The 56,046-nt window shown below is 63.3% G+C and carries 59 protein-coding genes and 2 pseudogenes (1 of these 61 only partly in view); 36 read left to right on the plus strand and 25 right to left on the minus strand.

All coding sequences use genetic code 11. The annotated features are described in order from the left end of the window. The 6 genes and pseudogenes from AWB67_RS14650 to AWB67_RS14675 form a co-directional block, all read right to left on the minus strand. A pseudogene (locus AWB67_RS14650) lies at positions 1–192 on the minus strand (hypothetical protein); the annotation flags it as partial. Between the two features lie 18 nt (positions 193–210). After that, positions 211–468, minus strand: coding sequence for an RNA recognition motif domain-containing protein (locus AWB67_RS14655; protein WP_087656982.1), 258 nt, complete (start codon positions 466–468; stop codon positions 211–213). A 42-nt stretch (positions 469–510) separates the two neighbouring features. Then, positions 511–1,293: an enoyl-ACP reductase FabI gene (gene fabI / locus AWB67_RS14660; protein WP_087656983.1), complete on the minus strand. Its 783-nt coding sequence runs from the start codon at positions 1,291–1,293 to the stop codon at positions 511–513. A 25-nt stretch (positions 1,294–1,318) separates the two neighbouring features. Further along, complete coding sequence (locus tag AWB67_RS14665; protein WP_087656984.1) at positions 1,319–2,497, minus strand: acetate/propionate family kinase; 1,179 nt, start codon at positions 2,495–2,497, stop codon at positions 1,319–1,321. A gap of 4 nt (positions 2,498–2,501) precedes the next feature. After that, complete coding sequence (locus AWB67_RS14670; protein WP_087656985.1) at positions 2,502–3,440, minus strand: phosphate acetyltransferase; 939 nt, start codon at positions 3,438–3,440, stop codon at positions 2,502–2,504. A 45-nt stretch (positions 3,441–3,485) separates the two neighbouring features. After that, positions 3,486–5,807, minus strand: coding sequence for a DUF3141 domain-containing protein (locus AWB67_RS14675; RefSeq protein WP_087656986.1), 2,322 nt, complete (start codon positions 5,805–5,807; stop codon positions 3,486–3,488). Positions 5,808–6,379: 572 nt separating this feature from the next. Here AWB67_RS14675 and AWB67_RS14680 point away from each other — a divergent pair. Next, positions 6,380–7,531 carry a YbfB/YjiJ family MFS transporter gene (locus AWB67_RS14680; RefSeq protein WP_087656987.1) on the plus strand — a complete coding sequence of 384 codons (1,152 nt, stop codon included), beginning with the start codon at positions 6,380–6,382 and terminating at the stop codon, positions 7,529–7,531. A 6-nt stretch (positions 7,532–7,537) separates the two neighbouring features. On the opposite strand, the gene AWB67_RS14685 is transcribed toward AWB67_RS14680, so the two are convergent. Then, a complete protein-coding gene (locus AWB67_RS14685) occupies positions 7,538–8,506 on the minus strand; it encodes a LysR family transcriptional regulator (RefSeq protein WP_087657106.1) in 969 nt (322 codons plus the stop codon). Between the two features lie 171 nt (positions 8,507–8,677). Between AWB67_RS14685 and AWB67_RS14690 the strand changes: the two genes are divergently transcribed. After that, the gene (locus AWB67_RS14690; RefSeq protein WP_087656988.1) at positions 8,678–9,388 is read left to right on the plus strand and encodes an SDR family NAD(P)-dependent oxidoreductase; all 711 of its coding nucleotides are present in this window, start codon (positions 8,678–8,680) and stop codon (positions 9,386–9,388) included. A gap of 28 nt (positions 9,389–9,416) precedes the next feature. Here AWB67_RS14690 and AWB67_RS14695 read toward each other — a convergent pair whose 3' ends face one another. The 4 genes from AWB67_RS14695 to AWB67_RS14710 form a co-directional block, all read right to left on the minus strand. Continuing rightward, entirely contained in the window at positions 9,417–11,105 is a 1,689-nt protein-coding gene (locus AWB67_RS14695; RefSeq protein ID WP_143328407.1) for a hypothetical protein, read from the minus strand. A 213-nt stretch (positions 11,106–11,318) separates the two neighbouring features. Next, a complete protein-coding gene (locus AWB67_RS14700; protein ID WP_087656990.1) occupies positions 11,319–11,870 on the minus strand; it encodes a cytochrome b in 552 nt (183 codons plus the stop codon). Further along, positions 11,867–12,985 carry a catalase family peroxidase gene (locus AWB67_RS14705; RefSeq protein WP_235025165.1) on the minus strand — a complete coding sequence of 373 codons (1,119 nt, stop codon included), beginning with the start codon at positions 12,983–12,985 and terminating at the stop codon, positions 11,867–11,869. The genes AWB67_RS14700 and AWB67_RS14705 overlap by 4 nt, the downstream gene beginning before the upstream one ends. Positions 12,986–13,227: 242 nt before the next feature. Continuing rightward, positions 13,228–14,349 carry a hypothetical protein gene (locus tag AWB67_RS14710; RefSeq protein WP_087656991.1) on the minus strand — a complete coding sequence of 374 codons (1,122 nt, stop codon included), beginning with the start codon at positions 14,347–14,349 and terminating at the stop codon, positions 13,228–13,230. Between the two features lie 141 nt (positions 14,350–14,490). On the opposite strand from AWB67_RS14710, the gene AWB67_RS14715 reads away from it, so the two are divergent. The 13 genes from AWB67_RS14715 (at position 14,491) to AWB67_RS14775 (ending at position 26,839) form a co-directional block, all read left to right on the plus strand. Further along, positions 14,491–15,456, plus strand: a complete 966-nt coding sequence (locus tag AWB67_RS14715; RefSeq protein WP_087656992.1) for a LysR family transcriptional regulator — start codon at positions 14,491–14,493, stop codon at positions 15,454–15,456. Positions 15,457–15,619: 163 nt separating this feature from the next. Next, a complete protein-coding gene (locus AWB67_RS14720; protein ID WP_087656993.1) occupies positions 15,620–16,111 on the plus strand; it encodes a cupin domain-containing protein in 492 nt (163 codons plus the stop codon). Positions 16,112–16,150: 39 nt separating this feature from the next. Further along, the gene (locus AWB67_RS14725; RefSeq protein WP_087656994.1) at positions 16,151–17,146 is read left to right on the plus strand and encodes a hydroxyquinol 1,2-dioxygenase; all 996 of its coding nucleotides are present in this window, start codon (positions 16,151–16,153) and stop codon (positions 17,144–17,146) included. A 110-nt stretch (positions 17,147–17,256) separates the two neighbouring features. Then, positions 17,257–18,720, plus strand: a complete 1,464-nt coding sequence (locus tag AWB67_RS14730; RefSeq protein WP_087656995.1) for an aldehyde dehydrogenase family protein — start codon at positions 17,257–17,259, stop codon at positions 18,718–18,720. A gap of 4 nt (positions 18,721–18,724) precedes the next feature. After that, on the plus strand, positions 18,725–19,783 hold the full coding sequence (locus AWB67_RS14735; RefSeq protein WP_087656996.1) for a maleylacetate reductase: 1,059 nt from the start codon (positions 18,725–18,727) through the stop codon (positions 19,781–19,783). Positions 19,784–19,838: 55 nt separating this feature from the next. Further along, a complete protein-coding gene (locus AWB67_RS14740) occupies positions 19,839–21,137 on the plus strand; it encodes an ABC transporter substrate-binding protein (RefSeq protein ID WP_087656997.1) in 1,299 nt (432 codons plus the stop codon). A 16-nt stretch (positions 21,138–21,153) separates the two neighbouring features. Continuing rightward, positions 21,154–21,876, plus strand: coding sequence for an ABC transporter ATP-binding protein (locus tag AWB67_RS14745; protein ID WP_087656998.1), 723 nt, complete (start codon positions 21,154–21,156; stop codon positions 21,874–21,876). Between the two features lie 2 nt (positions 21,877–21,878). After that, complete coding sequence (locus AWB67_RS14750; RefSeq protein WP_087656999.1) at positions 21,879–22,586, plus strand: ABC transporter ATP-binding protein; 708 nt, start codon at positions 21,879–21,881, stop codon at positions 22,584–22,586. After that, a complete protein-coding gene (locus AWB67_RS14755) occupies positions 22,583–23,449 on the plus strand; it encodes a branched-chain amino acid ABC transporter permease (protein WP_235025166.1) in 867 nt (288 codons plus the stop codon). Before AWB67_RS14750 ends, AWB67_RS14755 begins: the two co-directional genes overlap by 4 nt. Positions 23,450–23,470: 21 nt before the next feature. Continuing rightward, positions 23,471–24,541, plus strand: a complete 1,071-nt coding sequence (locus tag AWB67_RS14760) for a branched-chain amino acid ABC transporter permease (RefSeq protein ID WP_087657000.1) — start codon at positions 23,471–23,473, stop codon at positions 24,539–24,541. Positions 24,542–24,553: 12 nt separating this feature from the next. Beyond that, the gene (locus AWB67_RS14765; protein WP_087657001.1) at positions 24,554–25,384 is read left to right on the plus strand and encodes an intradiol ring-cleavage dioxygenase; all 831 of its coding nucleotides are present in this window, start codon (positions 24,554–24,556) and stop codon (positions 25,382–25,384) included. Beyond that, on the plus strand, positions 25,381–25,746 hold the full coding sequence (locus AWB67_RS14770) for a Rieske (2Fe-2S) protein (RefSeq protein WP_087657002.1): 366 nt from the start codon (positions 25,381–25,383) through the stop codon (positions 25,744–25,746). The genes AWB67_RS14765 and AWB67_RS14770 overlap by 4 nt, the downstream gene beginning before the upstream one ends. Further along, positions 25,718–26,839, plus strand: a complete 1,122-nt coding sequence (locus tag AWB67_RS14775) for a porin (RefSeq protein WP_087657003.1) — start codon at positions 25,718–25,720, stop codon at positions 26,837–26,839. Before AWB67_RS14770 ends, AWB67_RS14775 begins: the two co-directional genes overlap by 29 nt. Positions 26,840–26,885: 46 nt before the next feature. On the opposite strand, the gene AWB67_RS14780 is transcribed toward AWB67_RS14775, so the two are convergent. Genes AWB67_RS14780 through AWB67_RS14795 form a run of 4 tightly spaced genes read right to left on the minus strand, consistent with a single transcriptional unit; the run spans position 26,886 to position 30,462 of the window. After that, positions 26,886–27,314, minus strand: coding sequence for a nuclear transport factor 2 family protein (locus tag AWB67_RS14780; protein ID WP_087657004.1), 429 nt, complete (start codon positions 27,312–27,314; stop codon positions 26,886–26,888). Between the two features lie 28 nt (positions 27,315–27,342). After that, complete coding sequence (locus AWB67_RS14785; protein WP_087657005.1) at positions 27,343–27,726, minus strand: c-type cytochrome; 384 nt, start codon at positions 27,724–27,726, stop codon at positions 27,343–27,345. A gap of 14 nt (positions 27,727–27,740) precedes the next feature. Continuing rightward, positions 27,741–29,474 (minus strand): FAD-dependent oxidoreductase, encoded by a 1,734-nt coding sequence (locus AWB67_RS14790; protein WP_087657006.1) that lies wholly within the window; start codon positions 29,472–29,474, stop codon positions 27,741–27,743. Between the two features lie 46 nt (positions 29,475–29,520). Beyond that, complete coding sequence (locus AWB67_RS14795) at positions 29,521–30,462, minus strand: transporter (RefSeq protein ID WP_235025167.1); 942 nt, start codon at positions 30,460–30,462, stop codon at positions 29,521–29,523. Between the two features lie 223 nt (positions 30,463–30,685). Between AWB67_RS14795 and AWB67_RS14800 the strand changes: the two genes are divergently transcribed. Beyond that, complete coding sequence (locus tag AWB67_RS14800) at positions 30,686–31,528, plus strand: helix-turn-helix domain-containing protein (protein ID WP_235025168.1); 843 nt, start codon at positions 30,686–30,688, stop codon at positions 31,526–31,528. A gap of 65 nt (positions 31,529–31,593) precedes the next feature. On the opposite strand, the gene AWB67_RS41435 is transcribed toward AWB67_RS14800, so the two are convergent. From AWB67_RS41435 to AWB67_RS14815, 3 genes are all read right to left on the minus strand, one after another. Beyond that, the gene (locus tag AWB67_RS41435) at positions 31,594–32,025 is read right to left on the minus strand and encodes a hypothetical protein (RefSeq protein ID WP_200822236.1); all 432 of its coding nucleotides are present in this window, start codon (positions 32,023–32,025) and stop codon (positions 31,594–31,596) included. 197 nt (positions 32,026–32,222) lie between these two features. Further along, entirely contained in the window at positions 32,223–33,167 is a 945-nt protein-coding gene (locus AWB67_RS14810) for a histone deacetylase family protein (protein WP_087657008.1), read from the minus strand. Between the two features lie 131 nt (positions 33,168–33,298). Next, positions 33,299–34,279, minus strand: coding sequence for an aldo/keto reductase (locus tag AWB67_RS14815; protein ID WP_087657009.1), 981 nt, complete (start codon positions 34,277–34,279; stop codon positions 33,299–33,301). Between the two features lie 208 nt (positions 34,280–34,487). Here AWB67_RS14815 and dinB point away from each other — a divergent pair, with 208 nt between their 5' ends. Then, complete coding sequence (gene dinB / locus AWB67_RS14820; protein ID WP_087657010.1) at positions 34,488–35,657, plus strand: DNA polymerase IV; 1,170 nt, start codon at positions 34,488–34,490, stop codon at positions 35,655–35,657. Between the two features lie 39 nt (positions 35,658–35,696). Here the strand turns inward: dinB and AWB67_RS14825 are convergent, their stop codons facing one another. Further along, positions 35,697–37,361, minus strand: coding sequence for a cation acetate symporter (locus tag AWB67_RS14825; protein WP_087657011.1), 1,665 nt, complete (start codon positions 37,359–37,361; stop codon positions 35,697–35,699). Beyond that, positions 37,358–37,663, minus strand: a complete 306-nt coding sequence (locus AWB67_RS14830; protein ID WP_087657012.1) for a DUF485 domain-containing protein — start codon at positions 37,661–37,663, stop codon at positions 37,358–37,360. The genes AWB67_RS14825 and AWB67_RS14830 overlap by 4 nt, the downstream gene beginning before the upstream one ends. Positions 37,664–38,048: 385 nt before the next feature. Here AWB67_RS14830 and mdcA point away from each other — a divergent pair, with 385 nt between their 5' ends. The 9 genes from mdcA (at position 38,049) to mdcH (ending at position 45,460) form a co-directional block, all read left to right on the plus strand. Further along, on the plus strand, positions 38,049–39,710 hold the full coding sequence (gene mdcA / locus AWB67_RS14835; protein ID WP_087657013.1) for a malonate decarboxylase subunit alpha: 1,662 nt from the start codon (positions 38,049–38,051) through the stop codon (positions 39,708–39,710). Continuing rightward, complete coding sequence (locus AWB67_RS14840; protein WP_087657014.1) at positions 39,710–40,600, plus strand: triphosphoribosyl-dephospho-CoA synthase; 891 nt, start codon at positions 39,710–39,712, stop codon at positions 40,598–40,600. Before mdcA ends, AWB67_RS14840 begins: the two co-directional genes overlap by 1 nt. 8 nt (positions 40,601–40,608) lie before the next feature. Beyond that, positions 40,609–40,917: a malonate decarboxylase subunit delta gene (locus AWB67_RS14845; protein ID WP_087657015.1), complete on the plus strand. Its 309-nt coding sequence runs from the start codon at positions 40,609–40,611 to the stop codon at positions 40,915–40,917. 5 nt (positions 40,918–40,922) lie between these two features. Then, on the plus strand, positions 40,923–41,774 hold the full coding sequence (locus AWB67_RS14850; RefSeq protein ID WP_087657110.1) for a biotin-independent malonate decarboxylase subunit beta: 852 nt from the start codon (positions 40,923–40,925) through the stop codon (positions 41,772–41,774). Next, positions 41,771–42,586 (plus strand): biotin-independent malonate decarboxylase subunit gamma, encoded by an 816-nt coding sequence (mdcE, locus tag AWB67_RS14855; protein WP_087657016.1) that lies wholly within the window; start codon positions 41,771–41,773, stop codon positions 42,584–42,586. The genes AWB67_RS14850 and mdcE overlap by 4 nt, the downstream gene beginning before the upstream one ends. A gap of 112 nt (positions 42,587–42,698) precedes the next feature. Then, entirely contained in the window at positions 42,699–43,094 is a 396-nt protein-coding gene (madL, locus tag AWB67_RS14860; protein WP_087657017.1) for a malonate transporter subunit MadL, read from the plus strand. Positions 43,095–43,108: 14 nt separating this feature from the next. Continuing rightward, complete coding sequence (gene madM, locus AWB67_RS14865; RefSeq protein ID WP_087657018.1) at positions 43,109–43,876, plus strand: malonate transporter subunit MadM; 768 nt, start codon at positions 43,109–43,111, stop codon at positions 43,874–43,876. Positions 43,877–43,880: 4 nt separating this feature from the next. Further along, positions 43,881–44,537 (plus strand): malonate decarboxylase holo-ACP synthase, encoded by a 657-nt coding sequence (locus AWB67_RS14870; RefSeq protein ID WP_087657019.1) that lies wholly within the window; start codon positions 43,881–43,883, stop codon positions 44,535–44,537. Continuing rightward, complete coding sequence (mdcH, locus tag AWB67_RS14875; protein ID WP_087657020.1) at positions 44,534–45,460, plus strand: malonate decarboxylase subunit epsilon; 927 nt, start codon at positions 44,534–44,536, stop codon at positions 45,458–45,460. The genes AWB67_RS14870 and mdcH overlap by 4 nt, the downstream gene beginning before the upstream one ends. Positions 45,461–45,463: 3 nt before the next feature. On the opposite strand, the gene AWB67_RS14880 is transcribed toward mdcH, so the two are convergent. From AWB67_RS14880 to AWB67_RS14895, 5 genes are all read right to left on the minus strand, one after another. Then, positions 45,464–46,378, minus strand: a complete 915-nt coding sequence (locus tag AWB67_RS14880; protein WP_087657021.1) for a LysR family transcriptional regulator — start codon at positions 46,376–46,378, stop codon at positions 45,464–45,466. A gap of 64 nt (positions 46,379–46,442) precedes the next feature. Further along, positions 46,443–47,774 carry a sensor histidine kinase gene (locus AWB67_RS14885; protein WP_087657022.1) on the minus strand — a complete coding sequence of 444 codons (1,332 nt, stop codon included), beginning with the start codon at positions 47,772–47,774 and terminating at the stop codon, positions 46,443–46,445. Continuing rightward, positions 47,771–48,511, minus strand: a complete 741-nt coding sequence (locus tag AWB67_RS14890; RefSeq protein WP_087657023.1) for a response regulator — start codon at positions 48,509–48,511, stop codon at positions 47,771–47,773. Before AWB67_RS14890 ends, AWB67_RS14885 begins: the two co-directional genes overlap by 4 nt. A gap of 6 nt (positions 48,512–48,517) precedes the next feature. Beyond that, complete coding sequence (locus AWB67_RS43000; protein ID WP_268808015.1) at positions 48,518–48,640, minus strand: hypothetical protein; 123 nt, start codon at positions 48,638–48,640, stop codon at positions 48,518–48,520. Then, entirely contained in the window at positions 48,637–49,008 is a 372-nt protein-coding gene (locus tag AWB67_RS14895; RefSeq protein ID WP_087657024.1) for a GFA family protein, read from the minus strand. The genes AWB67_RS43000 and AWB67_RS14895 overlap by 4 nt, the downstream gene beginning before the upstream one ends. A gap of 176 nt (positions 49,009–49,184) precedes the next feature. On the opposite strand from AWB67_RS14895, the gene AWB67_RS14900 reads away from it, so the two are divergent. The 10 genes and pseudogenes from AWB67_RS14900 to AWB67_RS14945 all read left to right on the plus strand — a co-directional run. Further along, positions 49,185–49,901, plus strand: coding sequence for a cytochrome c biogenesis CcdA family protein (locus tag AWB67_RS14900; RefSeq protein WP_087657025.1), 717 nt, complete (start codon positions 49,185–49,187; stop codon positions 49,899–49,901). A 1-nt stretch (position 49,902) separates the two neighbouring features. After that, entirely contained in the window at positions 49,903–50,433 is a 531-nt protein-coding gene (locus AWB67_RS14905; protein WP_087657026.1) for a thioredoxin family protein, read from the plus strand. A 186-nt stretch (positions 50,434–50,619) separates the two neighbouring features. Further along, the gene (locus tag AWB67_RS14910; RefSeq protein WP_087657027.1) at positions 50,620–50,850 is read left to right on the plus strand and encodes a DUF4148 domain-containing protein; all 231 of its coding nucleotides are present in this window, start codon (positions 50,620–50,622) and stop codon (positions 50,848–50,850) included. A gap of 47 nt (positions 50,851–50,897) precedes the next feature. Continuing rightward, positions 50,898–51,182, plus strand: coding sequence for a hypothetical protein (locus AWB67_RS14915; protein WP_087657028.1), 285 nt, complete (start codon positions 50,898–50,900; stop codon positions 51,180–51,182). A gap of 23 nt (positions 51,183–51,205) precedes the next feature. Then, positions 51,206–51,618 (plus strand): annotated as a pseudogene (locus tag AWB67_RS14920) (organic hydroperoxide resistance protein). A 289-nt stretch (positions 51,619–51,907) separates the two neighbouring features. Further along, on the plus strand, positions 51,908–52,633 hold the full coding sequence (locus AWB67_RS14925; RefSeq protein WP_087657029.1) for an ABC transporter permease: 726 nt from the start codon (positions 51,908–51,910) through the stop codon (positions 52,631–52,633). Further along, a complete protein-coding gene (locus AWB67_RS14930) occupies positions 52,630–53,778 on the plus strand; it encodes an ABC transporter ATP-binding protein (protein ID WP_087657030.1) in 1,149 nt (382 codons plus the stop codon). Before AWB67_RS14925 ends, AWB67_RS14930 begins: the two co-directional genes overlap by 4 nt. Then, positions 53,775–54,482 carry an ABC transporter permease gene (locus AWB67_RS14935; RefSeq protein ID WP_087657031.1) on the plus strand — a complete coding sequence of 236 codons (708 nt, stop codon included), beginning with the start codon at positions 53,775–53,777 and terminating at the stop codon, positions 54,480–54,482. Before AWB67_RS14930 ends, AWB67_RS14935 begins: the two co-directional genes overlap by 4 nt. 31 nt (positions 54,483–54,513) lie before the next feature. Beyond that, positions 54,514–55,410 carry a glycine betaine ABC transporter substrate-binding protein gene (locus AWB67_RS14940; protein WP_087657032.1) on the plus strand — a complete coding sequence of 299 codons (897 nt, stop codon included), beginning with the start codon at positions 54,514–54,516 and terminating at the stop codon, positions 55,408–55,410. A gap of 40 nt (positions 55,411–55,450) precedes the next feature. Further along, positions 55,451–56,046 carry the 5' portion of a nitrilase-related carbon-nitrogen hydrolase gene (locus tag AWB67_RS14945; RefSeq protein WP_087657033.1) on the plus strand. It continues 268 nt past the right edge of the window, so 596 of the gene's 864 nt are visible here — the first part of the coding sequence; it begins with the start codon at positions 55,451–55,453; the stop codon falls past the right edge of the window.

Here is a 56,046-nt window from a genome sequence, read left to right on the forward strand (position 1 = left end):
CAACCCGCCGACGAGGCCATCGACATAGCCGATGCAAGTAGCAAGCGCCTGAGCCATGCGCGCTTCGTGCTTGTCGAGGAGCCGAAGCTGCGGATCGAGCCGCACGATGCGTGCGAGCGCGTCCGTCACGCGCGCATCCGCGTGAGCGTCGCTTTCGCGCTTGCCGCCGACAAGCCAGCTCAGAATGCCCACGTCGTTCTCCTGCCGCCTCTACTCTTCTTCGCGCGGCGGCACCACGTTGACGTTGATCGTGCGGTTCTTCCAGAACAGGTTGTGAATCCGCCCTTCGAGACTGCGCAGCGAATGCGGCTCGACATTGTTGAAAGTCAGCAGCACCGCGGGCCTCGAACCGGCACCCGGGACGCGCTGAATCTCGTCGTATGCAGGAAAGCCGTAGCGGATCAGGAATTCCTTGATCTCTTCGTCGCTTGTATCGTCCGCCACATTGCCTATCCAAAGCTCGGCCATGATCAAACCCCTCCCTCTTTTATCGACGTTGCAACACGGCCGTCAGGCCATGATGTGCACCCCGCCATCGACGTACAGTGTTTCCCCCGACAGACGCCGCGCGTAAGGCGTCGCAAGGAACGCACACGTAAAGCCGACGTCCATGATGTCGACCAGCTCGCCGAGCGGCGCCCGCTGTGCGGCTTCGTTGAGCAGCAAATCGAAATCCTTCAGGCCCGACGCGGCCCGCGTTTTGAGCGGTCCCGGCGAGATCGCATGCACGCGGATGCCCTTCGATCCGAGCTCGTAAGCGAGATAGCGGGCGCATGCTTCGAGCGCCGCCTTCACCGGTCCCATCAGGTTGTAGTTCGGCACCACCTTGTTCGCGCCGTAGTAGCTCATCGTGAGGATGGTGCCGCCGTCCGTCATGAGCGGCGCCGCGAGCCGCGCCATTCGCACGAGCGAATGGCAGGAGATGTCCATCGCCTTCGCGAAGCCTTCGGCCGAACTATCGAGCAGACCGCCTTGCAGGTCCTCCTTCGGCGCCCACGCGATGGAATGGACGAGGATGTCGAGCCTGCCCCATTCCTCGCGTATCCGCGCGAAGAGCGCGTCGAGATCGGACGGCTGCGAGACGTCGAGCGGCATCAGGATCGGCGCTTCCAGTTCGCGCGCGAGCGGCTCGACGTAGGTCTTCGCCTTCTCGTTCACGTAGGTGATCGCCAGATCCGCACCCAACTCGCGAAATGCCTTCGCGCACCCGTAGGCAATCGAGTGCTCGTTCGCGATTCCCGTGACGAGCGCTTTCTTGTCATTCAGGATCGGGCGAGGAATTTCCACGGTCATGTGAGGCTCCTTGTCGATGTCGGATTCAGCCGATCGTCGCCTGCGTCTGGCGCGCGATCATGAGCTCTTCGTCGGTCGGGATCACCCACGCCGACACCTCGCTCGATGCCGTGCTGATACACGGCCCGCCGCGCGCGTTCGCCTCCGCATCCAGTTCGATGCCGAGCCACGCCGCGCTCTTGCACACGCGCTCTCGGACCGCCGGCGCGTGCTCGCCGATGCCCGCGGTGAACACGAGTGCATCGATGCCGCCAAGCGCCGCCGCAAGCGAGCCGAGTTCGCGACCGATGCGGTAAGCGAACAACTCCACCGCGAAACGTGCGCGAGGATCGTCGCTCGCGAGCAGTTCACGCATGTCGCTCGACACCGCCGAGACGCCGAGCAGCCCCGACTCCTTGTAGATCAGGTTCTCGATCGCGCGCGCGTCCATGCCCATCTGATCGATCAGATAGAGGATCACGCCGGGATCGAGGCTGCCGCAACGCGTGCCCATCGGCAGGCCATCGACGGCTGTGAAGCCCATCGTGCTCGCGACGCTCTTGCCCGCCGCCATCGCGCACATGCTCGCGCCGTTGCCGAGATGCGCGACGACCGTGCGCCCCGTCGCGGCGCTGGGCGCGAATTCGGGCAGCACGCTCGCGATGTATTCATACGACAAGCCGTGAAAGCCGTAACGCCGCACACCGCGCGAGGTGATCTTCTTCGGCAGCGCGAACGCTTGCGCCACTTCCGGCTGCGCACGATGAAACGCGGTATCGAAGCACAGGACCTGCGGCAATTCCGGACGACGCCTCGCGATGATCCGCACCGGCTCCAGGTTGTGCGGCTGATGCAGCGGCGCGAGCGGCACGAGTTCGTCGAGCTTCGCAAGCACCTCGGGCGTGGCGAGCACGGGCTGCGTGAACACCTCGCCGCCATGCACGACGCGATGCCCGACCGCGATCAGTTCGTAGCCTTCGTGATGGCCGCGCAGAAAGTCGCCAATGCACGCAATCGCACCTTCATGCCCGATCGCGGCGCCCTTCTCCCACGTTTGTTCGCCGATTTGCTTGCCCGCGCTGTCGAACCCGTGGAAGGCGGGCGCCGTATGCAGCCCTTCCGCCTGCCCGCGCATGACGAGTTCGGGCGCCGCGCCCTTCATCGCGAACACGCGGAACTTGATGCTCGACGACCCCGCGTTGAGTACCAGAATGGCGTCGGTCATGAGCTCACCCCAGCGCCTTGCCGCTTTCGCGGCGAGCCTTCGCGACGAGCACCGCCACCGCGCAGGAAGCGAGCCGCGTCATCAGCGAATCGGCACGGCTTGTCAGGATGATTGGCACGCGCGCGCCGAGCACGATGCCTGCCGCATCCGCGCCCGCAAGAAACGACAGGCTCTTCGCGAGCATGTTGCCGGCTTCGAGGTCCGGCACGAGCAGCACGTTCGCTCGCCCGGCGACCGGCGAATCGATCTGCTTGATGCGGGCCGCTTCGGGATCGATGGCGTTATCGAGCGCGAGCGGTCCGTCCACCAGCGCGCCGGTCACCTGATGACGATCCACCATCTTGCAGAGCGCGGCGGCTTCGATGGTGGACGGCACCTTCGGATTGACCGTCTCCATCGCCGAGAGAATCGCGACGCGCACCTCCTGGAAGTTCAGCGCGTGCCCAAGATCGATCGCGTTCTGCAGGATGTCGACTTTCTCCTCGAGCGTCGGCGCGATGTTGACGGCGGCGTCCGTGATGATCAGCGCGTTCTCGTAGCCGGGCACGTCCATCACGAAGCAGTGGCTCACGCGCCGCGCCGTGCGCAGCCCCGTCTCGCGGCGCACGACCGCGCCCATCAGTTCGTCGGTATGCAGGCTGCCTTTCATCAGCGCCTCGGCCTTGCCTTCGCGCACGAGTTGCACGGCCGCCGCCGCAGCAGCCTGGCTAAAGGGCACATCGACGATTGGATAGCCTGCGATATCGATGCCGTGCTCCGCCGCCACGGCCTCGATGCGCGTGCGCGGCCCGACGAGGATCGGCGCGATCAGTCCGTTCTGCGCCGCCTGGATCGCGCCTTCGAGCGAGCTCTGATCGCACGGATGCGCGACCGCGGTCGGTACGGGTTCGAGCGATCTGCAAAACTCGATGAGCTTCTTGTACTTCGCGTGTTCACGTTCCACGGCGGATTCCTGGGAGAGGTGAGATAACGTGATGATGGCAGCATTTTATCGCGCGAGCGTCGCCGCGCGCGGCTCGCGTGCGGCCTTGCCGAGCAGCACGGTGCGAATCCGTTCGAGCATCGCGCGCTGTTCGTCGGTCGGCTGGCCGCGCTGCACGCGCTCGTCGGCAACGAGCCTGTCGAGCAGCGTCAGAATGCGCTTCCTTTCGATGCGGTCCGCCAGCAGTTTCGGCAGCGTAACGAGCGCCTGCTCCGGTTCGTAACGCGCGATGATCTCCTGCTCGCCGCGGATGCGCCGCCACTGGTCCGGCTGCAGGTTCGGCAGGAACTCCGCGTAATCGTTCGCGAGTTCCTGCTGCAACACGAGGCGCGCGAGCGGAATCGGCTCGCCGTGGCGTTTAAGCAGGAACGCCATGCGTGCGAACGCTTCCGCGTAGCCGCCTTCCGATATCGCATCGAGCGCTTCCTTCACGAACGGCAACTCGCGCGGGTCCGATACGACGTCCGCCGCAGCGGGCGCGGGTGGGTCGCCTGCGCGATCCTTTGCAGCCATATTGCCGTAGCACATGAAAAACGCCGCTTCGGTGCTCGCGTCGCGCATCGCCCGATAGAAATCCAGCGACGCGCTGACGAGTTCGGACCCCGCCTTCTCGGCATCGCGATACGGCCCCGAGTCCACGGGGTCCTTTCGCGCCGCCTTGATCGACGCAGCCGCAGGGCCGAGCCACGCGAGCCACGGGTTCATGTCGGAGAACGCCCAGCGTTGGAAGCGCAACGGATGGAATGCGCGCGATAGCCGCGCCGTGAAGTCGTTCGATGTCGCCTGCACGAACGGCTGTATGAAGAGTTCGTACGCGCGCTGGTTGAAGTCCGACACTTCGGCCACGGCCTTGAACGGCTTCTCGTCGACGCGCTCGAAACGATTCAGCCGCTCGACGATCTCCTCCAGACGATGCTCATGGAAATCGACTTCGCATTCGGTCTCCCCGCGCTCGTTCTTGCGCTCCGTGATCTGCATCGCATAGAGGCCGGGCGGCAGCGACTCGATCGTCTTCAGCACCGAGACGATCTGCGTGTGCTCGCGCTGCGCGACCTTGCCCGACACGAAGATCCCCAGATGCCCGATGCTTTTATGCAGAAGCCCGATGATCACCTGCCCGCGCGCCTTGATTTCCTCCGTGCTGCCGTAGAGATCGGCCACCCAGTTGAACGCCTGTTGCGGCGGTGTGATGTTGTCGCCCATCGAAGCGAACAGGACGATCGGCGACTTGATGTTGCGCAGATCGAAGCCCTTGCCCGCCGGGTCTTTCACGTCGCCGGACCAGAGCTTGTTGCCGACGAACAGATTGCGCGTGATCCACTCGATCTCCTCGCGGTTCATCAGATAATAGCCGCCCCACCAGCGCTCGAAATCGAGAAAGCGCGGCGGCTCGGTATCGATGTTCGCGTACAGGTGGTAGTACTTGTCCCAGAAGCTGTTGGCCGGGTTCAGGTTCTCGAAGTTCTGCACCAGATGCGCGCCGTCGAACTTGCCGTTGCCGAGGTCGGCCGTGAGCGACGCGAGCCATGTTCCGCCCAGCATACCGCCCGAGTAGCGCATCGGGTTGTCGCCCTCGCCTTCGCTCCAGGCGCCGCTCCAGTACGACATCGGCGCGCCGTTGATGACGATCGGCCCGGTGTCGTCGGGGTTCGATGCGGCGAGCATCATCGCGGCCCAGCCGCCCTGGCAATTGCCGATGATCGCGGGCCGCGGGCTTTCGGGATGCAGCGCGCGCACCTTCCGCACGAATTCCTCTTCGGCGGCGCATACGTCGAGGAGCGTCTGGCCCGGCTCGGGATCGCGATAGAACACGACGAAATAGACAGGATGCCCCGCCCGCATCGCGACGCCGACCTGCGAATCGTCCTTGAAGCCGCCGATGCCCGGTCCGTGGCCGGCGCGCGGATCGATGATCAGATAGGGGCGGCGCTCGTCGGAGATCGTCACGCCGGGCGGCGGCTTGATCTTGAGCAGCGCGTAGTTGACGGGGCGCGCGAAGGTGCGGCCGTCGAGGATCGTGTCGTATTCGAAATGAAGAGCCGGCTTGAGTCCGCTCGTCGATTGCTCGACGAAGGCGGTGCCGCGTTCGCGCAGCGTGTCCCAGAAGAGGATCGAGCGCTGCATCGCGTCGAGTGCGTACCGGTAACCCGACAACGGATCGAACGATGCGGGGGAAAGCGCCAGGACGCCGCGTGTTGCGTCATGGCCAGCGGTATCGGCGAGTCGCTCCCGGAAGTGGTTCTGCGCATTCTCCATGCGCTTCTGGAACACGAGCGCGACCTTCCTGCTGATCTCGTGACTGCGGGCGAGCGGCGTGCTGGCATCCATGGCGTGAGCCTCGATATCGGCAAGTGCTGCAAACCGGACGGCACGGGCGCCCATCGGGTTCGCGCTGTCCTCGGAAGTCGGACCCGCCAAGGGGAAACGGTGCGTCACTCATGGCGCCCCCGTGCCCTGCGGCTTCGCGACCCGTTCTTAAGCTACCGCGTGTTCGGCGAAACCCGTTTCGATGTTTCGATGTTTCGATATGCAGGCGGAAACTATGCCTGAAGAGCGTCTCGACGACTTGATACAGATCAGCGCTTCCAGTCGCGGCCGGAAGACGGTGGGTGCATCGGTACACGATTCGGCTTCGTGTCGAGGTTTTGATGACCGCATCGTCAGTTCTATACCATTCGACCGGGGCAATCAAGCGAGGTTGTCCTTTGTGCATGGTGATTGCTTGAATATATTCCGTCACCGAACAGCACTTGTTCCTCCGCGTTGAAACTCCGTTCTGTCCGCACGCGGGAACCCCGGCGCCCTCCGGTAAACAGTCCTTTCACCGCCCGGGCATTGTTCCCGCCGATTGCGCATGAATAATGATCCACATGGTTACGGACACAAAGGAGGAACGTCCAATGGACAAGACAATCGCACGATCAAACACGAACGCGCCGCTTCTGGCGACCCTCGCGGGCGCGCTCGTTCTCGCAGTGGGCATGGGTTTCGGACGTTTCGCCTTCACCGGCATGTATCCGCTGATGGTCAGGGAAGGCGCGATCAGCGTCGCGGGTGGATCGCTCGCTGCATCGGCGAACTATGCGGGCTATCTGCTCGGCGCGATCCTCGTCGCGCGGTTCGACAACAGACACGCAGCGCGGCTCGCCCAGTTCGCGATGATCGGAACCATCGTCTGCCTCGCGGCAATGTCGTTGCATTTCGGCACGGCTTACATCATCGGCGTGCGTTTCGTCGCGGGTGCGTTGAGCGCCGTCGCGCTGGTGGCTGCTTCGATCTGGCTCTTTCATGTGATCGGATATCACCAGGGCGCGCCCGTGCTGTATGCGGGCGTCGGCGTGGGCATCGTGACATCGGCGGAGATCATCGCGTTCGGCGGGCGCGTCGGCTTGAACGGCGCGGGCTTGTGGGCACTGCTCGCGGCAGTCGCGTTGATACTGTGCGTCGTCGCCGGGCCGACGCTCTCGCGCCAGATCACGAGCGAAGCCAGTGAAGCACCGGCTGACGCAGGCACGCAACAGCAATCGATCCTCAGTGCGCGCAGCCTCGTGCTGATCTACGGCCTCGCGGGATTCGGCTATATCGTCACCGCGACCTATCTGCCGTTGCTCGTGAAGGAAGCGCTCGCGAATACGAATCCGGTGCACGTGTGGGCGGCGTTCGGGCTCGGCGCGGCGCCGTCGTGCTTCCTGTGGCACTGGCTGCACCAAAAGCTCGGCAGCCGCGCCGCGCTCGCGGCGAACCTGCTGGTGCAGGCGATCGGCGTGATCTTGCCAGCATTCGACGCGAGCGCCATCGCGTTTCTCGGCAGCGCGATCCTCGTCGGCGGCACGTTCGTGGGAACGGTGACGATCGCGATGCCGGCGGCAAGACGTGTCGCGTCGACGGTTCGCTTCAACCTCATCGCCGTGATGACGGCGGCGTATGGCATCGGGCAGATCGTCGGGCCGCTCGTTGCGAACAGCCTGTTTGCGCACACGCATTCGTTCGATCAGCCGCTCGCAGCGGCAGGCGTGGCGCTCGTGCTCGCGGCGATTGCGTGCGCGCGATGATCCCTCTCACGCATCCGGGGCAGGCTTCAACGGCGCCGCAGCGTCTTTGCCTTCGAGCATGACGTTGTCGACGCTGAGCTCTTCAGCGATCCATTCGCGCAGGAACTCGATCCACGTCTTGATCTTCGCATCGAGGAACTGGCGCGACGCGTACATCGAGTAGATATTGAGCGGTTGCAGATAGTAGCCGGGCAGCACTCTCACGAGCGAGCCGTTGCGAAAGAGCGACCGGATCGTGAGCGTCGGCAGCGCGCCGATGCCCATCCCTTCCTGAAGCGCGACGGCCATCGCATCCGGCACGTTGACGCGAAAGCGCGCCATTGGCAGATGCACTTCGCGCGCGCCCTCCGGCCCGAAAAGGAGCCAGCTCCTCGACGGAAACATGGGCATCGCGACTTGTAGGCATACGTGCTCCGCCAGCGCCTCGACGGTCTCGGGTGTACCGTGCGCCTCCAGATACGACGGCGCCGCGCACAGCACGCTATGCACCGAGCCGAGCTTGTGCGAAATATAGTTCGAATCGGGTAGCGCATCGGGCGACACGCGCACCGCGACGTCGTATCCCTCCTCCAGCAGATCGGGCACGTTCTGCGATAGCGTCAGATCCACCGTCACCGACGAATAGCGCGCCTGATACGCGGCGATCGCCGGCACCACATAGTTCTGCCCGATGCTCGACATCGCGTGCACGCGCAGCGTGCCGACGGGGTTCGCGTGGGCATCGGACGCTTCGGCCTCGGCCTCCTCCACGGATGCGACGATCGCGCGGCATCGGTTGAGGTAACGCTCTCCGGCTTCGGTCAGCGCGACACGCCGCGTCGTGCGGTTGAGAAGCCGCGTGCGCAGATGCGTCTCCAGTTCGGAAAGGCAACGCGAGACGTAGCCCGTGGTGGTGTCGAGCTGGCTGGCGGCGGCCGTAAAGCTTCCCGACTCCGCCACCTCGATGAAAATCTTCATGTAGCGAATGGTGTCCATGATGCGAAAGCGTATCGAAATTGAAACGATCGTGCAGATCGATTTGTTACCGCCGCTCAATACTGTTAGTCCACGGCGTGTGTACGCAACCCGCTTCGACAAGTCTAAATTGGAACCCATCGAGGCCGCGGGCCCGATCCGCAACAAACCAACTTACATTCGAGGTTCATCATGAGCAATACGCAAAAAGTCGTCGTGGTAACGGGCGCATCGCAAGGCATCGGCGGTGAACTGGTCAAGGCGTTCCGGGAACACGGTTACGGTGTGATCGCGACCGCCCGTTCGATCAAGCCGGTTGACGATCCGAACGTGGTCACGGTAGCCGGCGACATCGGCGACCGGGCAGTGGCGAAGCGCGTAATCGCCGAAGGCATCGCACGCTTCGGACACATCGACACGCTGGTCAACAATGCGGGCATCTTCATCGCGAAGCCATTCACGCACTACACCGAGGAAGACTACGCCGCGGTGCTGAACGTGAACATGAACGGCTTCTTCCACATCACGCAGCTCGCCATCGCGGAGATGGAGAAGCGTTCGAGCGGCCACGTCGTGCAGATCACGACGAGCCTCGTCGATCACGCGGTCACCGGCGTGCCCTCCGTGCTGGCCTCGCTGACGAAGGGCGGTCTCAACTCGGCCACCAAGTCGTTGGCCATCGAGTACGCGAAGGCCGGTATTCGCGCGAATGCGGTGTCGCCGGGGATCATCAAATCGCCGATGCACGCGGTCGAAACGCATGCGGCGCTCGACGCGCTTCATCCGGTCGGACATATGGGCGAGATGAGCGACATCGTGAACGCGGTCCTGTATCTCGACTCGGCTCCGTTCGTGACGGGGGAAATTCTCCACGTGGACGGCGGGCAAAGCGCGGGGCATTGAAGAGGCGGTTGAAAGCGCAGTAACTCGATCAGCAATCTCTGCGCGTCGTGCAGTACGGCAAGCCCAGCAACCGATACATCAGATCGTGACGGTTTTTCAACTCCACGGGGAACGTGTATCGGACGACCGCACCGTAGTGATTCTTCAGCGCAGTAAATTGATTCGTCATACCAGCGGGACACGCGACGCGCTTCTTGTAATCGAGCAGGTAGCGCGTCTGCGAACGATATTCCTGCGTGAACCGGACCGCGCTTTTATCGAAACATAGAAGGTAGACCCCCGATCTCGCCGAGAGCGGCATGACCGGTTCGATGACGCCGATCACATTGCCTTCGTTCAGGTACTTCTGCCGGTCTACAACAAGGTAGTCGAGGCCGAGACCATCGACATACTCGCGCCCTTCATCCGCACGCAAGGCCTTGTAGTAGCCATACGAACCGACGAGCCCCTCGGTGTGCAGGAAACGGTATTCGTTGCCAAGGAAAAAGCCGAACGATCCTCCGCGATCTCCCATCGCGAAGAAGGTGCCCGGCGCGATGCCCTTGTTATGCAGGTATTGCACCAGCCTGACATTCTCGGCGCCGTAGGCATCGTATTTCGCGCCCCGGTCGGCATATGAAAGCCTGAGAAAATTCATTCGGTAAAGCGGGAAGCTCAAAGCCGGACGCACGAGCGCGAACAGCGCAACGACGAGCAGCGCCAACGCATACCAACGCCTTGTTTGCAGCGTCGATGAATGCGCCCTGATCATCCCCACGGCTTCGAGAATCAGATAGTAGGTCAGCAGGAATTCTGGCCAGTAGTACCAAGGCCAGACCGGCCAGCCCGAATTGACGAGGTAATACACGACGCACATCACGAGCGCGATAAAACACGTCGCGAGTTCGTCGGGAAATTGAAAGCGCGGACGGCGCTTAGTCACGGCAGCGTAGATCGCGATGCCCGCCGCGATCGCTATCGCGAAGAACATGGCGGTGAGATGAAACACCGCCACTGCGACGTTCTGGCCCTTCACGTTGCCGATCGATTTCGCGAGACCGGATACGGGGAAAATACTATGGAACTGGCTGTAGTTGATCCACGCGTAAATTGCGATTACGGGAACAATGATCGCGTATTTCCTGAAATCGGCCTTCCTGTACCGAACGAGATCGACGATGTCTTTTGCAATGATCAGGCTCAGTGCATCGAGTCGCGTAAGGAACAGCAGCGCGCCGAATACGCCGCGCCATTTCCACGTGCCGCGGCTCAGAAAGAGAATGAAAAGCGGCGGAAGCATGGCGGTTTCCATGCTATGCGCCATCACAAAAGGAAGATAACCGATGCACGACGCAGCCGGGAAAATCACGCCGTAGCGGAGCTTCGAAATCAATAGAAAGAAGAAGATGAAGAGGAACGACAACGTGCAAACCTGCGCGGCCATCGACGTGACGGACGTACCAAACAGATAAGCCGATGCCGATATCAGCGCGAGCCACAACGGCTGGTATCCATTCGTCTTGAAGGGCGGCAGAAACGAACTCACTCCGCTTTCAACGACATTGCGCGCGACGCCCAGATAGTAATACGCGTCGTCATACACGACGTCGACCCATACGACCGGCGGTTTCGTCAGAATCAGCCCGACGCTCCCCGCAAATACGGCCACGAGGCCGATAACCGCAGCTATATCGGCTAGCGTAATCAAGCGATCGACGAGTTTGCGCGTCGTGATCATGAGTTCGATTCCAAGGTCGTTGAGTCGTACGTCTGGAAAGCGAATCAATTGCGCCGCGACGCGCCTCATCTGCACGATCGTTCTGCGCGATGGGTAAATGCAATCACCCCGCGCAGCATTAACGCTTAATATCTCACTGTCAAGTCATTGGCTGAGCGAAAGAGCACGCTTACGTTCTCAAGGGCCGAAGTAAGCGGCCCTTGAGAAGCCTCGCTACTTCCCCGAGCGTCCCGGCAGCATGCTTTCGAGTACGCCATCGCGTCGGATCAACCCATGAAACAGAGCCGCCGCGAAGTGCACGAGGAACGTCGCGAACAACAGGTACGCGAGGATCGTATGCAGTTGACGCAGCGTCGCGTAGACGATGGCGTTCTGCGCCAATATCGGCGGCAGTTGCAGCGGTCCGAACAGAACGATCGGGTAACCGCCCGCCGATAGCATCCCCCATCCGATCAGCGGCAGCAGGAACATCAACGCATAGAGCACCCAATGCGATGCATGCGCTGCAAAGCGCTGAATGGCCGGCATGTCCGCGGGAAGCGGCGGTGGCGGGTTGAACAAGCGGTTCACGAGGCGGATCGCAACGAGGATCAATATCGCGATGCCGATCGGCTTGTGGATCGACACCAGCGTCGCATAGCGAGGCGATGCGGACGCCGCCATCCCCACGCCGATGAACAGCATGGCGAGGATCAACACGGCCATCAGCCAGTGAAGTAAGCGCGACGACGCGGCGAAACGTGTGCTTGCAGTGCTCGTGCTCATGACTTGCCTCCCGCGCTGACTTCCTGCGGCGTGACCGCACTGGGTGGTTTCTCTTTGCGCTCGCCTTCGCGCAACGTGAACGAACGCGCGTAGGCCGCTGAACGCGCACTCGGGATCGGATCGTCCGATGCGGTGATGCCGGAGGGCAGGACCATCGGGTCGTAATTCACGTCGACGCAAGGGCCGTCGTCTTCGCTCGAAAGCTTGTCGATCGTCACCGTGCCCGCGTCGATCTGCTTGCGATCGGCGGGCCATGGCCGCGTAGGGTCCGCAGTCGGGTCGCCCTCCTGACCCACCGTGATCATCAGCCGCCACTGCACCGGATGCTTCGCCACCTCGGCGATGAGGGCATCGAACATCGCGTTCTTGTCGGCCGTTGCGCCACCGGCTGCTGCTGGCGCGAACGGCTGCAGCGGCACGGCGGACCAGCGCACCGGCGTCGATACGCCCTCCGCGTTGACGAAGCGGAACGTGTTCAGCGCGTTGTAGGTGGCATCGGCGAATCCGGACGACACCTGGCGCGCCTTGATGAGCTTGATCGCTGCGACGAACTCTGGATGGACGCTGGCGAACGCGTCCATTTTTGCGGGATCGGGCTTGCCGGTCGCGGGGTCCGGCTTCGATGCGACCAGTTGGTCGTAGAACGCCTGCGCGGTCATCACCGGGAAGACGGGGATATTGATCATCCCGGTGCGCCATTCCTCACCGTTCGGGGAAAGAAAGCGCAACGCGAGACTGCGCACCGTGGCGGGCTCGTCGGGGATGAACGGCAGCCCGCCCGCATACGCGATGCGCGCGACGACCGGCACCTTGCCGGGCGCAAAGAGCGCCGCCTTCGAGAGCGTGGCCGCCTGCCCGTTGCTGTCTAGCCACCCCGTCGCGCACACCCCCTTCGCGTGATTGCGACGGAAACCGGGATGAGGGCCGTTCGCCTGCTCGAAGGCCGTGACGATCTTCGTCTGCGTAAGGCGCCCCGGGGAGAGCCAGCCGCCCGCATACGCGAACGCCGCTGCCACGCAGAACACCGCGCCGCCGATCACGCCGAGCCTCACCACCACTGCGCCGGCGCCCAGCTTTCGCGGGGCGCCAGTCGAATCGCGCACATTGTCTGGCACTTTTTGCTCCTTCGTACACGTCGAGGTTGCTGAGTGCGGCGCGTGGTGCCAGTCGCGTGACCTGGCGATGCTGCGTTGCGCCTCTTAGCGCACGATGGAGAGCGGATCGTGCGTTGAACCAGTATCAACGAATCGCATGCGGCCGTTATTCCGATCGAACGGAGATTTGCCGGAATGCACGATGGCGAATGAACGGCAACGACGCCGATGATACTGCCGCCGAAAAATGCGTGCGCGCAGCATCAGCGCATGCGCGCGATCGAATACAACAGCGCAAAGTCGCTTTGGCGCAGTTTCTCTTTCCTTTGGTACGCCGCCTTCACCCCGTTGGCCCCGACGAGCGACAGCGCGCTGATTGCACCGCCTGCACTCAGCAACAAGGGCGCGCCGCTGAACAAGACTGAGACGGCTGCCGCGAACGCGGCCCAAGTCTTTGCATCGGAGAAAATCCCGGCGACATATTCCCGGTTCGTCTTGCTATCGAGCTCGAACAGTTCCCTGATTTCTTTCGAAGCCTTGGTGGCGATCACTTTTTCGAATGCCGGTGCCGTTGCGGACGGCGCGACCTCGTAAGCCATCACACTGCAGCGCTCGCGCAATCGCTCGATTTCCTCGCGCTTGTTCTCGCGCAACGAGCGCAACACTTCGACGCCTTTTGCATCCAGCACGCCGAATCGGGGCAACACCAGACGCTGAAACAGTTCCCACGCAATCAACCGGTGCCGCTCCTCTTCCTTGCCCGCTTCGTCGACGTCGACATCGACCGGAAGTTGCGCGAGAAACGCTGGGAGTCGCTCGTTCGTCAGAAGCAGCGGCACGTCCGGCATCTTGCGAAGCGTTTCCGTGAACGCGATTCTCGTCAGGTAGACCTTGAGCAACGTCAGCGGCACGAGGTTCTTCTTGTACAGATGATCGCAATAGCGATAGAGCGCTTCGAGATCCTTGTCGAAGTCGAGGTACTGTTCCGACAGGTGTCTGAAGAAGCCCGTCGCAGCGCGGTTGCCGCCGATCAGCGATTGCCACTCGGCCGCCTTTGCGCCGCTTGCCTGCAGCAGCGCGTCGCCGTGTTCGAGTCCCTTGATATCGGTCGCGTAGCTGAGTGCGAGCACACCAAGCGACTTCGCCAGCGGCTGCAGCGCATTCACCGTCTCCTCGAACCCGCTGTGTTGCGCATGCGCGACCGAATAGATCTGACGGAATTCATTCTCCCACGGCGGCCGCCGCTTGAGCACGAGTTGCATTAACGCCGCGGGCTCCTTGCCGAAGGTAGGCTGGGGACAGGTGACCGATACCGTCCCGGAGAGCAGGAAAGCGGAAACCGGAAAATCGGCGAGCGACGTGGGTGGATCGGGGTAGAGGATCATGAGGGCCTCGCGGTCGTTACGTGATACGTTCGTTGCATTCCCTGGGCGTTGCTGCATGAGTCCATCTACGGCTATTCTAGGCATCCGTGCCCGCTTGGGAACTGAAAGGGGCATTCGAACAAATCAAATAGTGGAGACAGCGTGGACATCTTCATGTCGATGGAGGCGTTCGTACGCGCAGCCGAAGCACAAAGCTTCGCCAGCGCGGCACGGCAGCTAGGCGTCGCGAAATCCGTCGTCACATCGCGGGTAAAGCAGCTCGAAGAGCACTTCGGCGTGGCGCTCTTTCATCGCTCGACGCGCGCCGTGCGCCTTTCAGAAGCCGGCGAAACCTACTATCGCGAGTGCGTGCAACTCGTGAACAAGGTGCACGATTTGTCGGGCCGCACGAGCGCCGAGACGCAGTCGCTCTCCGGCACGCTCAACGTTCACGTGCTGCCGGGTTTCGCGCTCGGGCACTTCTCCGAGGCGCTGATCGCGTTTCGCGAGGCGCATCCCCGCATCGAGTTCGTCGTGACCGTCAACGACCGCGTGATCGATCCCGTCCAGGAAGGACTTGATCTCGCGTTGCAGATCTATCCGCCCGCATCGAATCTGCTGGTCGAACGCAAGCTCTTCCCGGTGCGCGGCGTGCTGTGCGCGGCGCCTGCGTACCTCAAGGAGGAACCCGTCATCGAAACGCCGCTCGATCTCGTACGTCACGATTTCGCGCGTTATTCGCACTATCCGTGGGGCGACAAGTGGCCGCTCATGAAGGGCAACGAGTGCTATGAAGTCTCGCTCAATCCGGTGCTCAAGACGAACAGCGTGCACCTGCTCCTGGAATTCGCGCGCGCGGGCGCTGGCGTCGCCTATCTTCCGACGATGGTCGCCGCCGCCGATCTCCTCGAACACCGCCTCGTGCGCGTGCTGCCCGAGTACGCGGCGCCGCCGCTTTGGCTATCGGCGGTTTATCCCGCGTCGCATCGATCCACGACCAAGGTGAAGGCGTTCGTCGACTTCCTGCGCGAACGTTATCTGCGCGAACCGCAGTGGGACAAGGCGCTCGGCATCTCGCCCTCTGACGACGAAGCCCGCAACGTCGACGAAGAACTCGGCGACGCCTGAGCCTTCGCAACGCCTGATATCAGTAGTTTCCCTAGCGTCGAAATCGACGTACGCAGCGTTCGCGAAACGCGACCCTCGATCCATTGCCTTGCCGCACAGGCGGCCCTAATCTTCGTTCCAAGGCAGCACGTTCACGAAGATCAACAGAGCAATGGAGACAGACATGCAAGCTACCCAACTCGGCAGCCTTGGCAATTACCGCAAGGGCTCGATCGAAATCATCAAGGGCAAACCCGGACACTACGCAATGTCGAACGTGTTCGAGGTTGCGAACAACTCGGCGCCGTACGAAAAGGTCGTCGTCGGCAAGAATCTTAAGTATGTGATCGAGACGCTGCGCGCGGAAGGCACGTCGCCGTGGTTCACGGCATCGCACGATGAATTCGCGGTCGTACTCGATGGCGAGATCGAAGTGCATTTCATCAAGCCGTCCGATGGTCCGCTCGTCGGCGAGCAAACGGAAGGTACCGTGCGGCTCGATGGCGAACCCTCGGGCCAGTCGATGGGCTTCGTGCGCTTGCGCCGCGGTCATCAGGCGCTGCTGCCAGCAGGCGCCGCGTATCGCTTCGAAGCGCGGAAGACGGGTGTACTGCTGGTGCAGACGATTCTCGGATCGGCTTCGGTCGAGAAGTGGGCCGATATCTGCATCCAGTAACCGACACGCAATCACCGCCACCCTTTTCCGGAGCACATCATGGATCAAGCCAGCATTCTTCAGAACGTCGTCGCAACCGAACAGGACAGCGTCACCGGATACCGCACCTTCAAACTCGGCGGGTTCGAATTCAGCCGCGATGCCTACTTCGCCACGGTGAAGTGGCCGTCGGCCGGACAAATTCGCTCGCACCAGATACACGCCGACGACTTCCTGCGCGCGATGATGCGCGACGTCGCATGGGGCTTCTTCTACGGCTGGGTCAACTTCGATGAAGTGATAGGCACGCGCAATCACTACGGCAAGGTAGACATGTATGCCGGCGCGTACAACGCGAGCTTCAAGGACGCGGGTGTCGATTACACGCAGCAGTTCGAGACGCCCGTGATCATGGCGACCTTCAAGGCGATCCTGAAGGACTGGGTCAACGAAGGCTTCGACCCGTTTGCCGCGCCCGAAGAAACCGGCTCCGCGTTCGGCGTCAAGCACGGCGACAACATCGCCGCCATCGATCGCACGCGTATCGCGACCAAGCGCATGCCGGGTCTCGAAGGCGACTCGCCGTTGCGCGACGATCTTCCAGTCAACCGCCAGTTCGCCGACGTCGAGCAGGACGAGCCGGAGATTCACGCGGCGCCTGGTTTCGAAGGCCAGTTACATGCCTTCAGTCTTTTCAAGTACCTGTCGCGTTCGGACGTGACGTGGAATCCGTCGGTGACGTCGGTGTGCAAGCAGAGCCTCTTCTGCCCGACGACCGAGGAGTTCGTGCTGCCGGTCTTTCACGGCAACGACCGCGTGGAGTGGTTCCTGCAACTCTCCGACCAGATCATCTGGGACGTCGCCGACAAGGACACTGGCGAACCGCGTGCGCGCATCACGATGAACGCGGGCGACATCGCCGCGATGCCCGCCGACATTCGCCACAAAGGGTATTCGCAGAAGCGCTCCATGCTGCTCGTGTGGGAGAACGCGACGCCCGATCTGCCCAAGCGCTACGAAAGCGGCGAACTGCCGCCGTATCCGGTGCCGCTCTAAAGCACCCCGCGCCAACCCCTTCCCTTCCCTGCCCCGCATCGAAACGACGACGCCGAGAACCGGCGTCGCGGGGACCGCTTTGTCTCAAGCATTCTTCAGGCAGGACCGACATGCAAACGCAACTCTTCATCGATGGCCGCTTCGTTCCCGCGCTGAGCGGCGAAACGCTCGCGAGCATCAACCCGCACGACAACTCGGTCATCGCACAGGTCTCGATGGCCGGGCGCGCCGATATCGATCGCGCGGTCGATGCCGCCAAGGCCGCCTTCCCGAAATGGAGCAACATGGCCGCAGCCGATCGCGGCAGGCTGCTGCTCAAACTCGCCGATGCGATCGAAGCGAACGCGGATGAACTCGCGCGCCTCGAATCGCTCGACACGGGTCATCCGATCCGCGACACGCGCAACCTCGACGTGCCGCGCACGGCCGCGACGTTCCGCTACTTCGGCGGCATGGCCGACAAGGTCGAAGGCTCGGTGATCCCTGTCGAAGCGGGCTTCCTGAACTACATGACGCGCGAGCCCGTCGGCATCGTCGGACAAGTGGTGCCGTGGAATTTTCCGCTGATGTTCACGAGCTGGAAGATGGCGCCCGCGCTCGCCGCTGGCAACTGTGTCGTGATGAAGCCAGCGGAACTCACGCCGCTCTCCAGTCTCGCCATCGCTGAGCTGATGGCTGAAGTGGGCTTTCCGCCGGGCGTCGTGAACGTGCTGCCGGGGCTCGGCTACGTGGCCGGTCAATACATCGCGGAGCATCCGGAGATCAGCAAGGTCGCGTTCACGGGATCGACGGCCGTGGGCCGCAAGATCGTGCAGGCGTCGAGCGGCAACCTGAAGAAGGTGCAGCTAGAACTCGGCGGCAAGGGTGCGAATGTAGTCTTCAGCGACTCGAATCTTGATGCGGTCGTGCAAGGCTCCGCGTTCGGCATCTTCCATAACCAGGGGCAGGCGTGCATCGCGGCGTCGCGGTTGATCGTGCATGAATCCGTCGCCGATGAACTGCTCGAACGTTTCACCTCGCTCGCGCGCTCGATCAAGATCGGCGATCCGCTCGATCCTTCCACGGAGATGGGCCCGCTCACGTCGCAGATGCATCGCGACCGTGTGCTCTCGTATGTCGATGTCGCACGCGATCAAGGCGGATGCGTGCTGTCGGGCGGCAAGGCGCCCGCGAACGCTGCGCTTGCGAAAGGCTTCTATGTCGAACCGACGATCGTCTCCGCGAAACCGACCGACCGCGTTGCGCAGGAAGAAGTGTTCGGCCCGTTCGTCACCGTCAGCACGTTCAGCAGCGACGAGGAAGCGCTCGCCATCGCGAACGGCACCGAATACGGCCTCGGCGCGGGCTTGTGGACGCGCGACCTGCAACGCGCGCATCTCTTTGCGCGGCAGTTGCGCAGCGGCATGGTGTGGATCAACTGCTACAAGCGCGTAAGTCCCGCATCTCCGTTCGGTGGTGTCGGCGCGAGCGGGTACGGCCGCGAGATGGGCTTCGAAGTAATGCGCGAATACACGCAACCGAAGTCGGTCTGGGTGAATGTCGACGCGAACATTCCGCCTTACTATCCGCGTTGAAATCATGAACTCGTTCATCTATCAGGGCATGCCGTCGCGCGTGGTCTTCGGTGCGGGAAGCATAGAATATCTCGAGCGTGAAATCGATCTGCTCGGCGCGAAGCGCGCTATCGTGCTCTCGACGCCTCAGCAGCGCGAACAGGCTGAAGCACTCGCGGAACGGCTCGGCGCGCGCGTCGCGGGCGTGTTCGCAAAAGCGGTGATGCATGTGCCGATCGAGACCGCGCGCGAAGCACGCGAGTATGCGCAACGGGTCGGAGCCGATTGCGCCGTGGCGATCGGTGGAGGCTCCACGACCGGGCTCGGCAAGGCGATCGCGTTGACATCTTCGCTGCCGATTCTCGCCGTTCCTACCACATATGCCGGCTCCGAAATGACGCCGATCTACGGTCTCACGGAGGCGGGACTGAAGAAGACCGGTCGCGACATTCGCGTGCTGCCAAAGACCGTCATCTATGATCCGGCGCTGACGGTGTCGCTTCCTGCATCGCTGTCGGTCACGAGCGGCATCAACGCGATTGCGCACGCGGCCGAAGGGCTCTATGCGCAGGACGCGAATCCGGTCATCAGCCTGATGGCCGAGGAAGGGATTCGCGCGCTGGCTCAAGGCATCGGCAAAGTCGTCGAGCAACCCGACGACCTCGATGCACGCGGCGACTGTCTTTACGGCGCGTGGCTGTGCGGCGCGGTGCTCGGCAGTGTCGGTATGGCGCTGCATCACAAGCTGTGTCACACGCTCGGTGGCACGTTCAACCTGCCGCACGCCGAGACGCACACGATCGTGCTGCCCCACGCGCTCGCCTACAACCGCGATGCAGCGCCGCAAGCGATGAAGCGCATCGCACGCGCACTAGGCACGACGGATGCCGCACAAGGCGCCTTCGATCTCGCGCGCAATAACGGCGCGCCCACCGCATTGAAAGATATCGGCTTCAAGGAAAACGACATCGACATCGCATTGGACATAGCGTTGAAGAACCCTTACTGGAACCCGCGTCCGCTGGAACGCGCGCCTTTGCGAGCCTTGCTCGAAGCCGCCTACGAAGGCCGCGCGCCAACCTGACGCACAGCAAAAAAAAAGCTGGCGCAGAACCATAAATAGACTGAAGGAGACAACCATGGACGATCGATCCATCGACGGCGCTCGCCGTCAATTCGTGAAGGCCGCAGCAAGCGCCGCGCTCGTTGGAAGCTCACCGATGCTCGCGCGCATCGCGAACGCCGCAGGTCCGCGCACGCTGAAAATTGGCTACGTATCGCCGCAAACTGGGCCGCTTGCGCCCTTCGGCGAAGCCGACCGCTTCACGATCCAGCAGATGCAGACTGCGTTGAAGAGCGGCATCACGATCGGCGGCAAGCAGTATCCCGTATCGATCCTCGTGAAGGACAGCCAGTCGAATCCGAACCGCGCGGGCGAAGTGGCGAATGACCTGATCCTCAAGGAGAAGGTCGACATCATGCTCGTCTCCGGCACGCCGGAAACCGCGAACCCGGTCAGCGACGCGTGCGAAGTGAACGAGATGCCCTGCGTATCGACTGTCGTTCCGTGGCAGCCGTGGTTCTTCGGCAGAAAAGGCGATCCGAAGAAGGGTTTCAACTACACGTATCACTTCTTCTGGGGCCTCGAAGACGTGATCGCCGTCTACACCGGCATGTGGCAATCGGTGCAGACCAACAAGGCTGTCGGTGGCCTCTTCCCGAACGACGGCGACGGAAACGCATGGGGCGACAGCAAGCTCGGCTTCCCGCCGGTGCTCGCGCAAAAGGGCTTCACGCTGAAGGACCCGGGCCGTTTCCAGTCGATGACGCAGGATTTCTCTGCGCAGATTTCCGCGTTCAAGCAAGGCAGCTCGCAGATCGTGACGGGCGTCGTGATTCCGCCTGATGCAAAGAACTTTCTCGTGCAGGCGCGTCAGCAAGGTTTCAAGCCGAAGGTCATTTCGATCGGCAAGGCGCTCCTCTTTCCGACTTCCATCGAAGCGCTCGGCGATCTCGGCGATGGCCTCTCGACCGAAGTGTGGTGGTCGCCGTCGCATCCGTTCAAGTCTTCGTTGACGGGACAGTCCGCGCGGCAGCTTGCCGACGCGTACGAAACGGCCACGTCGAAGCAATGGACGCAGCCCATCGGTTTCGCGCACGCGCTCTTCGAAATCGCCGTCGATGCATTCAAGCGCACGAAAGACATCGACTCGAACGAAGCGATTCGCGATGCGGTCGCGACGACGAAACTCGATACCGTCGTCGGTCGCGTTGCCTGGGGCAGCGGTCCGGTGAAGAACGTCGCGAAGACGCCGCTCGTCGGAGGGCAGTGGCTCAAAACCGCTGCAGGACAGCCGCATCGCTTCGATCTCGCGATCGTGAACAATCAACTCGCTCCCAGCGTGCCGCTCTCCGGTCCGCTGAAGCTGATCGCATGACGAGGGAGACAAAGCGATGAGCAGCGTTCTGGCATTGTCGAACGTCTCGAAGAGTTACGGCGCGCTGAAGGTCACCGATGACATCAGCTTCGAGATCGAACGAGGCGAGACCTACGGCATCCTCGGCCCCAACGGCGCGGGCAAGACGACCCTCTTCAACCTCGTGAGCGGGGACGTGCGCCCCGATGCGGGCACAATCCGCTTCGACGATAACGATATCGGCGCGCTCGCTCCGCACCGGCGCTGTGTCGCGGGGATCGGGCGTTCGTATCAGGTGCCGCGTCCGTTCGGCGGTATGACAGTGTTCGAAAACCTTCTGGTCGGCGCGACGTTCGGCGGCGAGCTTGCCGAACACGCGGCCTACGAGGTCTGCATCGACGTACTGGAGCGCACCGGTCTCAAGCGCCGCGCGAACCAGCTTGCGAGCACGCTCACGTTGCTCGACCGCAAGCGTCTGGAGCTAGCGCGAGCGTTGGCTACGCGTCCCAAGCTGCTGTTGCTCGATGAGATTGCAGGCGGTCTCACGGAGCCGGAGACGCATGAACTCGTCGATGAAATCAAGCGCGTGAAGGAGCATGGCGTGACGATCGTGTGGATCGAGCACGTCGTGCACGCGCTGCTTGCCGTTGCAGATAGATTGCTCGTCATTCACTTCGGCAAGCGCCTCGCGGAGGGATCGCCCGCTGCGGTGATGGACGATCCCGAAGTGAAGCGCGTCTATCTCGGTCTGGAGGCTTGAGCATGCCGGCGATTCTCGAAACACGCGCGCTCAGCGCGTTTTATGGCGATTTTCAGGCGCTGTTCGGCATCGACGTGACCGTGAACAGCGGCGAAGTGATCGCGCTGATCGGTTCGAATGGCGCGGGCAAATCGACGTTCCTCAAGACGCTCGCAGGCTTGCTGCGCACGCGCCCCGAGCACGTGCTCTACAGGGGCGAAGCGATCGGCGGCATGCCAGCGGCGAGCATCGTCGGCAAGGGCATCGCGCTCGTGCCGGAAGGACGCAGGCTCTTTGCGAGCCTTTCCGTCGAAGAAAACCTGCTGCTCGGCGGGTACTGCGAGCGGCCGGGGCACTGGAATCTTCAGACCGTCTACGAGCTTTTTCCCGTGCTCAAGGAACGCAGACGCCATCAGGCGACGGCGCTCTCGGGCGGCCAGCAGCAGATGGTCGCGCTCGGCCGCGCGCTGATGAGCAACCCCGATCTGATCATGTGCGACGAGCTTTCGCTCGGGCTCGCGCCTGTCATCGTGCGCGAGATCTACGCAGCCCTGCCTTCGATCGTGGCGGGCGGCATGAGCGCGATCGTCGTCGAGCAGGACGTGCAACTGGCGCGCAAGGTCTCGTCGCGTTTCTACTGCTTTCAAGAAGGACGTGTGTCGCTGTCGGGCGCCTCCGCCGACGTCTCCGACGAAGCGATCACGCAAGCCTATTTCGGAGTGACGTCATGAGTTCGATCGTCAATATAGTGTTGCAAGGCGTCCTGCTCGGTGCGCTGTATGCGCTCTTCGCGATGGGCCAGTCGCTCGTGTTCGGCGTGATGCGTCTGACCAATACCGCGCATGGCGACTTCATCGTGATGCTCGTGTTCGTGCTCTTCGCGCTGACGAGCTGGGCGCATGCACCGTTGTGGCTCGCTGTGCCGCTCTTGATCGTGATCGCATTCGGCTCGGGTTATGCCGTGCAGTTCGCGGTGCTCAATCGCGTGAGCGGACGCGATCCGTTGCCTTCGCTCGTCGTTACCTTCGGGATTTCGATCGTCATCCAGAACCTGCTGCAGGAAGTGTTCTCCGCTGACCCGCGTTCACTCGCAACAGGCGGCTTCGAATCGATGAGCTTTGCGTTGCCCGGCGGCATCGCGTTGGGGCTTCTGCCGCTCCTCACGCTCGCCGTCACGATCGCCGCGACGCTCGCGCTGCAATGGCTCTTCGGCCGCACACCGCTCGGCCGCGCGTTTCGTGCAACCTCCGACGATCGCGAGATCGTGCAACTGATGGGCGTCTCCCCACGCCGCACGTTCGCCCTCGCGATGAGCATCGCGTTCGTGCTGATCGCGCTCGCTGCAACGCTCTACGGCATGCGCGCCGCAGTCTCGCCGACCGATGGCCCCGCGCTGCTGCTCTACGCGTTCGAAGCCGTGATCATCGGCGGCATGGGTTCGTTCTGGGGCACGTTCGCGGGCGGCATCGCCCTCGGCATCGCGCAACAGATCGGCTTCTATTTCGACCCCGGCTGGGGTATCTGGCTCGGACACGTGCTGTTCCTCGCCGTGCTGACCGTGCGGCCGCAGGGCTTTTTCCCCAAGACCGCTTGACGCTTTATCGAGGTGACAGACATGAACATGCGCGAACGAGGCTTCGAAGTCCGGCGTGCGACGCGCGCGAGCAGAGTGGCCGTGCTCGTCCTTTTGATCGCGGCCGTCGTCGTGGCGAGCCTGCCCTATTGGGCCGGTCGCGACACGCTGCGCGACTTCACGCAGATCGCGGCCTACCTGGTTTTTGCGCTGATGTGGAACCTGCTTGCGGGCTACGGCGGCATGGTGTCGATCGGGCAGCAGGCGTACTTCGGCATCGGCGGATACGCGATGCTGATCCTCGCCAACTATGGCGGCATCTCGCCGTTCATCGCGGTGCCGATGGGCGCCGCCATCGCGGCTTTGATCGCCGTGCCGGTGTCGCTCGTGGCGTTCCGTTTGGAAGGCGGTTACTTCGCGATCGGGACGTGGGTGATCGCCGAAGTCTTCAGGCTAACGGTTGCGAATGTATCGTGGCTCGGCGGCGGATCGGGCACGAGTCTCACGGCGTTTCAGGGCGTGCCGCGCGTGTTGCGCGAATCGCTGACGCTATGGACGGCGCTCGCGATCGTCGCCGCGGCAATCGGTTTGCTCTATGTTTTCCTGCGTTCGAAACGCGGACTCGCGCTTACCGCGATGCGCGACAACGCGGTCGCTGCGAACAGCCAGGGCGTCGATGTGAAGCGTGCGCGGCTCGTGGTCTATCTGGTGTCGGCAGCGGGCACGGCGCTCGCGGGCGGTCTCTATTTCGTCGGCAATCTGCGCATCTCGCCGGACGCCGCGTTCTCAGTGAACTGGACCGCGTTCGCGATCTTCATCGTGATGATCGGTGGTCTTGGCACGCTCGAAGGCCCGATTATCGGCACGCTCGTTTTCTTCCTGCTTAATAAGTTCCTGTCGGACTTCGGCACGTGGTATCTCATCGGCTTGGGCGCGCTGGCGATCGTCGTCACGATGTTCTTTCCCCAAGGCATCTGGGGGTACGTGTCGCGGCGTTTCGGCTGGCAGCTCTTCCCTGTTGCTCGGCACGTCGTGTTTATCGACAAGGCGCCGTCATCCTCTCGCGGCGAGGTCCACACGGCGCGCTCCGCTCCTTCCGCACCGCACTCCTGAGGCATCCGCACCATGAAAGACCTGACCAATGACAACCTCACCAAAACCGTCATCGATGCGTTCAGCGGCTGCGCTGAACCGAGGACCAAGGAAATCATCACCGCGCTCGTGCGTCACCTGCACGACTTCGCGCGCGAAGTGCGATTGACGCACGACGAGTGGCGCCATGGCATCGAGTTTCTGACCGCGACGGGCAAGAAGTGCGACGGCATCCGGCAGGAGTTCATCCTGCTGTCGGACACGCTCGGCCTCTCGATCGTGCTCGATGCGATCAACCAGCGGCATGAAGAAGAATCGACGGAGAGCAGCCTGCTCGGGCCGTTCTATCGCGATGGCGTGAAGGAAGCGGAATTCGGCGCTGACATCGCGCAGACCGAGGGCGACCCTGCTCTCTTTCACGGACGCGTGGTGGATGTCGATGAAAATCCGGTCGCCGGGGCGCTGATCGAGGTCTGGCAGACTGCCGCCAACGGCATGTACGAAGGACAAGACCCCGACCAGCCCGAGGGCAACCTGCGCGGCCGCTTCCATTCGAACGCAGCCGGCGAATACGCGTTCCGCTCGCTCAAGCCCACGAGCTATCCGATTCCCACCGACGGCCCCGTCGGCCGAATGCTTGTCGCGACGGGCCGCCATCCGATGCGGCCCGCTCATGTCCACTTCCGGATTGCCGCGCCCGGCTACGAGACGCTCACGACCGCGTTGTTTTCATCCGACGATCCGTATGTCGATTCCGATGCGGTGTTCGGCGTGAAGTCGTCGCTTGTCGTCGACTATGTGCCGAAGGAATCTCACTTCGATGTCGAACGTGACTTCGTGCTGATCGCAGCGGAGGATTCGTGAACGATTCCACCGAACACAACGCCCTTTGCGCACTCGATGACATTCCGGACGGCGGCGGTATGGAAGCGGCGTCCGCAGTCCTCGTCCTGCGTCGCGGCGACGACGCATGGGCCTATCGCAACGTCTGCCCGCACTTCTCGATCCCGCTGAACTACGAGCCGAACACGTTCTGGGCATACGGCGGCGAACTCGTGATGTGCGCGCATCACAGCGCGATGTTCCGCTTCGAGGACGGCGTCTGCATCGACGGACCTTGCCTGGGCGCACGCCTCACGCCGGTTGCGATCCGCATGGAGGACAGAAAAATATTCATCAACGATGGGGGAGAGAAGCATGAGGAAGGAAGTACATGTTCACATTAGGCTCGCGTGCTGCGCGCTGATAGCGCTCACGGCGGCACACGCACAGGCACAAAGCAGCGTCACGTTGCAGGGGATGATCGACGGCGGTATCACCTACGTGAACAACCAGCACGGCAAATCCGTCACGCTATTCGACAGCGGCATCTACGCACCGAACCTGTTGACGTTCAAGGGAACGGAAGACCTCGGCGGGGGCAACAAGGCGGTATTCGCACTGACCTCTCAGTTCGATCTCGGCAACGGATCGACCATCCCGGGCGCGGGGCAGATCTTCAATCGAACGGCGTACGTGGGCTTGTCCAACGACAACTACGGCACGCTCACGTTCGGCAATCAATACGACTTCATGTTCGAGACGCTGACGCTCGGTCTCTTCGACGGCGCGTTGCTCTTCGGCGGACTTTACGATTTCCGGCAGGGTCCGTTCAGCGCGCTCGGCGTGCCGAACAATCCCACCGGCGCCTTTGACTTCGACCGCATGGCAGGCGCGACGCGCGTATCGAACGCGGTGAAATATCGAAGCCCCGACCTGTCGGGCTTCAGCTTCGGCGCGTTGTACGGCTTCGGCGGCGTGCCTGGATCGTTCTCGGAGAATTCGTCGATGAGCTTCGGCGCGAGCTATCAGAATGGTCCGTTCGGAATCGGTGCCGCGTATGTCGAAGTCAAGTATCCGGAACTCGGTGAAGGTCACGACGGGATCCGCAACTTCGGCTTCGGCACGCACTACCAGCTCGGCAGCGTGCTCGGCATGCTCCTCTACACGAACACGAAGAACACGGCGAGCGGCGCGAAGATCGACGTCTACAAGGCAGGCGGCTTGTGGACGATCTCCGGTCCCTGGTCGGCCGGGCTCGACTATCAGTTCATGAAAGGCAATGAGGTCTTGTCGAACAACAAGGCGCATCAGGTGACGTCTGCGGTGCAATATCACTTCTCGAAGGCGACGCTTGCCTACGTCGAAGCGATCTACCAGCGCGCAAGCGGCGACGGCGCCACGACGCGCGCCTGGATCAACGGGTTGCTGCAACCGGATGCGGCGGCAAGCAATCGCTCGCAGACGCTGGCTCGAATCGGCTTGCAGACGAAGTTCTGATCGCTTTAGCCAATAAGAGCGGCCTTAGCCGCTCTTTCTCCCATCGTTATCCCACAAGCCACGGATAGCGCTTCGTATCCGCATCCTCATAGTCGGGATCGAGATAGATGAAGCAGCGCTGGATCTTGAAGTCGCGAATCTCGAACACATCGCACCAACGGCCCGCATGCGTCACACCCGCGCGCCACTCGACACCGCCTTGCGTCTTGCCATAGCTCGTGCCTTCGACCACCACGGTATCGCCCTGCTGGATCACGTTCAGGTAAGCGAGATCGTGCTTGAACTTTGCCACGATTGATCCGAGGTCCGCGAAGAGCTTCTCGAACGCTGCCCGGCCCGATGCGATACCCCACTTCGGGAAGTACACTTCGGCGTGGTCGTCGAAGAGATCGAAGAAGGGGGCGCCGCGGTCGAGGCGCCGCAGATATTCCAATGCGATTATTTTGCGTTGTTCGTCGTTCATCGTGGTTTCCATCGTTTGTCTCCTAAATTAACAAGGTCGTTCAATGCAGCGTCCGCAGATAAGCGATGATCTTCGCGCGCCGCGCCGGGTCGCCTTCGAAGTAGGTCATCGCGTTGCCCGGCGCGACCGATTGCGTATCGGTGAGCCACGCGTCGAGCAGCTTGTCGTCCCACACCTTGCCGGCGGCGGCCGCTTTCATGCCGGCCGAATACTTGAAGCCCGGCTCCGAAGCGAACGGCTTGCCGATGATGCCGAACAGGTTCGGCCCCTGCCCGTTCGGCTCGCCTTTGCCAAACGTATGGCACACGGCGCAGTTGTTGGTCGTGAGCTTCTTGCCGATCGCGACGGTGTCTTGCGCGTCCTGCGCGTGGCTGGCGTTAGCGGCCAAGGCGAGCACGGCGGCCAGCACAAAATTGCGTTTCATGGTTTCACTCCTGCTCAGATGGATGTCGATGTCTCTGCATGCGCTGCGTTCGCCGCGCGATACGCAAAGGCGATGATCGGTCCAAGCGTGCCGCCGCCCGCCCAATACGCGCGCGCCGACGCCGATGCGACGCAATTGCCCACGCCATACAGCCCCTTGATCGGCGTACCGCTTACATCGAGCACCTGTCCGTGCGAATTGGTCTTCGGGCCGCCCTTCGTATCGAGATTGCCGGCGACGATCAGCGCCGCGTAATAAGGCCCCTTCGGGCTCAACGGATACATCGTTTCGTTCTTCTGGTCCGCCTTCTTGCTGACGGGACCGTTGAACAGCTTTTCGACGATGCGCTCGCCCCGATGAAAGTCCGCATCCGCGCCGGTCTTGGCGAAGCCGCTGAAGCGCTTGATCGTTGCGTCGAGATTGCGCAGGAAGTCGTCGCTGAGATCCATCCTGCCGACCGCGCTCTTGTGTTTCGCAAGTCGTTCTCGAATCGCGGCGGCAAGCTCTGGCAACGTGTTTCCACGCAACACGTGCCGGTCATTCGATCCCTTCGGCACGATGAGGCTGCCGTAGTCGTCACTCGCGCAGTGGTCCTGCGCCTGCTGGTCCCAGATCGAGATCAGCGCGAGATTCGGATACTCGCCCTTCGCGCCGTCCCATTGCGAGAACGTCGCGCAGACCTCGTTGTATGCGAGCTTTTCGTTGACGACGCGCTTACCGTACTTGTTCACATAGATCATCGAGTCGCCCGTCGGCGTGAAGATGCCGGAAAGCGAGCCGTCTTTCGCGATCGCCTTGTCGAGCGAGATCGGCGCCATCCACGAGTAGTTCATGTTGCGCAGCTGCACGTCGAGCGCGCTGGAAATGCGCACGAAGTCGCCTTCGTTGGTCGGTGCCGCGCAGCCGCCGTACACAGCGCCGTGCAGGAAGTTCTTGCGCAGTTCGGGATCGTGCGTGAAGCCCCCTGTCGCGAATACGACCGCCTTTTTCACGCGCGCGCGAAAGAGCGTGCCCTCCTCGGTCTGCGCCTCGACGCCGATCACGGCGCCCTTGCCATCGACCAGCACCTTCTGCACGCGATAACCCGTGCGTATGTCGATACCGTCGCGTCGCGCGGCTGTGCTCAGCGTGCGGATCGCAACGCGCCCGCCATCCGACATGCTCGGCAAACCGTCCTTCGGGAACAACACGCGGCCACGTGGCGCCTTGTCTTCGGGCAATTCGGCCCAGTAGTCGGGCACCGATCCTTCGTGGCGATACGGCAGTGCGCCCTTGCTCGCGAGCAGCTCGGCCGCGGGCGATGCGCTGTCGTAGATCGCCTCGCACATCTCGTACTCCCAGTCCGAAAGACCGAGCTTCGGCAGCGACGGATCGTATTGCTCGGGCCGCGAAAGGCGCGCGACGTACCGCAGATAATCCGCCTTCGGATCGGCGATGCCGGCGCGCCGCATTGGCTCGTTGTTCGGCACCCAGTACCAGAACGCGGCCTTCGCCGCCGTGCCGCCGACGCTGCCCGCCTTTTCGAGGATCGCCACGCGGTTGCCGAGCCAGCGCGAGAAGAGCGCGCACGGCAGGCCGCCGCCTCCGCCGCCGCACACGACGATGTCGTACTCCGCGTCGAACTTGAGTTCGCTGGCGGCCTTGGCGGACAGCGTCACCGCGCCGAACGCGGCCGCCGCGGTGCCCGCGCCCGCGGCCTTGATGAAATTGCGCCGCGATGCGGTTGGGTGTTTCTTGTCGTCGATCATGTTCGTCTCCTGAGATTTCATATGCGGTCGATGCAAGGCGCGGCGCTCACCAGTAGTGCCACGCCTGCACCAGAATTCCGTTGGTGAGCGCTGTATTGCGGCCCGACACCGAGTGCTGGTATTGAATGGAAAGCTGGTCGTACATCTTCTGATGCAGGAACGGCAGGCTGTTCGGCTTGAACTGGAACAGCACGCCCGCGCCGACCGTCGTCTCGCGGCTCGCGCTGTTCGGCACCGCCGTGAGGGCGGTCTGGTTGAAAGTGCCGCCGCTCGTTTGATGATCGAAGGCGAAGAAGGGAATCGCGAACGGGTTGTCGGGCGGAGAGATGCTGTAGCCGACACGCAGATTCAGATGGAACGTGTTGCCAGGGCTCAGATCGTCCTGGCCCGAGCGCAGCGTGCGTCCGCGCAGGATGCCGCCGACCAGCAGATCGACGTTCACGTGGCCGTACCAGTCGTCGTAGAACACCGAAGGCCAGAACGACCACGTATTCGTCGATACGCTGTTCTGCCCGATCGGCACTTGCACGTACGCTTGAAAACCGAGTGTCGTCGCGGGCGCGGGGTTGTACCAGACGAGGCCGCCGAGCAGCGGATCGCCGATACCGCTCGCTGAAAACTGCGAACCTTGCGAGCGGATTTCCGGCACCGTGATGCTCGCGTTGAAACCCACGTGCGGCAGCGACGGCAGCTTCCAGTAGTGGATGAATGTCGAGAGTCCGACAAAGGTGTTCGTGCCCGGCCCGTCGATCTGGTTGCCGTGTGAATCAAACGCGCGGCCCTCGTGATTCCATCCGAGGTTCTGGCCGAAGGAATCGTATGAGCCTTCGAAGTCGGAACTGAACTGCCAGGTCTGAGGGCGGTCTGTTGCGAACGGAATGCCCGCTGCGTGCGCCGTGTTCGCGGGCTGCATCGCGCACGTTGCGCTGATCATGGCGAACGTCAGCGTTTCGCGTCGCAGTCTCAGCGGTCGTTTGATCCTTCCCATCGTCGTCTCCGTATTCTGGTGTGATGGGCCACACCGTACGGCGACGCAATCAACGGGTCTTTCATGTTTCGCGGATTACAGATTCCTGCCGCATGACGCGGCATCAGGGTGAACACTAGGCTGAAAATTACGCACGGCGCGTTCGCAAACGACGACCCATTGGAGCGCCGCAGCGTGGCTATACTCATGAAAAATGCATCATCCAAGCGATCGGAGACGACAAGTGAAGGCGACACCCCAGCCATCCACCCACAGGCGAATCGACGGATTCAGCGCGGTATCCGGCGCTCCCGGACTCGAATACTGCATCTCCGGCGGAGCGCCCTACACGTTCGAAGTAGAAGACGCACCCGACATGATCTGCCTGCTGCTCGGCACGATCGTTTCGGAGACGCGTTACGACGGCGGCCCCGCGCTCCCCTTCACGTTTCAGGCGGAGACAGCGGCGTTCCATGCGCGCGGCGGCAGCATGCGGATCGAGGCGCAGCAGGTTCGGAACGGCTTCGTCGCGTTTCGGTATCTCGACGCGTTTCAGCGCAATGCAAGCGCGACGCGCCGCATGGACAGCCGCAGCAACCTCGGCGCCGATGCGATTCGTCATCTGGTGCGCTATGCGCGTCTGAAAGTGCCGGCCGATAGCGCTCCTCCCGTGGACCCGTGGGAGATACAGTGCCTCGCGACACTCGCCTGGATCGAAACGACGCGGCATCTGGAGACCACCGCCGACAAGCGCACGCGCGGCATTTCCGATGCCGAGTTTTTGCGGCTCGAACAGTACGTGACGGCCAACATCGAGGAGAGCCTGAACTGCGCGGAGATCGCGGCGACGCTCGACTTGCCGGTGCGCGTGGTCTTCGAAGGCGTGAAGGCACGCACCGGATATTCGCTTTATCGCTTCGTGCTGGAGAAACGGATCGACGCGGCGGCGCAACTGCTGCGCGCGACCGATTTGCCGCTTTGCGATATCGCGGCAGCGTGCGGATTCTCGTCACAGCAGCACATGACGGCGCTGTTCTCCGCGCGAATCGGGACGACGCCGCTGCGCTTCAGGAAGAATGCGCAGTAGCGTCGCTTAGTTGCTGCTGCCGGTAGGCGTCGAGAGCTTCCGCATCGCTTCGTCGACCGCCTTTTTCATGCTGAGCGTATGGCGCCCTGACTCGGCGGATAGTCCTGCAGGCTCTTCAAATGCGCCTGCAGAAACGGCACGCCCGCCGTGGGCGCCCACAACTTCTGCGCGACGAACTTGCGGCCGATATAGCCCCATTCCGGCGACTCGGGGTCCATTTTCTCCTGCGGGTCCATCAGCAGGTTGAAGACATATGGCACGCTCGGATAGGTCTTCTCGTTGAACCAGCTACCGTCCTTCTTGATGCCGATGTGCATCTTCCACGCATCGACGCGGATCGCCATCAGGTCGGTTTCGTCGTAGTAGAAAAATTCGCGTCGCGCTGATTTATCCGTTTTTCCCGCCTCCGCCGCCGTACTCGAAAGGAAGTGCCGCCATACGACATCAGACTCAGCCGTCACCGATTGCGTCTCTCCGACGCCGGATGGTTCCGACAATCCATCTCAATCGCGCTGATCGTTTCAACTTGCTGCGGAACGCAAGAGCGCTCTTCAGAAACGGTAGTGCACGCCTCCCTGTTTTTCAAAGTTAGATACGTGAAAGATGTAGCGGCGCCTGATCGATGATTCTTCTACTTGTGACGATAGGACACGCCGGGCGACTGATCGCTCGGAACGTATGATGAATGTCCCGATCAACGACCTGCTTGGCCCATCAGAGCGCAAACGTGCGCGGCCGTGCCGGTCGCTAATCCTTCGAGACTGTAGCCACCTTCGAGAATCGAAACGATCCTTCCTTGACAAGTCGACTCCGCGATCCGCATCAGTTCCAGCGTGATCCACTGAAAGTCGTCGTCCTCGAGATTGAGGCCCGCGAGCGGGTCCAGCCGATGCGCATCGAACCCGGCGGAAATGATGATGAGTTCAGGATCGAACGCGCGAACGGCGGGCAGCATGTCGGCTTCGATCCTTGAACGGAAGAGTTCGGAATCGCAGCCCGGCGGCAACGGCACGTTGACGATGTTATGGCTCACACCGGTTTCGGATGCTTTGCCCGTGCCGGGATACAAAGGCGACTGATGGCTCGATGCATACAAAAGCTCCGGCCGGTTATAGAAAGCCGCCTGCGTGCCATTGCCATGATGAACATCGAAGTCGACGACCGCGACGCGCTCCAGCTTGTGCACGTCGTAGGCATATGCGGCGGCGATCGCAGCCTGATTGAAGATGCAGAACCCCATCGCCCGCGCCGGTTCCGCATGATGGCCGCACGGACGCGTCGCGCAGAACGCATTGCGCGCATCGCCGTTCATGACGGCATCGACGCTCGCGCAAGCCGCGCCCACGCAGCGCATCACGGCTTCCCACGATCCCGGCGACATCACCGTATCGCCGCCGTCGAGCGGCACGTAGCCGCGCTGCGGCGCGATTTCCGCGACCTGATCGATGAAGTCGCGATCGTGGATCAACTCGAGTTGTTCGAGCGTGCCCATCGGCGCCTCACGCCATTCGAGCGCCGCGAACGATGGCGTCCGCAACGCGCTCAGCACCGTTTTCAAGCGCTCCGGCGATTCCGGATGGCCAGGCCCCGGACGGTGTTCCAGACAGGCAGCGTGGGTATAGACGAGGGTAGTGGTCATCGGCGGTTGTGGTTATCGGTGCCGGAATGCGGCGCATGGCAAGCTTAGTGCCATGCGCGCATCCGGAACAATCAGAGATTCTTTGCCGCATCATAGGGTGATCGTTATGGACCGCCGCTGAGCCGAGCGCGCTATTGAAACCCGGCGATCGCATGCGGTACATACGGCGCTTCGAGCCGCGCGATTTCCTCCGCCGACAAATTCAGCGAAAGCGCCGCGACCGCATCGGTCAGATGCGCAGGCTTCGATGCACCGATGATCGGCGTCGTCACCGCGTCCTTTTGCGCGACCCATGCGAGCGCGACCTGCGCGCGCGGCACGCCGCGTTCCGCTGCGACGGCAGCCACCGCTTCTATCACCGCGCGATCCGCATCGAGCGATGCTGCGTAGAGACCGCTGCCGAAGTCGTCGGTCTGCTGGCGCTCGGTGGTCTCGTTCCAGTCGCGCGTCAGGCGTCCTCGTGCAAGCGGGCTCCAAGGCATCACGCCGATCCCCATGTCCTTGCACAGCGGCAGCATCTCGCGCTCTTCCTCGCGATACAGCAGGTTCAGGTGGTTCTGCATCGTGACGAACGAAGCCCAGCCGCGTTCACGCGAGACATAGAGCGCCTTGCTGAACTGCCACGCGTACATCGACGACGCTCCGATATAACGCGCCTTGCCCGCCTTCACGACATCGTGCAGCGCCTCGAGCGTTTCCTCGATCGGCGTGCCGTAATCCCAGCGATGAATCTGATAAAGATCGACGTAATCCGTGCCGAGGCGCCGCAAGCTGTTGTCGATCTCGTTGAAGATCGCCTTGCGCGAGAGGCCCGCGCCGTTCGGTCCCGGACGCATCCGGTTGAACACCTTGGTCGCGATCACGAGGTCGTCGCGCTTGGCGAAATCGCGCAGCGCGCGGCCGACGATTTCTTCCGACGAGCCATCCGAATAGGTGTTCGCGGTATCGAAGAAATTGATGCCCGCTTCCAGCGCCTGTTTGATCAGCGGCCGGCTGCGGTCTTCGTCGAGCGTCCACGGATGCTTGCCGCGCGCCGGGTCGCCGTAGGTCATGCATCCGAGACAGAGGCGCGACACGTCGAGTCCGGTCGAGCCAAGCTTCACATAGTCCATGCATCTGCTCCTTTTACAAAGGTCGCCGGCGGCTGCCTGACAGCGGCGCCATCTTCATGACAGGCAGCCTTCGGAGCGGCGGGGAGATGTCATCATAGCCGCCAGTAGCAATGCCCGCCGAAGCCCTTTTGCCCGCGACGCCCGCGCTGTTGATAACATAACGGCACTCTCCTAAAGCACGCCTTCAGCCGCATCGCATCAGCCCGACATGAGCGAACTACCCCGCCGCATCGCGCACCTCGACATGGATGCGTTCTTCGCTTCCGTCGAATTGCTACGGTACCCCGAGTTGCGCGGGCAGGCGGTCGTGGTCGGTGGCGGCCACCGGTCGGAGCCGACCGTCGACGAGCACGGCAAACGCCACTTCGTCAGGTTGCGCGAGTACGCGGGCCGTGGCGTCGTGACGACCTCGACCTACGAGGCCCGCAAGCTCGGCGTATTCTCGGCGATGGGCATGATGAAGGCGGCGCAACTCGCGCCCGACGCGATCCTGCTGCCGAGCAATTTCGATTCTTATCGACACTACTCCGAGCTCTTCAAGAGCGCCGTCGCGACGATCGCGCCGCGCATCGAGAATCGCGGCATCGACGAAATTTATATCGATCTGACCGACGTGCCCGGCGAGACGCGCACGCTCGCCCAGCGCATCAAGCGCGTGGTCGCGGACACGACGGGCCTCTCGTGCTCGATCGCGGTCGCGCCCAACAAGCTGCTCGCGAAGATCGGCTCCGAACTCGACAAGCCCGACGGCCTGACTCTCCTCACCTTCGACGACCTTCAGACGCGCATCTGGCCGCTGCCCGCGAAGAAGGTGAACGGCATCGGGCCGAAAGCGAACGACCGGCTCGCGGCGCTCGGCATCCACACCGTCGGCGATATCGCCGCAGCCGATCCCGCGTTGCTTCAGCAGCAGTTCGGCCTGAGCTACGCGACCTGGCTTACGCGCATCGCCGCGGGCATCGACGATCGGGAGATCGAGACGTCGTCGGTGCCGCGCTCGAAATCGCGCGAGACGACATTTTCACGCGACCTGCATCCGCGCCGCGATCGCGCGGAACTGTCGGAGCGTTTCACCGATCTGTGCGTGCGCCTTGCCGAGGATCTCGAACGGCGCCAGCTCACGTCGGCGTGCATCAGTATCAAGGTGAGGTTCAGCGACTTTCGCACGGTCACGCGCGATCACACGCTCGAAGCGGGCGTCGCGGATGCGGCGTCGATCCGGCGCGCCGCGACCGAATGTCTGAAGCGCGTTACGCTCGACCGGAGTATTCGCTTGCTAGGGGTAAAGGCGAGCGCTCTGTCGCAACAGAGCGTCGATGGGAGCGCGCCGAAGTGGGTGCAATCGGAGATGCAGTTCGACGCGTCGGGGGGAATTTGACGCGGCGTACAGCGTGATGCTGTACGTCGCAGGGAGCGTTTAGTGACTCGCTGACTCCACCGCGCCGATGCCCGTCTCCGAGCGAACCGTCTGTGCTTCGAAGCCGGCCTTGTCGATGCGTGCGCGTTCCGACTTGTCGGTCACGGAGAAGAACCAGATCCCGAAGAACCCGGCCGCCATCGAGAAGAGCGCAGGCGATGCGTACGGGAACGGCGCGCTGGCGTAATGGAACACGTCGACCCATACCGCCTTCGAGAGCACCGTCAGCACCACCGCGCACAAGAGCCCCATGAAGCCGCCGAGCGCAGCGCCTCGCGTCGTGCAGCCGCTCCACAACACTGACATGAACAGCACCGGGAAGTTGGCCGACGCGGCGACGGCAAAAGCCAGCGACACCATGAACGCGATGTTCTGCTTCTCGAACACGATGCCGAGCACCACCGCGACGATGCCAAGCACGACCGTCGTCACACGCGAGACACGCAATTCGCTAGAGCTAGTCGCGTTGCCCTTCTTGAACACGGTGGCATACAGATCGTGCGAAACCGCCGATGCCCCCGCCAGCGTCAGACCAGCGACGACCGCGAGAATCGTCGCGAACGCCACGGCCGAAATGAAGCCGAGGAACACGTTGCCGCCCACCGCGCTCGCAAGATGCACGGCCGCCATGTTCGCGCCGCCGAGCAGTTGCTTGCCGCCGGCGTCCTTGAAGATCGGGTTCGTACCGACCAGCACGATCGCGCCGAAGCCGATGATGAAGGTCAGGATGTAGAAGTAGCCGATCCAAGTCGTCGCCCAGAACACCGACTTGCGCGCTTCCTTCGCGTTGGGCACCGTGAAGAAGCGCATCAGGATGTGCGGGAGGCCAGCCGTGCCGAACATCAGCGCGATGCCGAACGAGATCGCCGAGATCGGGTCCTTGATGAAGTTGCCCGGCGCCATGATCGAATCTTTCTTGTCATGGACTTCGACCGCCTTGGCGAACAGCGCCTCGGGGCTGAAGTGGAACTGCGCGAGCACCATGAACGCCATGAACGTCGCACCCGCGAGCAGCAGGCAGGCCTTGATGATCTGCACCCAGGTGGTCGCCGTCATGCCCCCGAAGAGCACGTACACCATCATCAGCGCGCCCACGATCACGACCGCGATCCAGTATTCGAGCCCGAACAGCAGCTTGATGAGCTGCCCAGCGCCGACCATCTGCGCGATCAGGTAGAACGCGACGACTACGAGCGTGCCCGATGCGGCGAACGCGCGAATCGGCGTCTGCTTGAAACGGTACGCAGCGACGTCGGCGAACGTGAAGCGGCCGAGGTTGCGCAGGCGCTCCGCCATCAGGAACGTGATGATCGGCCAGCCGACGAGAAAGCCGATCGAGTAGATGAGGCCGTCGTAGCCGTTCGCGTAGACCGCTGCCGAGATGCCGAGAAACGACGCCGCCGACATGAAGTCGCCCGCGATCGCGAGGCCGTTCTGGAAGCCCGTGATACCGCCGCCTGCCGTGTAGAACTCGGCGGCGGACTTGGTCTTGGCCGCTGCCCACTTGGTGATGAAAAGCGTACCGATGACGAATACGACGAACATGCCGATCGCCGTCCAGTTCGTCGGCTGCTTGACGGCCTGGCCGAGGTCTCCGCCCGCGGCCATCGCACCCGCCGACAGCGTCAGCAGCGCGCCCGCAATCACGTGATGAAGCACTTTCATGCGGCCTCCCGCTTTATCTTGTCGGTCAGATCGTCGTATGTATTGTTGGCGTGACGCACATAGAGGCCCGTGATGACCACCGTGAACACGATGACGAAGAGCCCGAGCGGAATGCCGAGCGTCATGACGCCGCTGCCGAGCTTCTTCGCGAGCAGTTCCTTGTCGAAGGCGATCAAGAGAACGTATCCGTAGTACACGACTAGGACGGCCGCGGTCAGCGTCCATCCGAGCTTCGAGCGCTTGTTCACGAGTTCGTGATAGCGCGGGTTCGACTTGATCTTGCGGACGAGGTCTTCTTCCATTTTGTCTCCTGCCGTGACTCTTTCATTGTCATACGCTGCCCGGAAGACTTTCGGGCGCGGGTTGCGGGCGCCGTCTCTTCGGAAGATCCCTTGCAGCAGTTTTTGCCGCGCTGGAACAGATAACTCTCAGCGGTGCATGTCGCTACGTTAAGCATGTCCGCTTACCTGCATCTTACGCGGAGCCTTTCATTTGACCGGGGTTTACGCGTGCGCGGGTTTTCCATGAGCCGCGCCGCCGAAGCCTATTCCAGAAGGGAAAACCTCTCTCCGTTCGACCGTTCGTTTCTTCGATCGTTACTCTCGTGATAACAGTCGCGTCCCGACCGTCATTGAACCGCACGCTCGCGCTCCCTAGACTTGCCTCATGTCCTGAGCGAGAGTCCCTATGTCAAGTCAAAGTCAGACCCCGTCCCGCTGGGCCACGCGCCGTGCGGAAAAACATCGCCGGCTTGCGCGCGTTGCATCGATCGCCGATGGCATGGTACTGCCCACCGAGCGCATCGTCGATGTCCTGCAGGCGCTCGTCGCCACGGGTGACCGCGTGGTCGTCGAAGGCAACAACCAGAAGCAGGCGGATTTTCTGTCGCGTTCGCTCGCGAAGGTCGATCCGGAAGTCGTCCACGACCTGCATCTCATCATTCCGAGCGTGAGCCGCGCCGAGCATCTCGATCTCTTCGAACGCGGCATCGCGCGAAAGCTCGACTTCGCGTATGCAGGCGCGCAAAGCCTGCGCATTTCGCAGTTCCTGCAGGACGGCATCCTCGAGATCGGCGCGATCCATACCTACATCGAGCTCTATGCGCGGCTCTACGTCGATCTCACGCCGAACGTCGTGCTCTGCGCGGGGTACAAGGCCGATCGCGCGGGCAATCTCTACATGGGCCCGAGCACCGAAGATTCGCCCTCGCTCATCGAAGCCGCCGCGTTTCGCGACGGCATCGTGATCGCGCAGGTCAACGAGATCGTCGATGATCCGAAGGACCTGCCGCGCGTCGATATCCCCGGCTCGTGGGTCGATTTCGTCGTGCAGGCCGACAAGCCGTTCTTCATCGAGCCGCTCTTCACGCGCGATCCGCGCCTCATCACGCCGATCCAGGTGCTAATGGCGATGATGGCGATTCGCGGTATCTACGAGAAGCATCAGGTTCAGTCGCTCAATCACGGCATCGGCTTCAACACGGCCGCGATCGAACTGATCCTGCCGACGTATGGCGAGAAGCTCGGCCTCAAGGGCAAGATCTGCCGCCACTGGACGCTCAACCCGCATCCGACGCTGATCCCCGCGATCGAAACCGGCTGGGTCGAGAGCGTGCATTGCTTCGGCGGCGAGCTCGGCATGGAAGCGTATGTCGCCGCGCGGCCCGACATCTTCTTCACCGGCCGCGACGGCTCCATGCGCTCCAATCGCACGATGTGCCAGCTCGCGGGGCAATACGCGGTGGACATGTTCATCGGCTCGACGCTGCAAATGGATGGCGAAGGCAACTCGTCTACTGTCACGCACGGACGGCTTACCGGCTTCGGCGGCGCGCCGAACATGGGCCACGATCCGCACGGCCGTCGTCACGCGACGCCCGCATGGCTCGACCTGCTTCAAACGAGCAGCCCGCTCGAACGCGGCCGCAAGCTCGTCGTGCAGATGGTCGAGACGTTCCAGGCGGGCGGCCAGCCGACGATCGTCGAATCGATCGACGCTGTCGATGTCGGCCGCGAATCCGGCATGCCGCTCGCGCCCGTGATGATCTACGGCGACGACGTCACGCACGTGCTGACCGAGGAAGGCATCGCGTATCTCTACAAGGCGCGCTCACTCGAACATCGCAAGGAGATGATCGCGGCTGTCGCGGGCGTTACGCCGATCGGGCTGAAGAGCGACGCGAGCAAGCTCGCCGCGCTGCGCCGCGACGGCTTCGTCGCGCTGCCGGAGGACCTCGGCATCCATCGCAGCGAAGCGAGCCGGTCGCTGCTCGCCGCGAAGAGCATGGCCGATATCGTCGACTGGTCGGACGGGCTGTACGAGCCGCCCGCACGCTTTCGGAGCTGGTAATGCGCGAGAACCTCGCACTGAACGCAGCGCGGTCGCTGCGCCGCGCACCGGACTTAGCGGACCTTTTCGGCGCGCATGTGGTGGAAGCGCTGATCGACGAAGTGACGCTCGCGCCGAAGCCCGGCCTCGTCGATATCCGCAGCCGCGGCGCGCATCACGATCTCGACTGGAAGCTGATGTGCGTATCCGCGCTTGCGTTGCAGCCGACGTTCGTCGAGATGGCGCGTGCGGGCATCGAAATTGAGCCGCTGCTCGCGCTGCGCGAACATATCGGCGCGATGGGACGCATAGGTGAAGCACGCATGCTCGACGCGACCGGCGGGGTGAATACGCATCGCGGCGCGATCTGGGCGCTCGGGTTGCTCGTGACTGCAGCGGCACGCGAACCTTTGGATCTGGCGCCGCAAGCCGTCGCGGCACGCGCTGGATCGATCGCTCGCGTGCAGGATCGCCACGCGCCGGCGATCACCGGCAACAAGGGCGAGCAGGCGTGCCTCGACTACAACGTCGGCGGCGCGCGAGGACAAGCGCAAGCAGGCTTTCCGCATGTCGTGGATATCGCGCTGCCGGAACTCGTGCGTTCGCGCTCGCGTGGAGACAGCGAAACGGCCGCGCGCCTCAACGCATTGCTCGCCGTAATGGCGACGCTCGACGACACCTGCGTGCTCGCGCGCGGCGGACCGAACGCGCTCGCCGAAATGCAGCACGGAGCACGGCGCGTGCTGGAACAGGGCGGCGCGGCAGCGCTCGCGGGGCGCCGCGAATTGAAGGCCCTGGACCGGCGTCTCGTCGAACTGCACGTCTCGCCCGGTGGCGCCGCCGACCTGCTCGCCGCAGCCCTCTTTCTCGACCGGCTTCACAGCGAAGCCAATCATCAGTCGAACGCATAGGAACACACATGGAAACCATCGTCCTCGAATTCCCGGCGGGACAGCCCGCACAAGGCCGCGCGCTCGTGGGCGTCGTCGCTTCGGGAGACCTCGAAGTGCTGCTCGAAGCGAACGCGGCGAACCGCACCGTCGTGAGCGTCACGACCTCCGTCGACGGCAAGGGCCGCCTCTGGCAGGCCGTGCTCGAACGCATCTTCGGCGACGGGTCGCTGCCCGCCGCGAAGCTCGAAATCAACGACTCGGGCGCGACGCCGGGCGTCGTGCAGATGCGCATCGGGCAGGTCTTCGAACAACTCAAATCGACCGGCGGAGCGTGAAGATCATGGACACACAGCAACTGCTCGAACGCCAGAGCTTCATCGAACTCGATGCCCGCAGCCGCGCGAAAAAGCTGCTGGACGCAGACACGTACAGCGAACTGCTCGATCCGTTCCAGCGCATCACATCGCCGTGGCTCATGCGCCAGGGCATCGTGACGCAAGCCGACGACGGCATGGTGGTCGCGAAGGGCACCATCGACGGGCAGCCCGCCGTCGTGCTCGGTATCGACGGCGGATTCCAGGGCGGCAGCATGGGCGAGGTGTCGGCGGCGAAGATCGCGGGCAGCCTCGAACTCGCCGCCGAGGACAACCGCAACGGCATCCCGACGCGCGCCGTCATCCTCTTCGAAACGGGCGGCGTGCGCTTGCAGGAAGCGAATCTCGGACTCGCGGCGATCGCGGAGATTCACGCGGGCATCGTCGACTTGCGGCGCTATCAGCCGGTGATCGGCATCACGGCTGGTCCGATCGGCTGCTACGGCGGCATGTCGATCGCAGCAGGCCTGTGCAGCTACCTGATCGGCACCCGCGAAGCGCGCCTCGGCCTCAACGGCCCGGCTGTCATCGAACAGGAAGCGGGCATCGCCGAATTCGATTCACGCGACCGTCCGATGATCTGGAGCTTCACCGGCTGCGAGCAGCGGCATCGCACGGGACTCGTCGATGACTACGTCGCTGACGACGCCGACGCGATCCGTGCGGCCGTCATCGATTTGTTTCGCGCGGGGCGGCCCGAGGCATGCCGCAGCGAACGCGTCGCGGGTTTCCTGACGCGGCTTTCCGAGGTCGATCCAGGCGTGCAGGCCACGCCCGAACAGGCGGCCGCCATCTACGGCAAGGGGTTTCAGTCATGAGCACACAAGAGCTTTCGAAGCGCGGCGCAGTCTGGCTCGACGCGCTCACTTACAGCGCGCCGCTGCAGGACGGCTATCCGCCGTCGGTGCGGGTCGCCGATGCGCGGCTCGGCGACCATCCCGCGCGCTTCATCGCCGTGGTGCCCGACCCGGAGAACCCGTATCCGCGCGCACGGAGCGGCGAGGTCGGTCTCATCGAAGGATGGGAAGTGGCGCGCGCGGTGCGTGAAGTGGTCGATGCGGACAGCAAGCGAGATGAGAAGCGCGCGATCGTCGCGGTGATCGATGTGGCGAGTCAAGCATACGGACGCCGCGAGGAAGCGTACGGCATCCACCAGGCGCTCGCCGGTGCCGCCGATGCCTACGCCAGCGCGCGGCTCGCGGGTCATCCGGTGATCGGGCTGATCGTCGGGCGGGCGATGTCGGGGGCGTTTCTCGCGCATGGTTATCAGGCTAACCGATTGATCGCGCTTGCCGATCCGAAGGTCATGGTCCACGCCATGGGCAAGGAATCGGCGGCGCGGGTGACGCTGCGCTCGGTCGCCGATCTCGAAGCGTTCACGGCGCGCGTCCCGCCGATGGCCTACGACATCGACAACTACGCGTCGCTCGGGCTGCTGTGGAAGCTGTTGAGCGTAGGCAACGCCGATGCGCCCAGCAGCGCGGACCAGACTACCGTCGAGGACGCGCTGCAGGCCGCTTACGACGATATCCGCAATGATCCTTCGCGCGGTTTGGAAAGCCGGCTCGGCAGCGAGCATCGTGCGGCCTCCGCGACAGTGCGTAGAAAGTTACGGGAGCAATGGCGCTAATTCTTTTTTAAATACCGGCTCGTCAGAAGCCGCTAAATCCATCTTGCAACAAGTTGCATGGGACCAGAGTAAGCGCTAAAGCGCTGACTCTGGTCGACAACGGAGACATGAAATGATCATCTACGGAACCGCCCTGCTAGCGTTCTGCCATCTCGCAGGCCTCTTTCTCGGCGACTTGCTCGGCGTCGCCATCGGCGTGAAAACGAACGTCGGCGGCGTCGGCATCGCGATGCTGCTCCTGATTTTCCTGCGTCTTTATCTTCACAAGCGAGGCCTCCTGCCGAAGGAAACCGAAGCCGGCGTCGGCTTCTGGGGCGCGATGTACATTCCCGTCGTCGTCGCGATGGCGGCCAACCAGAACGTCGTCGCCGCGCTCAAGGGCGGCCCCGTCGCGCTGCTCTCAGCCCTCGGCGCCGCAGCAATCTGCGCGGGCTGCATCGCCGTCCTTTCCCGCACCGGTCACGACAGCACGTCGTTCGTGAACGCCCCGCACCTCGAAGAAATCTGAAGCAGGAGACCGTCATGCTGCATATGCTCGACAAGATTTTGATCCAGAACGGCCTCGTCACCGCGTTTTTCCTCGTGGGCCTCATCATGTGGGCGTCGTCGCTGATTTCGCGCAAGCTGACCTTCGGCCGCGTGCACGGCTCGGCGATCGCGATCGTGATCGGCCTCGTGCTCGCCTACATCGGCGGCGCATTCACCGGCGGGCAAAAGGGCATCGCCGATCTGCCGCTCTTTACCGGCATCGGCCTGATGGGCGGCGCGATGCTGCGCGACTTCGCGATCGTCGCGACCGCGTTCGAAGTGCAGGCCACCGAGGCGCGCAAAGCCGGCCTCATCGGCGTGGTGTCGCTCCTGCTCGGGACCGTGCTGCCGTTCATCGTCGGCGCGAGCATCGCGCATGCGTTCGGCTATACCGATGCCGTCAGCATGACGACCATCGGCGCAGGTGCGGTCACGTATATCGTGGGACCGGTGACGGGCGCGGCGATCGGCGCGAGCTCGGACGTGATCGCGCTCAGCATCGCGACGGGCCTCATCAAGGCGATCATCGTGATGATCGGCACGCCGCTCGCGGCCGGCTTCATGGGACTGAAGACGCCACGCTCCGCGATGATCTTCGGCGGACTGGCGGGCACCGTGAGCGGCGTGAGCGCGGGACTCGCCGCAACCGATCGCCGGCTCGTGCCCTACGGTGCGCTGATCGCGACGTTCCATACGGGCGTCGGCTGCCTGCTCGGGCCGTCGCTGCTGTTCTTTGCCACCAAGGCGCTGATGGGCGCTTGAAAACATGCTCGTGTCCACGTTCGACGAACCGCTTCGCCCGCATGATCTTTTGTGGGTCTCAGGGCCTGACGACATCCGTTCGATAGCGGAATTGCCGTCGTGGGCTTCGCGCGAATGGCTCTTGCAAGCGCCGGTAGTCGTGCGGCGCGAAGCGGTTAGCGAAGTTGCCGTCGTACCGGTCGGATTGCGCGGACGGGCGCGCAGCGAGCGATTTGCGGCTTACGTTTCGCATGAACGCATCGTTCGTCGCGTCACGCCCGAGGCGCTTGCCGAGGGCCGCGCGTGGCACACGAATGCAGCACTTGCGGACGTGCCCTGCGTGCAAGCACTGAGCCGCATCGCGCCCGAACTCGATCGGCTTCGCTTGACGTGGGGCATCACTGGCAGCGTCGGCTTTGCGCTGGCGAGCGGCGTCAGCACGTTGCGACAGGACAGCGATCTCGATCTACTGCTGCGTTCACCGAAGCCCTTTCCGCGCGATGAAGCCCGCTCGCTTCTCGCGTTGCTGCAAGCGTCCCCCGCGCGCATCGACATGCAGATCGACACGGGCCACGGTGGCTTCGCTCTCGCGGAGTGGGCGGGTTTAGCCGATCGCGTGCTGCTCAAGACGGCGCACGGCCCCGTGCTCGTATCCGATCCGTGGGGCACCGACGCATCATGAGCGTCCTCTTCACTTTCCCCGGCCAGGGCGCGCAACGCGCGGGCATGCTGCACGCGCTGCCCGCTCACGCCGAAACTACGCGCACACTCGGAGAAGCCAGCGACGCGCTGGGCTACGACGCCCGCTCGCTCGACGATGCCGCCACGCTCCGCTCCACCGTCGCGGTGCAGCTGTGCCTGCTGATCGCTGGCGTCGCAGAGGCTCGCGTGCTGCGCGCCCACGGCCACGAACCCGACATGGTCGCGGGATTGTCGATCGGCGCGTATCCGGCCGCCGTGATCGCAGGCGCCCTCGACTACGCCGATGCTGTGAAGCTCGTCGAATTGCGCGGCCAGTTGATGGAAACCGCGTATCCGAGCGGCTACGGCATGACGGCGATCATCGGCATGACGCAGCGGGCGATCGAACGGCTGATCGCGCAGGTGAACAGCGATGTTTTCCTCGCGAACATCAATGCGGAAACGCAGATGGTCGTCGCGGGCAGCGATGCCGCGATGCAACGCCTCTCCACGCTCGCAATCGAGCAAGGCGCGCAACGCTGCGAGCGTCTCGACGTCGCCGTTCCCTCGCATTGCGCGTTGCTCGACGCACCCGCCGCCGCGCTCGCCGATGCATTCAAAAACGTCGTCATGAAAAGGCCGCGCATCGTGTATCTGAGCAGCAGCATCGCGCGGCCGGTTTTCGATGGCGCGCGCCTCGCGACCGATCTCGCAAGCAACATGGCGCATCAAGTGCGCTGGCACGACACGATGCGGCTCGCGTGGGAACGTGACGCGCGCCTCGCGATCGAGATGCCACCCGCCAACGTGCTGACCCGCCTGACGAGCGCGACCTTCAACGAAGGCATCGCGGTAAGTTGCAGCGAGACGGCGCTGCCGGACCTCGGCGCTTTGATCGAGCGGGAACGCGCACGCTCGACTTGAACGTCAGCCGGTGCTTCGCGTGCGCAACCGGCAGACGGCCATCAACGCAAGCAGATTCGGATCGCGCTCGCGGGCGCGCAGGAAGCTGACCCCGATCGTCTGCCGCATCAGGTATTGCGGCTTGAGCGGGATGAGTTGCACCTTATCGCCGAACACACCGCGCACGCGGCCCGGCAATAGCGTATAGCCGACACCACCGCTCACCAGATTCATCAGCGAAAAGATATCGCCGACGCGCATGGTGACCTTCGGCGTGAAATCCGCGACGCGAAACGCTTCGATAAATCCGCGATACGTGACGAAGCCGTCGCCGAGCGAGACGAAGGTTTCGTCGCGGCAATCCTGCAAGTCGATGGCTTCCTGCTTCGCATACGGCGAGCCGGCAGGCGCCGCGAAAAAAATGTCGTCTTCGAAGAGCGGAATCGATTCGACTTCGGGATCGGCGTCGGGCAAGGCCATCAGCGCGGCATCGATGGCGCCTTGCTTGAGCTTGTCGAGCAGTTCGGCGTTCGAGCCGAGCGCGAGTTCGACCTGCAGCGTCGGTCGCCGCACCTTGATATCCACGACGATGCCGGGCACCGTCTGGATCGTCAGCGAATAGAGCGAGCCGATCTTCAGCCGGTCCGACGAATAGCCCGCCGCCTCGCGCGTCGCGCGGATGCCGTCGGACATCAGCGTGATCACTTCCTGCGCGACGTCGGCGAGCATCTGCGCCGCTTCCGTCGACTTGAGGTTGCGGCCTTCATGCCGGAAGAGCGCGCAGCGCACGCCCTGTTCGAGCGAATGCAACGCCCGATGCACACTGACGGTGCTCACGTTCAGCGCCTCGGCCGCCTTCGAGAGGTTGCCCGTCTCCATGAATGCGAGCAGGACTTCCAGCTTGCGAAAGGTGATCTCCTCGTCGATACGGTCGCGCATTTCGTTCCATGCAAAGGTTGAAACCGGCCATTATCGGCTCGCGGCCGAACGGGACAAAATAGCGTTAACCCCCGTTCGGGTCGAGGTCCTTCATCACGAGCCGCGCTTCCAGTCCGCCGCCTTGCCGGTTGTGCAGCGTGAGCGTGGCGTTCATCGCGAGCGTGAGCTGACGCGCGATTGCGAGGCCCAGACCCGTGCCGCCGGTGTGACGGTTGCGCGATCCTTCCAGTCGATAGAACGGCTCGAACACCGCCTCAAGCGATTCGGCCGGGATGCCCGGACCGCGATCGAGCACGGAGATCATCACCTCGCGCCCTTCCAGCCTGGCGAGCCTGATCTCGGCCTCGCCGCCAAACTTCAGCGCGTTATCGGTCAGATTGCCGACGATCCGCCGCAGCGCCTGCGGCCGCGTCACGAGCGGCGCATCGAGGCGGCCTTCCAGCGACACCGTCTTGCCCGCATCGATGTAATCGAGGACGAGGCTGTCGAAGAGAGCGTCCGGATCGATGCGGCAAGGCACTTCGGTGGCGCCATGCATCGTGCGCGCGTACGTCACGCCTTCCTTCACGAGCGTTTCCATCTCCTGCAAATCCTGCTGCAGCTTGCTACCCTGCGCGCTGTCGTCCATCACGTCGACGCGCAGGCGCATGCGCGTGATCGGCGTCTGCAAGTCGTGCGAGATTGCCGCGAGAATCTGCATGCGCTCGGTCATGTAAGTTGCGACGCGGTCCTGCATCGCGTTGAATGCCCGCGCGGCGCGTGCCACTTCGTCCGGTCCGTCTTCGGGCAGACGGTCGGCCTTGAGGTCGGGGCCGAGCGTATCGGCGGCGAGCGCGAGCTGCTTGAGCGGCCGCGTGGCGAGCCGCACCGCGAGCCAGCAGCACGCGGCGAGCACCACCAGTTGCAGCACGAGCACGAGCGGCAGCCAGCGCGAAAGCGGCGCACCCGACATCGGCCGCATGTCGATCGTCAGCGGCGAGCCGTCGGACAAGCGCAGGTGGACTTGCAGGCGCTCGGCGTCGCCGGGGATCGCGTTCACGGTCAGCGGATAGCGCTTGCCGATGCCGTCCGCGATCGATTCGGCCACCCGCGCCGAAAGCTGCGCATCGGGCGGGCCGCCGCTCTCGCCCGGTTCGAGCATGAAGCTGTAGCTGCGCCGCGCGAGCCGGGGCAGCCACTCGGCGCGCTCGGCTGGCGGCAGGTGATCGAGCAGCGCGACCGAGCTCGCGACCTCGCGCTCGATGTATCCCATCATCACGTTGGTCATCGTCTGGTCGCGCTCGGTCATCGTGAGCCAGAACGACATCGTCTGCGCAAGCGCGAGGCCGACGAACAGGATCAGCGCTAGCCTCGCGAACAGCGTGCGTGGCCAGTGGAGCAGCGAGTGCAGGTTCATCGCAGGCCTTCCTTCGGCACGACCTCGGCGGAGAACACGTAGCCTTCGCTGCGCAGCGTCTTGATGTAGCGCGGCTCGCGCGCGACATCCCGCAGACGCTGGCGCAGGCGGCTCACGAGCAGGTCGATCGAGCGGTCGAACTGATCGGCCTGACGGCCTTGCGTCAGATTGAGCAACTGGTCGCGCGTCAGCACGCGCTGCGGATGATCGAGGAAGACGCGCAGCAGCCGGTACTCCGCGCCCGAAAGCGCGACCATCGTGCCTTCGGCGTCGAGCAGATGGCGCGCGGTGGTGTCGAGCCTCCAGTCGCCGAAGCCCAGTATCTGGGCCGATTCGGTCACTTCCATGCCGGGCGGCAGCATGCGCACGCGACGCAGCACCGCGCGGATGCGCGCCAGCAGCTCGCGCACGGCAAACGGCTTGGCGAGGTAATCATCGGCGCCCATCTCCAGCCCGACGATGCGATCCGCCTCCTCGCTGCGCGCCGTGAGCATCAGAACCGGCACCGCGCGGAACCTGCCGGCGCGCAGTTCGCGACACAGCACGAGGCCGTCTTCGCCGGGCATCATGAGGTCGAGCACGATCAGATCGGGCACGGCCTGTTCGAGCGCGGCGCGCATCTGCCGGCCGTTCGCGGCGAGCGACACGCGCATGCCGTTCTTCTCGAGATAGGTGGCGAGCAACTCGCGAATGCCTCGATCGTCATCGACGATCAGAACGTGGTCAGTGGTTTCCATTCGGGATCATGCCCTTCTGCGTTTGACTTGCACCCGGCTCGGCGTAGTGAGCAGACACTGAACCGGATGCGCCAGTTCCGCCGCGATTCCGCCCGCGAGGAACGCGACGATCGACAGGAAGCGTCTCATGCGTCCTCCACCACGGAAGAACTGGCGCCATCGCCGATAGAGGCTTCGAGCGCATACGGATCCACGCCTTCGATACAGCCGAGGTTCACGCGCCAGAGCAGCGGGTTCGAACGCGTCTGGTGAAACGGATAGATGCCGCAGTGCTTGCAGAAGTAGTGCTTTGCGACGCGCGTGTTGAACTGATACAGCGTGAGCGAATCCTCGCCGCTCAAAATCTTCAGTTCGCTCGCGGCGAACGGCGGCGACATCAGCGCGCCCTTGCGGCGACACAGGCTGCAGTTGCAGCGCATCGCGGGCTCGACAGGTGTGCGCACTTCGAAAGTGACGCGCCCGCAGTGACAGGACCCCTTCAGCAATCCGGCGTTCATACGGCTCTCCTCGTTAAGCGATGTCTGCGTTATAGCGCCTATCGCGCGGCGCTTTGTATCGCAATGTATCTCGCGCCGTACGGGACACACAACATTGCACGAAAGCCCCTTTTCCGACACATCCCGGATACGAGCGGGCCTTCAAATACAGCCATGCCCACCACCGGAGGGTCATCGTGCACAACCTCATCGAAACACCGCTCGCCTTTGCGGCGGGTCTCCTCACGATCGCATCGCCCTGCATTCTTCCGATCATGCCGATCCTGCTCGGCACATCGGTCGATCGTCCGGATCGCGTGCGGCCGCTCTTCATTATCGCGGGCTTCATCCTGACCTTTGCGTCGTTTGCGATGCTGCTCGGCGCCGTCTCCAGCTCGGTGCACGTCGCGCAGCAGGCGCTGCGCAATTCCGCGATCGTGCTGCTCGCACTGTCCGGCTTCTTGCGCGTGTGGCCGCGTCCTTACGACTGGGCCGTCGCGCGCCTTCAGGAGCCGCTGCAACGCCTTTGGCCGGCTTCGCTCACGCCGGCCACCACCGGCAGCGGCAACGCGGGCGGCTTCGTGCTCGGGATGTCGCTCGGCGCGGTCTGGACGCCGTGCGCCGGACCCGTGCTCGCTTCAATTCTAGTCCTGGTCGTGAAGGCGCAGGACGCCCAGTGGTCGGGGCTGCTGCTCGCCTTGTACGCGATCGGCGCCGCCATTCCGATGCTCGCGATCATCTACGGCGGGCAGTTCATGACTCAACGCGTACGGCTCCTGGCCCGTCACGCCCATCGCATTCAGCAGGTATTCGGCGTTCTGGTGATGCTGACCGCGCTCGCCATCTACCTGCAATACGACGTCCTGGCTTACGCCTGGATTGCCTCTTTCTTCCCTGCCCTCAAAGGACTTTGACATGCTCTCCCGACTCAAGACCGTCGCTGCCGCCGCCCTCGTCGCCGCAGCCGCCGTAGCCGGCACCGCCGCACACGCAGGCCCGCTCAAGACGAGCGCACCCGCGCCGGAATTCACCGGCATCGACAAGTGGCTCAACAGCGAGCCGCTGACCTTGCAGCAGTTGCGCGGCAAGGTGGTGCTCGTCGACTTCTGGACCTACACGTGCATCAACTGCATCAACACGCTGCCTTACGTGAAAAGCTGGGACCAGAAGTACAAGGACCAGGGTCTGGTAGTGGTCGGCGTGCATACGCCCGAGTATCCATTCGAGCGCGACACCGGCAACGTCAAGACCGCGATCAAGCGCTTCGGCATCACGTATCCGGTCGCGCAGGACAACCGCTACGCGACGTGGAGCGCCTACGACAACCAGTACTGGCCCGCGTTCTATCTGATCGACAAGAAGGGACAGGTCGTCTACACGCACTTCGGCGAGGGCGATTACGCGCAGACCGAGGCGGCGATCAAAAACCTGCTGGCGCAAAAGTAGGACGGGGTTTTGTATCGCAATGTATCCACCGCTTCGCCGATACACAACATTGCAAAACCCCCGTTTTACTACACAAGCCAGATACGTCAGCGCGTTTTAATACATCAACGACGGATGACAAGCAGTTGCAGCGCAGTCGATGAAATCCGGGCGTCACATATCCACTAATCGTTTAGGAGAAGCACCATGAAAACCACCCTCGCCGCTTTGGCCTTTGCCGCTTTCGCCGTGTCCGGCTTCGCTAATGCCGCAACGACCTCGAATGCCGATCAAGCGGTCGCCGTGCAAACGCAGCAGGCCAACGCCAATCGCGCTGGCTACGCGCCGAAGACGCGCGCCGACGTGCGCCATGAACTGGTGCAGGCGCAGATGAACGGCCAGATCGCGGGCCTGCAAAACCTGTATCGCGGAAGCTAAGTCGCCGCGCGCCATCCGGACACATTCAAACTCATTCGAGGTTCATCATGATCAAGCATTTCATCGCCGCCGCTCTCATCGCCACCACGGCTGCCGCCGCCGGCTCCGCCTTCGCCAGCAGCGGCTACGGCCCCGCGGCGCACTACGACCCGTCGGCGGGCGCACCCGCGTCGCAACGCGGCCCGAGCAGTCAGACGATTGGCATCGGACACGCTGACCTTCGCGCTTCTTCCGACGCTGGCACGCAGTCGTTCGGCGGCATGTCCGATGCGACGTCGGAGTCGGGCGTGCGCTTCACGAACGATATCCGCGCGACATTCGCGCATCACTAAACCAACCGGCAAGGAGTTCATTGATGACCCGAATCGAAAAAGTGCTGTACACCGGCAAGACGCACACGACGGGCGTCGCGAAGGCGCATCGCGCAGTGCCGACGGCCGTCTCGACGTGAAGCTCTCGACGCCCGGCAAAGGCGACGGCACGAATCCCGAGCAGATGCTCGCGGCCGGCTGGTCGGCGTGTTTCATCGGCGCGATGGGGCTGGCGGCGGCGAAGCTGAAAGTCGCGCTTCCCGCCGATACCGCCGTCGACGCCGAAATCGATCTGGGCACGACCGATGGCGGTTATTTCCTGCAAGCACGGCTGAACGTGAGCCTGCCGGGTGTTACGCGCGAGGTCGCCGAGGCACTAGCGCACGCCGCGCACGAGACTTGCCCGTATTCGAAAGCGACGCGCGGCAACATTGATGTGGTGATCAACGTGGTGTGACTTCGACGCTGCGATTGCTACAAAACGGCCGGCCTCATTTTGAGGCCGGCCGTTCGCTTTTCAGGGCTACGCGCAGGCTTGAATGTCGCCTTCAGAACAGCATCAACGTCCTCCGATCCCCTCCCAATCCCTCTCCAGACATAGATACAAACCCTGAAGCGGCCTCACGACGTCGCTTTTGTGACAGATAACGACGATTGCGGATCAGCGGTTTCAGCATGCGCGGCGCTATCTTAGAAGCACAAAAACAAGATCACAAAACGAGCGCCCGCCAGGGCCAGGAGACAAATTGGAAACCCTAGCCTTCATCATCGCGAACCTGGGTCCGATCGCCCAGTTGACGCTGCAGCACATCGAGATCGTCACCGTCGGCGTCGGGCTGGCGATCGTAACCGGCGTGCCGCTCGGCATCGTCATCACGGCCAACCCGCGTCTCGCCAAAGTCGTGCTGTACATCGCGGCCATTCTCATGACGATTCCGTCGGTCGCGCTCTTCGGCCTAATGATCCCGCTGCTCTCGGTGATCGGTCAGGGAATCGGCTTCCTGCCGACGGTCATCGCCCTCTTTCTCTATTCGCAACTGCCGATCGTGCGCAACACCTACACGGCGATCACGAACATCGATCCCGCGTTGCGCGAAGCCGCGCTCGGCATGGGGATGACCACGCGCGAACGGCTCTGGAAAGTCGAGATCCCGATCGCGCTGCCGATCATCATGGCCGGCGTGCGCATGGCGGTGGTGATCAACGTCGGCATCGCGGCAATCGCGGCCTACATCGGCGCGGGCGGTCTGGGCAAGCTGATCAGCCGCGGCATCTCGCAGTCGGACCCACGCCAGCTCATCGCGGGCGCGATCATCGTGAGCGTCCTCGCCATCGCGGCGGACATCGGCCTCGGCTGGGTCCAGCGCCGTCTCACGCCCAAAGGCCTTCGCACACCGTCGCGCAGTTTCGCTCTGCGTCTTGGCGCCCTCACTGGCTTTCGCAAATCCACTCGGCACGCGCAACAATCATGATCAAACTCTCCAACGTCACCAAGCGCTATGACGGCGCGAGCGCCCCGGTCGTCAACGGGATCAACATGGAAGTCGGCGCGGGCGAGATCTGCGTGCTGCTCGGGCCCTCGGGCTGTGGCAAGACGACGACGCTCAAGATGATCAACCGGCTGATCCAGCCGACCAGCGGCAAGATCTGGCTCGAAGGCCGCGACACCGACGAGTTCGACGTCGTCGAGCTGCGCCGCCGCATCGGCTACGTGATCCAGCAGATCGGCCTGTTCCCGAACATGACGGTCGAAGAAAACATGTGCGTCGTGCCGAGCCTGCTCGGCTGGGACAAGGCGCGCGCGAAGCGCCGCGCCGCCGAACTGCTGGAGATCGTCGCGCTCGATCCGGCCATCTATCTGTCGCGCTATCCGAAGGACCTGTCGGGCGGGCAGCAGCAGCGCGTGGGCGTGGCGCGCGCACTTGCCACCGATCCGCCCGTGATGCTGATGGACGAGCCTTTCGGCGCGATCGATCCGATCAATCGTGAGCTGATCCAGGACGAATTCCTGCGCATCCAGAAGCAGGTGAAGAAGACGATCATCTTCGTGAGCCACGATATCGACGAAGCCGTGAAGATGGCCGACAAGATCGCGATTTTTCGTGGCGGCGTGATCGAACAGTTCGATACGCCGGACAACATCCTCGCGCGGCCGGCGAGCCCGTTCATCGCGGGCTTCGTCGGCAGCGACCGCGCGTTGAAGCGCCTGCGCCTCCTATGCGTGCGTGATGCGCTCGATGCGAGCGCCTGGGCCGTGCGCGTCGGCGAGAGCAGCGCGCAGGCGCTGGCGAAGCTCGCCGCGCTGGACACCGAACGCATCGTCCTGCTCGACGCCGCCGACAAGCCGCTCGGCTCGCTCGGCGTGGCACAGTTGCGCGCGATCGAAGGCACGCTCGCTGCCGCGCACGCAAGCCTTGCCGCGCCCTCGGCGACGGTCAACTGCCGCGACGACTTGCGCACGGTGGTCTCCCAGATGTTCGCGAGCGGCTCAACCCGCCTGCCCGCCATCGACGAAGACGGCCGTTTCGCGGGCTACGTGAGCCAGGAACGGATCGTCGAATTGCTGCGCGTGAACGAAGCGGCAACGGTGGCCGCCGGTGTGAAGGAGGCAGCATGAAACGCGCCCTCGGAAGCGTCGCCGCGCTATCCCTCGCCTGCGACGAAGCGCACGCCGAGGACTGGATCGCGAATATCGCGCAATACCGCAGCGACATCGTCTATCAGTCGATCCAGCAAATGACGATGGTCGCCATCGCAGGCGGCCTGGCAATTCTCGTCGCGGTGCCGGTCGGCATCTATCTGAGCCGCGCGTCGCACCGGCACGCCGCGAACATCGTGATGCAAACGCTCAACGTCGGACAGGCCGTGCCGAAGCTCGCCCTGCTCGCGCTCGCCATGAGCGTGCTCGGCATCGGACGCGTGCCGTCGATCTTCGCGCTGTGGGTCGCGACGCTGCTGCCCATCGCCCTCAACACTTACGAAGGCCTGCGCGCAGTGCCGCGTCCGCTCATCGAAGCGGCGACCGGCATGGGCATGCGGCCGATGCAGATCCTCTGGCGCGTCGAGTTGCCCAATGCGCTTTACGTGATCTTCGCCGGCATCCGCACGGCGCTCGCGATCACGGTCGGCACGGCACCGCTCGCGTTTCTCGTCGGCGGCGGCGGGCTGGGTGAACTTATCTTCACCGGCATAGACCTGAACGACTTCGGCATGTTGCTGGCGGGCGCCATTCCTACGGCGCTGCTCGCGATCTGCACCGATGCGATCGTCGGCCAGATGCAGACGCGCCTCGTGTCGCCCGGCATCACGCCCAAACGCTGATCTCCAATCACCTCCTCATAACGAGCACATCATGAAGACCTCAATCATCGCGCGTTTCAGCGCCCTTTTCGCCACAGCCGCGCTTTCCTGCGCCATGATGACCGCGCACGCCGCGAACGTCGTCGTAGGCGGCAAGAACTTCACCGAACAGCAACTGATGGCCGAGATGACGAGCGAGCTGCTCGAAGCCAAGGGCTTCACGGTCACGAAGAAGGACGGCATGGGCAGCGCCGTGCTGCGCCAGGCGCAGGAGAACGGCCAGATCGACGTGTACTGGGAATACACCGGCACTTCGCTCATCACGTTCAACAAGGTGACCGACCGGCTCGATCCAGCCGGCACGTACAAGCGCGTCAAGGAACTCGACGCGGCCAAGGGCCTCGTGTGGCTGAACCCGTCGCAGGCGAACAGCACGTACTCGTTCGCGATGAACGGCGACGACGCGAAGAAGCTCGGCATTGCGACGCTAAGCGATCTCGCGAAGGCAGTAAACGGCGGCAAGAAGCTGACGATTGCATGCAACTCCGAGTTCTACGCGCGGCCCGACGGCCTGCGTCCACTGCAGAAGACCTACGGCTTCAACTTCGATCAGGACCAGGTCAAGCGGATGGACTCGGGCCTCACATATCAGGCGCTGAAAGACCGTCAAGTTGACATCGCGCTCGTCTTCGCAACGGACGGCCGTGTCCCCGCGTTCAACTTCGTGCTATTGCGGGACGACAAGGGCTTCTTCCCGTCGTATGCGCTCACGCCCGTCATCCGCAAGGCGACACTCGATGCGAATCCGGCACTCGGCCCGCTCCTCAATTCACTCTCGGCGAAGCTCGATGGCCCGACGATGGCGCGCCTGAACGCCTCCGTCGACGTGCAGAAGAAGTCCTTCAGCGAAGTCGCGCGCGGCTTCCTCAAGGAATCGGGCTTGATCTGAGCGGCGTTCCCACCTGACGAACTCTTAAAGCATCGCGATCATGTCTTCCATCCAGTCCACCACGTTGCTGAAAGTCGCTGCCGCACAGATCGACACCGTCTACGGCGATCTCGACGCGAACCTGCACAAGCACCTCGACGCGATCGACGCCGCGCGCGCCGCTGGCGTGCGTCTCCTCGTCTTTCCGGAACTGTCGCTATGCGGGCACAGCGCCGGCAAGGACGCGCTGCGTCTCGCGATGCGGCGCGATCATCCGGCGCTCGCCGCGCTGGCTGAAGCGAGCGGCGAGTTGCACACGTCGTTCGGCTTCATCGAGGAAGCGCCGGGTGGCCAGTTCCACAACAGCCAGGCGACGGTGGCGCACGGCCGGATCGTGCACGTGCATCGCAAGGCGCAACTCGCGACCTACGGCAGGCTGCGCGACGGGCTGTACTACGCCCCCGGCGACGAGATCGGCAGCTTCGCGCTCGACGATCGCTGGCGCGTCGCCAATCCGATCTGCAACGACCTGTGGAATCCCGCGCTCGTGCATGAACTCGCGCTCGGCGGCGCGACGCTTATCGCGGCATCGATCAGTTCGGCGCGCGAGGCGGTGGGCGGCGGCTTCGACAATCCGTCGTCGTGGCAGCTCAACCT

This window comes from Caballeronia terrestris, from assembly GCF_001544515.1.
Classification (GTDB): Bacteria; Pseudomonadota; Gammaproteobacteria; order Burkholderiales; family Burkholderiaceae; genus Caballeronia; species Caballeronia terrestris.

Coding starts and splice junctions, on each gene's coding strand:
- AWB67_RS14655 (WP_087656982.1), bottom strand. CDS start 468: ATGGCCGAGCTTTGGATAGGCAATGTGGCGGACGATACAAGCGACGAA.
- fabI (WP_087656983.1), bottom strand. CDS start 1,293: ATGACCGTGGAAATTCCTCGCCCGATCCTGAATGACAAGAAAGCGCTC.
- AWB67_RS14665 (WP_087656984.1), bottom strand. CDS start 2,497: ATGACCGACGCCATTCTGGTACTCAACGCGGGGTCGTCGAGCATCAAG.
- AWB67_RS14675 (WP_087656986.1), bottom strand. CDS start 5,807: ATGGATGCCAGCACGCCGCTCGCCCGCAGTCACGAGATCAGCAGGAAG.
- AWB67_RS14680 (WP_087656987.1), top strand. CDS start 6,380: ATGGACAAGACAATCGCACGATCAAACACGAACGCGCCGCTTCTGGCG.
- AWB67_RS14685 (WP_087657106.1), bottom strand. CDS start 8,506: ATGGACACCATTCGCTACATGAAGATTTTCATCGAGGTGGCGGAGTCG.
- AWB67_RS14690 (WP_087656988.1), top strand. CDS start 8,678: ATGAGCAATACGCAAAAAGTCGTCGTGGTAACGGGCGCATCGCAAGGC.
- AWB67_RS14695 (WP_143328407.1), bottom strand. CDS start 11,105: ATGATCACGACGCGCAAACTCGTCGATCGCTTGATTACGCTAGCCGAT.
- AWB67_RS14700 (WP_087656990.1), bottom strand. CDS start 11,870: ATGAGCACGAGCACTGCAAGCACACGTTTCGCCGCGTCGTCGCGCTTA.
- AWB67_RS14710 (WP_087656991.1), bottom strand. CDS start 14,349: ATGATCCTCTACCCCGATCCACCCACGTCGCTCGCCGATTTTCCGGTT.
- AWB67_RS14720 (WP_087656993.1), top strand. CDS start 15,620: ATGCAAGCTACCCAACTCGGCAGCCTTGGCAATTACCGCAAGGGCTCG.
- AWB67_RS14725 (WP_087656994.1), top strand. CDS start 16,151: ATGGATCAAGCCAGCATTCTTCAGAACGTCGTCGCAACCGAACAGGAC.
- AWB67_RS14730 (WP_087656995.1), top strand. CDS start 17,257: ATGCAAACGCAACTCTTCATCGATGGCCGCTTCGTTCCCGCGCTGAGC.
- AWB67_RS14735 (WP_087656996.1), top strand. CDS start 18,725: ATGAACTCGTTCATCTATCAGGGCATGCCGTCGCGCGTGGTCTTCGGT.
- AWB67_RS14740 (WP_087656997.1), top strand. CDS start 19,839: ATGGACGATCGATCCATCGACGGCGCTCGCCGTCAATTCGTGAAGGCC.
- AWB67_RS14745 (WP_087656998.1), top strand. CDS start 21,154: ATGAGCAGCGTTCTGGCATTGTCGAACGTCTCGAAGAGTTACGGCGCG.
- AWB67_RS14750 (WP_087656999.1), top strand. CDS start 21,879: ATGCCGGCGATTCTCGAAACACGCGCGCTCAGCGCGTTTTATGGCGAT.
- AWB67_RS14755 (WP_235025166.1), top strand. CDS start 22,583: ATGAGTTCGATCGTCAATATAGTGTTGCAAGGCGTCCTGCTCGGTGCG.
- AWB67_RS14760 (WP_087657000.1), top strand. CDS start 23,471: ATGAACATGCGCGAACGAGGCTTCGAAGTCCGGCGTGCGACGCGCGCG.
- AWB67_RS14765 (WP_087657001.1), top strand. CDS start 24,554: ATGAAAGACCTGACCAATGACAACCTCACCAAAACCGTCATCGATGCG.
- AWB67_RS14775 (WP_087657003.1), top strand. CDS start 25,718: ATGAGGAAGGAAGTACATGTTCACATTAGGCTCGCGTGCTGCGCGCTG.
- AWB67_RS14780 (WP_087657004.1), bottom strand. CDS start 27,314: ATGGAAACCACGATGAACGACGAACAACGCAAAATAATCGCATTGGAA.
- AWB67_RS14785 (WP_087657005.1), bottom strand. CDS start 27,726: ATGAAACGCAATTTTGTGCTGGCCGCCGTGCTCGCCTTGGCCGCTAAC.
- AWB67_RS14790 (WP_087657006.1), bottom strand. CDS start 29,474: ATGATCGACGACAAGAAACACCCAACCGCATCGCGGCGCAATTTCATC.
- AWB67_RS14795 (WP_235025167.1), bottom strand. CDS start 30,462: ATGGGAAGGATCAAACGACCGCTGAGACTGCGACGCGAAACGCTGACG.
- AWB67_RS14810 (WP_087657008.1), bottom strand. CDS start 33,167: ATGACCACTACCCTCGTCTATACCCACGCTGCCTGTCTGGAACACCGT.
- AWB67_RS14815 (WP_087657009.1), bottom strand. CDS start 34,279: ATGGACTATGTGAAGCTTGGCTCGACCGGACTCGACGTGTCGCGCCTC.
- dinB (WP_087657010.1), top strand. CDS start 34,488: ATGAGCGAACTACCCCGCCGCATCGCGCACCTCGACATGGATGCGTTC.
- AWB67_RS14825 (WP_087657011.1), bottom strand. CDS start 37,361: ATGAAAGTGCTTCATCACGTGATTGCGGGCGCGCTGCTGACGCTGTCG.
- AWB67_RS14830 (WP_087657012.1), bottom strand. CDS start 37,663: ATGGAAGAAGACCTCGTCCGCAAGATCAAGTCGAACCCGCGCTATCAC.
- mdcA (WP_087657013.1), top strand. CDS start 38,049: ATGTCAAGTCAAAGTCAGACCCCGTCCCGCTGGGCCACGCGCCGTGCG.
- AWB67_RS14840 (WP_087657014.1), top strand. CDS start 39,710: ATGCGCGAGAACCTCGCACTGAACGCAGCGCGGTCGCTGCGCCGCGCA.
- AWB67_RS14845 (WP_087657015.1), top strand. CDS start 40,609: ATGGAAACCATCGTCCTCGAATTCCCGGCGGGACAGCCCGCACAAGGC.
- AWB67_RS14850 (WP_087657110.1), top strand. CDS start 40,923: ATGGACACACAGCAACTGCTCGAACGCCAGAGCTTCATCGAACTCGAT.
- mdcE (WP_087657016.1), top strand. CDS start 41,771: ATGAGCACACAAGAGCTTTCGAAGCGCGGCGCAGTCTGGCTCGACGCG.
- madL (WP_087657017.1), top strand. CDS start 42,699: ATGATCATCTACGGAACCGCCCTGCTAGCGTTCTGCCATCTCGCAGGC.
- madM (WP_087657018.1), top strand. CDS start 43,109: ATGCTGCATATGCTCGACAAGATTTTGATCCAGAACGGCCTCGTCACC.
- AWB67_RS14870 (WP_087657019.1), top strand. CDS start 43,881: ATGCTCGTGTCCACGTTCGACGAACCGCTTCGCCCGCATGATCTTTTG.
- mdcH (WP_087657020.1), top strand. CDS start 44,534: ATGAGCGTCCTCTTCACTTTCCCCGGCCAGGGCGCGCAACGCGCGGGC.
- AWB67_RS14880 (WP_087657021.1), bottom strand. CDS start 46,378: ATGCGCGACCGTATCGACGAGGAGATCACCTTTCGCAAGCTGGAAGTC.
- AWB67_RS14885 (WP_087657022.1), bottom strand. CDS start 47,774: ATGAACCTGCACTCGCTGCTCCACTGGCCACGCACGCTGTTCGCGAGG.
- AWB67_RS14890 (WP_087657023.1), bottom strand. CDS start 48,511: ATGGAAACCACTGACCACGTTCTGATCGTCGATGACGATCGAGGCATT.
- AWB67_RS43000 (WP_268808015.1), bottom strand. CDS start 48,640: ATGAGACGCTTCCTGTCGATCGTCGCGTTCCTCGCGGGCGGAATCGCG.
- AWB67_RS14895 (WP_087657024.1), bottom strand. CDS start 49,008: ATGAACGCCGGATTGCTGAAGGGGTCCTGTCACTGCGGGCGCGTCACT.
- AWB67_RS14905 (WP_087657026.1), top strand. CDS start 49,903: ATGCTCTCCCGACTCAAGACCGTCGCTGCCGCCGCCCTCGTCGCCGCA.
- AWB67_RS14910 (WP_087657027.1), top strand. CDS start 50,620: ATGAAAACCACCCTCGCCGCTTTGGCCTTTGCCGCTTTCGCCGTGTCC.
- AWB67_RS14915 (WP_087657028.1), top strand. CDS start 50,898: ATGATCAAGCATTTCATCGCCGCCGCTCTCATCGCCACCACGGCTGCC.
- AWB67_RS14930 (WP_087657030.1), top strand. CDS start 52,630: ATGATCAAACTCTCCAACGTCACCAAGCGCTATGACGGCGCGAGCGCC.
- AWB67_RS14935 (WP_087657031.1), top strand. CDS start 53,775: ATGAAACGCGCCCTCGGAAGCGTCGCCGCGCTATCCCTCGCCTGCGAC.
- AWB67_RS14940 (WP_087657032.1), top strand. CDS start 54,514: ATGAAGACCTCAATCATCGCGCGTTTCAGCGCCCTTTTCGCCACAGCC.